Here is a 54,551-nt window from a genome sequence, read left to right on the forward strand (position 1 = left end):
CTGATCGGTCGGCTCCTGCACGACCTCAGCACCGGTGGCCGCGGCGAGCCGGTCGAAGAGTTCGGCCAGGTCGTCGGTGCGGAACTGCACCGGGCTCAACTCACCCTTGGCCAGCAACGTCGCCAGGGCCTCGCCATCCTCCTTCGACCGCCCGGCCTGCGGTTCGGACAGCACGATCTGCAACGTGGGGTCCGCCGGTGAAGCCAGGGTGATCCAGTGGAAGCCGTCGTTCTCCACCTCGTTCTGCACGACGAGGCCGAGTGCGTCGCGATAGAACCCGGTCGCGGCGGCGGTGTCGTCGACGTAGATATGGACGAGGGCGAGGGTGGTTGCCATGACTACGAAACTAGAGGGTCAGCGGGCGGAGCGCTTCTCCGAAACTGCTCGGTTGGGCGGGCGTTTGCGCGGCCGGGTCAGGATGCGCGCCTCGCACGGTGGGACAGTGCGCAGCGCCTCATGATTCGCAGCGCGGTACGCCGACGGGGTCATCCCGACGATCTGGGTGAACTTCGCCGAGAACGAGCCGAGACTCGTGCACCCGACCAGGAAACAGACGTCCGTGACGCTCAACTCACCCTGTCGCAGCAGGGCCTTGGCCCGCTCGATGCGGCGGGTCATCAGATACGAGTAGGGGGTCTCGGCGTACGTCTGGCTAAATCGTCGGCTGAAGTGGGCGGGCGACATCAGGGCCGTGCGCGCCAACGCAGGTACGTCGAGTGGCTGGCTGTACTCGCGATCCATCCGGTCCCGGGCACGCCGGAGCCGTTTCAGTTCGTCGAGATCCACACCCACCCGGCCATTCTGGCCGATCTGATCACGGCGATGGCGACGCGCGGAATGTCGCCCTTTGATTGCGAGTGCGCTGTGCTGTCGGCAGAATCTCGGAAATGACGACTGCGACGCCGGCTGGCGCGAGCGCTCCCAAGAAGGGCGCGATCACGGTTGCGTCGGCAACGGCCATCGGCGTCGGCGGAATGATGGGCGCCGGGCTCTACACCTTGGTGGGCCTGGCGGCGACGACCGCCGGCGTGTGGATCCCGGTGGCTTTCCTGGTCGGTGGTCTGGTGTCGCTGTTCAGCGTGTACTCCTACGCCAAACTCGGCGCCAAGTTCCCCAGTCGCGGTGGCGCTGCTGCATTCCTCATCCGGTGCTTCGGCGACGGTCTGATCGCCGGCGGCTTGAACATCTTCCAGTTCCTCGGCTGGATCATCGCGATGGCCCTCTACGCCGCCGGTTTCGCGGGCTACGCCCGGGACCTGCTGCCGTTCGACACTCCGGACTGGTCGGGCAAGGTGATCGGCGTCGCGCTGGTCGTCGTGTTGGTCGGCGTCAACATGATCGGTTCCAAGCTCGTCGGCCGCTCAGAACTTTTCGTGATCGGCATCGAGTTGGCCATCATCGCCATCTTTGTCGTTGCGTCCTTCTTCAAGGCTGATCCCGACCGCTTCCACCAGGTCGGGGGCGAGGGCGCGCTCGGGATCCTGTTCGCGGCCGGTCTGCTCTACGTCACGTACGAAGGCTTCGGGGTGGTGACCAACTCCGCCGGTGACATGAAGAACCCGGCCAAGGAGTTGCCGCGGGCGATGTACCAGGCGTTGGCCATCGTGATCGTCGTCTACGTCGTGGTGAGTGCACTCATCGTGATGCTGCTGCCGTTGTCCGGGATCGTCGAGAACCAGGGCCACGTCTTCGCCGAAGCCGGTCGGGCGGCCTTGGGCCACGTCGGGTTCGTCGTGATCGGGGCGGCCGCACTGTTGGCCACCGCGTCCGGCGTCAACGCCACCCTCTTCGGCGACGCGAACCTGGCGTACACCGTTGCCAAAGAGGGTGAGATGCCCGAGGACTTCGCCCGTGGGGTCTGGCACAGCGGCACGTGGGGACTGCTGATAGCCGGCGGCCTGACCTGCGCGTTCGTGGTCTTCTTCCCACTGTCCGCAGTGGGGCAGATGGCCAGCCTGGCGTTCCTGATCGTCTACGGCACCGTCAGCCTCGGCCATCTGCGCCTGGCGGACCAGACCGGCGCCAAGCGGCCGCTGCTGTGGCTCGCGGTGCTGTTGAACCTGGCGCTGTTCTGCTTGTTGCTGGGTTACGCCATTCACACCGGACCCGCCAGCACGTGGATCACGTTGCTGGTCGTCCTGGTGTTCAGCTTCGTGGCCGAGTACGTCTACCGTCGCGTCACTGGTCGCCACCTGACGCTGCACCCGCCGCGCTTCTAGCCGGGTTCGCACATGTTGTGGATAGTGCGTGCGGCGCAGGAGTCGATCGTGACGGACCTGGAGCAGGCACGTGTCGCGGCGGACGTCGGCCCGACTAGTGCGACGGGCTGGTCAGCGGTTTGGGCCGATGAGTCAGTCGCGGGCCTACTGCCGATGCCCTGGGTGTCGGTGGCGCACGATTCGTCCCGGCCGGAGGGCCGCCCCGAGGTCATCGTCCGCGATGCCGATGGGATGCGGCACGGGCCGGAGGCTCCGCCAGAAGACGTTGCTGACCAGTTGCTAACCCTCTTCGAGGCACGTGAGGAAGACCGGGCGGGGATCGTCGAGGCGCTCGCGGACAGCGAGGATGCGGATGAACTACTGGACGGACTGTCCGCTCTGGGTCTGCCGTCGATGACCCCTGCCGACCCCGAGACCATGGTCATGGTGATCGCCGGCGCTCCGGTGGAGGCCCGCTTCGGTGCACACAAGGCGGGGCCTGCGTGGCTGGCGTCGCTCGATCCGCAGACGACGCTGGTTCTGCCCGTTGATGATTCGGACGAGGTTGGGGCGGGCGCCCGGCTCCCCCACAGCCAAGAGGTGTTCGTCACGGTGTCCACGGTGGTCGGTGGCCGTCGGCGCCAACTGGTGTTGTGGCGTTCAGCAGATGCAACCGGATTCGAGATCTGGCATAAGGGCGAGCAACTCGGCCGGTGGATCTGGAATCGCGCATGGCGTACGACGATGATGCAGACCTTGGACATCGAACCCCACGTCGTCGAAGCCTTGGCAGCGATCGCTGCAGGACCGGTCGAAGCGGTCGATCTGCGAGTTCTCTTGCGACGCAAGGCTGGAACCGGCACCGAGCTCACCGAGTTGGTTGGTCTACTGGGGTTGCCGCCCGGTGTCGCGGACCTGGCCAATGGCCGGGTGGAGCCGCAGCAGGTGCCCGGCGCGGAGCGCCTCGAGCGGCAGGGCATGGCCCGTTCCATGCGTACGGCGTTGCGCGAGGAGCCGCCGCTCTCGCCGCGCCCCGCTGTGCAGGGGCTGTACCTGCTCTACACCATCGGCACCGTCCTGGCCTGTCTGATCATGGCGTTGGTGTCGCTCACGGGTGTCGTGCGCCTGACCACCGGTGAGAGTGAGGAGTGGTTGTTCCTCGTGTTCTCAATGGGGATGACGCTGCTGCTCGGCTGGACCGCCCGCTATCGGGTACGCCGAGTGCTCGCCGCTCGCCGTACCTCACCTTCCTGACCGGGCCGAGAGGCGTTCTCAGAGAGTGCGGATCCGGACGTCGTGACCGGTGGAACGCGCGAGTCTGCCGTCCCGGGTGACCAGGTGGCAGTCAAGGGCCTCGGCCAGGACGACGTACGCCGCGTCGTACGCGCTGAGGTTCTGGCGTAACTGGAAACTGCGCAGTCTCAATGCCCCGTCACTCGGCCACCGCTGGATCGGTAACTCGGCGTAGTCGGTGAGCGCATCCTCGGCCCGGGCGGGGCTGAGGTGTCCGCCGAGAGTCAGTCCGCGAATCGCGGACACGACCTCAAAGTCGATGAGTTGGGGAGCGTGCAGGTCCTCTGCACTCAGCGTGTGGCGCAGTTCTTCGGTCGCCGGTGCGAGCGTGAGCGCGTCGACCACTGCAGAAGCATCGACGACGATCATCCGGCCGCGCGCTCGGCACGGGCGTTCGAGATGACCTCCGCTGAGGAGACAGCCGACCGCTCACTGCGCGCCGCTGCCCTAGCGAACACCTCGTCGGCAGTAGGGCGTTCGACCTCGCGCTGGATCACTTCGAGTAAGTAGCTGTTGAGCGATTGCCCGCGCGTCGCGGCGCGCGCCTTGAGTTGCTGGCGCGCTTCGTCGGGAACGTTTCGGATCTGCAGCAAAGACGCCATGCATACATTATGCATTGAAGTAAATGCAGGAGCGGCTGCGCCGTGCCTTCAATGACTTGTCAGCGCACTGCGTGGACGGCGATCGGCCACCAGTGGCGCTCATTCAGGTTGGCGTGGACCCCGATCCACTCGCCGGGGACGACCGGTTTCACTGCGTCATCGACTGCGAAGACCGGCACGTAAGCATCGGGTGTGGGATGTGGGTAGTCGGCATCGGGCTCAGGTGCGACGTTGCGCACGTAACCGACGCATCGCACCGCAACGTCTGGTTGGCTGAGCGTCCGTTGCAGCAGTTGACGCAATCCCTCTGTCGCGGTGAGCCGTTCGGCGCCGCTGCCCAGGAAGAGCGTGGGCAGATCGAGCCCTTTTGGCGATGAGACACAGAAGAACGTCTCGCCGCGCAGCAGCAGTAACCGCACGATGATCGCCGGCGACGGAGTCGGGCAGTCCTGGCCAACCCACACCTCCGCGGTGCTTCCACTCGGCAGCCACGATGCCTCAGGGGTCGAAGCCACCAGCACACATGCCACGACGTGAGTGTGTCAGCCCGATGATTCTGAGGACTTCCAGGGTTTTGAGGATGTGAGCGCGCGCGGAGTCCTCAGAAACGTCGTGATCCTCAAAATCGGTGCGGTTGCCGGGGAACAAAGTCACCCTAACCAAAGTTGAGTCTAGTGAACGCAACTTTGCGGAGCAGGGGTTTGACAACTCCGACGAAGCGGGGTTGAGTCGGAAGCAGTCAATCCCGCAAGGTGAGGGGCACGAAAACCGGCTCCTCGGCGTACTGGATATCAACAAACAAAAGGAGCACCACTCATGGCTCGTGCGGTAGGCATCGACCTCGGCACCACCAACTCAGCTGTCGCTGTCCTCGAGGGCAACGACCCCGAAATCATCGCCAACGCCGAGGGCGGCCGCACCACGCCGTCCGTTGTCGCGTTCGCGAAGAACGGCGACGTTCTGGTCGGCGAGATCGCCAAGCGCCAGGCCGTCACCAACGTCGACCGGACCATCCGCTCCGTCAAGCGCCACATGGGCACCGACTGGACCACCGAGATCGACGGCAAGAAGTACACGCCGCAGGAGATCTCGGCCCGCATCCTGATGAAGCTCAAGCGCGACGCGGAGTCCTACCTGGGCGAAGACGTGACGGACGCGGTCATCACCGTGCCGGCGTACTTCGATGACGCCGAGCGTCAGGCCACCAAGGAGGCCGGTGAGATCGCGGGTCTGAACGTCCTGCGCATCATCAACGAGCCGACCGCTGCGGCCCTGGCCTACGGCCTCGACAAGGGCAAGGAAGACGAGCTCATCCTGGTCTTCGACCTCGGTGGTGGCACGTTCGATGTGTCCCTGCTGGAAGTCGGCAAGGACCCCGAGGACGGCTTCGCGACCATCCAGGTGCGGGCGACCAGCGGTGACAACAAGCTGGGTGGTGACGACTGGGACGACCGGATCGTGCAGCACCTCCTGACCACCGTGAAGAACACGACCGGTGTCGACCTGTCCAAGGACAAGATCGCGATGCAGCGTCTGCGCGACGCGGCGGAGCAGGCCAAGAAGGAGCTCTCGTCGAGCACCAGCACCAACATCTCCCTGCAGTACCTCAGCATGGGTGAGAACGGCCCGATCCACCTGGACGAGACGATCACCCGCGCTCAGTTCGAGCAGATGACCAAGGACCTGCTGGACCGCACCAAGGCGCCCTTCAAGCAGGTCATCAAGGACGCCGGCATCAAGGTTGAGGACATCGATCACATTGTGCTCGTGGGTGGTTCGACCCGCATGCCCGCCGTGGCCGAGGTCGTCAAGGAGCTCACCGGTGGCAAGGAAGCCAATAAGGGTGTCAACCCCGACGAGGTCGTCGCGGTCGGCGCGAGCCTGCAGGCCGGTGTGCTGAAGGGTGAGCGCAAGGACGTCCTGCTGATCGACGTGACCCCGCTGAGCCTGGGCATCGAGACCAAGGGTGGCCTGTTCACCAAGCTGATCGAGCGCAACACCGCTATCCCGACGAAGCGTTCGGAGGTCTTCAGCACGGCTGAGGACAACCAGCCGTCGGTGGAGATCCAGGTCTTCCAGGGTGAGCGCGAGATCGCCAAGCTGAACAAGCCGCTGGGCAACTTCGAGCTGACCGGCATCGCTCCGGCTCCTCGTGGCATCCCGCAGATCGAGGTCACCTTCGACATCGACGCCAACGGCATCGTGCACGTGTCCGCCAAGGACCGCGGCACCGGCAAGGAGCAGTCGATGACGATCTCCGGTGGGTCCGCCCTGCCGAAGGAAGACATCGACCGCATGGTCCGCGAGGCCGAGGAGCACGCCGCTGAGGACAAGAAGCGTCGTGAGGAGACCGAGGCCCGCAACACCGCGGAGAACCTGGTCTACTCGACCGAGAAGTTCCTCGCCGACAACGGCGAGAAGGTTCCGGCCGAGACCAAGGACGAGGTCACCAAGGCTGTCGAGGACCTCAAGGCCGCGCTGAAGGACGAGAACACCTCTGCGGAGGACATCTCGGCCAAGACGACTGCCGTCAACGACGCCTCCCAGAAGATGGGTGCCGCGATGTACGCCGCGTCCCAGGCCGAGGCCGAAAGCGCCTCTGCTGGTGGCGAGTCCACCGGTTCGGCGGAAGGTACGCCGAGTGGTGACGACGACGTGGTTGACGCCGAAGTGGTCGAGGACGACGAGGACACCAAGTGACGGACTCCGTCAACAACCCCGAGGCCTCGGACCCTCGCGAGAGCGAGGAGTCCGAGGCCACCGGGCCGGTGGTCCGCGACAAGCGGCGCCTCGACCCGGAGACTGGTGAGGTCCGGCAGCCCGAGCAATCGGCTGCCGACCTGAAAGCGGCCGAAGCTGCCGCATCGACTGACGGACTGCACCCCGACACGCTTCTCGCGCAGGAGCGGCTCGAGGATCTGCAGCGTCTGCAGGCGGAATACGTCAACTACAAGAAGCGCGTGGACCGGGACCGCGACACGCACCGTGAAGCCGGTGCGATCGGGGTGCTGGACTCGATCCTGCCTGTGCTGGACGAGATCCACCTGGCCCGGCAGCACGGTGACCTGGAGGGTTCGCCCTTCGAGAAGATCGCCGACAAGCTCGACGCGGTGCTGACCAAGCACGGACTGGTGCAGTACGGCGCCGTGGGCGACGCGTTCGATCCCACCGTGCACGAGGCCCTGATGCACATCCAGGCCGAGGTGCCGGAGGGGTCCGAGGGCACCACCGTCGTGCAGGTGATCCAACCGGGCTACAAACTCGGAGACCGCGTGCTGCGACCTGCGCGGGTCGCCGTCGCAGATCCGGCGTGATTCTTTGACACACAACAACATTCACACGAAGGGAGGCGTCGGACATGGCTAGTCAGGACTGGTTCGAGAAGGACTTCTACGCCACGCTCGGCGTCCCCAGCGACGCCAGCGAAGCCGACATCAAGAAGGCCTACCGCAAGCTCGCCCGCAAGTACCACCCCGATCAGAATGCGGGGGACGAAGCGGCCGAGCGCAAGTTCAAGGAGATCGGCGAGGCCAACCAGGTCCTGTCCGACCCTGAGCAGCGTCAGCAGTACGACGCGGTGCGGCAGATGGCCCGTGGCGGCCCCCGCTTCACGGCGGGTGGTCCAGGCGGTGGTGCGGGCGCTGGCGGCGCCGGGTTCGAGGACGTCTTCTCCTCGATGTTCGGCGGTGGCGCTGGTGGCGGGCAGAACGTCCGCTTCTCCACCGGCGGTGGCGGCGCCCAGGGCATCAACCTGGAGGACCTGTTCGGCGCCTTCAGCGGCGGACAGCCAGGCGCTGGACAATACGGTGGCGCAGGCGGATTCGGCGGTTATCAGCAACGGCCGCAGCGTGGGGCGGACCTCGAGGCCCGCACCACGATCACCTTCCGGCAGGCCGCTGAAGGCGAGACGCTTTCGCTGCAGACCGGTGATGGCGAGACCATCAAGACCCGGATCCCCGCTGGGGTGAAGGACGGTCAGACCATCCGGTTGCGCGGCAAGGGTCAGCCAGGCCCGGCCGGTGCCGGTGATCTGCTGCTGCAGGTCAGCGTGACACCGCACCCGGTCTTCAGCCGGGACGGCAACAACCTGACCCTGGACCTGCCGGTGACCTTCGCCGAAGCCGCTTTGGGTGCAACGGTTTCCGTGCCCACCCTGGACGGCAAGCACGTCAAGGTCAAGGTTGCTGCGGGAACCCCGTCCGGTCGGGTACTGCGGGTCAAGGGCCGCGGTATCAAGGCCAAGTCCGGCACCGGCGACCTGCTCGCCAAGGTGCAGGTCGTCGTACCGCAACGTCTGACTGACGAAGCCAAGGCCGCCGTCGAGGCACTGGCCAAGCAGGAAGAGGGGGTCAACCCCCGGGCGGAGCTGGAAGCGCAGGCTGCGCGATGAGCTTCACCCCGACGCACGACACCCCGGTCTACGTGATCTCGGTGGCCGCTGAGCTGGCCGGGATGCACGCACAGACGCTGCGGCAGTACGACCGGCTCGGTCTGGTCACCCCTTCCCGCACGCAGGGCGGTGGTCGGCGCTATTCCGCGCGCGACATCGCCCTGCTGCGGGAGATCCAACGGTTGTCCCAGGAGGAAGGCATCAGCCTGGCCGGCATCCAGCGGATCATGGAGCTGGAGCACCAGGTGGAAGCCCTGCAGGACAAGGTCGTTGAACTGGGTGACCGGCTGACGGCGCTGCAGGCCGGCACGCGGATCTTCGCGGCCGGCGCGGACGGCCAGATCGTCGAGCTGCGCCCGGGGGAGCGCCCGTTGCGCCCGTCCCGGAGTACCGCGCTGGTCAGCTGGCAGCCAGGTAACTAGCTGGAGACGGTCTCCGCCAGTTTGGCCAGGGAATCGTCCAACTCATCCTGCGAGATCAGCGGGAAGAGATTCTTGGCCAGCAACTCCTTATCGGTGACCTTGCTCCAGTCGTAGGTCAACGTGACCTCGGTCTGGTCGGGTCCCTGCGCGTCCAGCTCGTAGACCCACTCCCAGCCGGGCGGCTCGTTGCCCGCGGGAGCGGTCTGCCAGGCGATCAACTTGTCCTTGGCGAAACCGTTGATGTGGTTATCGGTCTGGTACTCCCCGCCCATGTGGTCGCCCTCCATGTTCATCGTGAACACGTCGCCGACCTCCTTGACGCGGTCACCGTGCGCGAGGCTGCGTACGAAGCCGGAGGTGTCCAGGTCGACGTGCCGGTGCGGGTTGCTCAGCACGTCGAAGATCTCGGCGGCCGACGCATCGATGGAGCGGCTGGCGCTCAACTTCTTCTCATCACTCATGGCTCCAACCTCGCGTGCTGCCGCCGTCGGAACAACCTCTGATCGGAGGCGACCGGCGGGGTGGCACAATCACATCTCATGACCATTGAGCTGACCCGCCGTGCAACCCTGGCCGGCGGGTTTGCGCTGCTTGGCTGGGCGGCCACTGGATCCGCGCAAGCGGTAGCCGCGCCGAAGGTGACGTGCTACCCGGTCACCTCCTCGCGGGTCGCCGTACTCGTCTCAGGGGTTTCCGGTGCCGTCCGCCTGCAGAACCAGGCAGGGAAGGTGCTCGGCCAGGGCAGCGCCCTTTCCGGCACGGCGATCGTGTCGGCGACCGTGCCCGCCAACGCCATCACTCGGCTGGCTTTGGTGACTTCGACTGGGACAGTGCAGCTTTCGGTGTCAACCACGACTGCGGCGCTGAATGCCTCGCTGTGGCGAGTCGCCAACAAACGCATCGCACTGCCGGCCGGTTTTGCGCCTGCCCTGGTGACCGCGAGCGGCACTTTCCGGTTGCGCCGGGACTGTGCAGCGGCGTACGGCACCCTCCGTCAGGCGGCAGCCCGGGCGGGGCATCCCACCGGTTTCACTAGCGCCTACCGGTCCTACGCGGGCCAGTTGTCGCTCTACAACTCCTACGTACGAACGCTCGGCCGGGCCGGTGCCGATCGGCAGTGCGCCCGTGCCGGTCACTCCGAGCACCAACTAGGACTATCCATCGACCTCAAGGGGTCCGTGGGGACTTCTGCTCTGGCGCAATGGATTTCGGCCAACGCGTGGCGGTACGGCTTCATCGTGCGCTACCCCAGGACGGCGACCGCGGTGACCGGTTTCGAGTGGGAGCCCTGGCACGTGCGGTATGTCGGGGTGCCCCTGGCGACCGATTTCACCCACCGCAGGGCAACCGCGCTCGAGAGCTACGTCGGGCTGCCGGCCGCGCCTACCTACTGACCGGCTGCCCGGCGGATCTCGACAGCGTCGCCGCCGTAACGGCGAGCAAGCCGCTTCATCCCATCGGCCGGGCGGATCAGCTCCGGCCACTTGGGGGTGAGGGTGTCCCCTTCCCGTACGCCGCTGACTCGCCTGCGCAACAACGGCACCACCTCGCTGCGCACCCAGCGCGATTCTTCGCGCAGGGTTTGCCCGATCGGCCGGGATTCGAAGGGTGGGAACTCGGGCAGTTTCAGCGTGTGCGGGATGCCGAGTTCAGCGAGGATCGCAGCCGCCATGTGTTTGTGGCCGGGTCGGGACATGTGGATGCGGTCGAAGCTCCACAGTCGACGATCGGCGAACGTCGACATCCGGTCGTGGTCGATCAGGATCGCGTTCTTGTCGCGGGCGATGTCGCGAACCGTATTGTTATAGAACGCGATTCGTCGTCGCACCGGTTCTAGGATCGGGCCACGGGTGGCGTCGTAGGCGGTGAAGAGGACGAGCTGGGCGTCCGACGCGTGAAGCCGGTCCACAGTCTGTTCGTACAGGTCCATGACCTCGGCCATATTGACCCGCGCGGTCAGGATGTCGTTGCCGCCGGCGTAGAAGCTCAGCACCGTCGGCCGTAGGGCTAGGCCATCCTCGACCTGTTCGTCGACAACTTCGCGCAGGTATTTACTGCGGATGGCGAGGTTCGCGTAACGCCAGCGATCGTCGTACCGGCCCAGTTGTCGTGCCATCCGGTCGGCCCAGCCCCGGACCCCGTTGGGATAGAGCGGGTTCGGGTCACCCACGCCCTCGGTGAAGGAGTCACCGATCGCTACGAACCTCCTGCGCATCGATGGCAGGGTAGGCGCGGTGGGCGAGCACAAGGTGTCTTAGAGGTGGCCGGCGCGCGGCCGGTCGCCGACGTTTGGTGACGCGTGTGAGCAGACCTGCGTCCAGACCCGGAACGGCCCTATCGCCGTTGCTTCACTGAGGCCGTTCCTGTCGGCGTTTCTTGCGTCTATTCGAGGTCAACGATGAGGTCGGTGATGGTGGTGGTGTGGGCGTAACCTCGGACCGGGAAGCTTCGTCCTCACCAAGTAGAGATAAAAATGATCCAGGCACTACGACAGCGCTGGCAAACGCAAGAGGGTATCACGCTCAAGCGACAGGTACGCCGATGGCTGGCCGGGCAATCTTCTCGGCCGCAGGTTCCATTGATTGATGGCAAACTCGACCTGCGCGGAATGCGAATCACTTATAATGAAGTCGCGAGTTCTGCTGGCGAAGTCGGTGTCGTGGACACCGAATGGCAGGGTCTTGATCTTCGGTACTCTGAATTGTCTCACCTCCGATTTTCTCGGGCGAGAATAGTGGATTGTGATCTGAGTGCTGCCCGTTGTGACGATCTAAGGTTCTGGGGTAGCGCCATTCAAGATAGCGACCTCAGGTCCGCGTATATTCGCGATTCTAACCTTGGAGCAATCGAAGTGGTCGGCAATGAAGCCACCACCTGGGAAAAGGTTGATCTCCGACGTTCGAAGATCAAGTCGGCGCACTTCACTCGATCGAATTTGTCTGCTGTTCAATTAAGCGGCGCACATTTAACGGATGTTAGCTTCGTGGCCTGCGACTTCTCCTCCGTAAATTTCGACTGTACTCTTCGCCGAACCCGGTTCGAAATGCTTGATGTTCGCTCACGGGCTATGACGAAGAGCTATCCCTCATTCCACGGGGCTACCTTTGAAGACGTGTTCCTTTCCCTGGGGAGGTATTCAAAAGAAGATTTCGATCCTGGCACGGCTGTCATTATTTCCGAATTTAGTTCGAATTCGGCTGAATTCCTAAATCGGTTAGAGGACGATCAGAGACTTAGTGCTGAGATTTTGCGGGCGATAATACACCAATACGCTGGCAGGTCTTTTCCGCAAGGGGAGGACAAAGTATTTCTGCTCAATGATTCGAAATTCGACGATCAAATAGGCGAGACTCTACCTGAACTGTTGTAACGAGCAGGGGGTTGGCGTGGTTTCATGTAACGGGCACGGTCAGATATCGCTCGCGGAGGTGATCGCGACCGATACCCATGGCGTGATGAGTAGGCGAGGCAACGCAATTTGATGGATGAACTTGATTTCACGCCGACTTTGGGGGATCTAGGATATCGCAAGGTTGGCCGACAGGGTTGGGTCCGGTCATATTCGGAGGTCGAGCATGTCGTCTCTCCGTCCCGCCGAGCGTCCAGGGTCAGATTCCAATGGGGATTGGTTGTCCCTGGGGCAGTGGATCCGGTGTGGGACATTACTTATACACCTGGTGCCGTTGAGGGAAGCGTTATGACGGGGACGGCTGCAGGACTTCGCCACTCAGATGGCGCTCGGTGTACGCCGGAAAGTCTGGTTGCCAATCCTTCTGCCGTCATCAGTCGAGATATTGACAATATGGACAAGTTTATGTCGCAGTTCACTACGCGACGCAGCATCGCTGACTTCCTCATACACGACTTCGATAATTGCGATAGGCGGTATGTCTTTCCGGGGAATGAGACAGCTTGCCTATTAGTGATCGCCGTTCTTCTTCAAATTGATGGAGATGAGCGCGTGCGGCAATTCACGGAAGAGGCATGTTTGAATCTGGCAAAAGTTTCAGGTCCGCTCTCTCGCCATCGTATTGCAGCACTCCGCGGGTAGCGCCGGAGAGCGAAGAGTCGCTTGTGGCGCTAGCTTCTGCGGAGCAACGTGATGCCGAAATGGCGGCGCTTGGCCAGCAGTATGTGCGGCTACAGGCTCGGGGCACCGTTGGAATAATCTGCGAGTTCAGCCGTCGGCGTCGTTGAAGTTTTTCCTTATCTAACGTGGACAGCGCTGAGCCGCCGAAACGGATCAGGTTCTCCCTTTGGGCGCACGAGCCATCCTGGCGGCGTTACTGGTAGGCGCGAGCGGCTATGTGATCTACGGCGTCGTGGGGCTCGCATTCGACGACCATGGAAGCCTGATCCACGCTGTGGTGTTCCTGGCCTTCATCGTCCTCTTCGGACTAACGCTGAAGCTGATCTTCTGGGCCGTGCTCAGCGTGCTGCCGCGGCTATTCCCCGGGCGGTATCAGAAAGGTGAACGAGGGATTGTCTGATGGGCCTGAAGGCAGCCTTGCGCCGGAGCGCCAGTGCAGTAGCCGGCCCTGGAGCCTGGCAGGCTGGGCACATGGCCGAATACCTCCTGGTTTTCCCCGAGCGCGACGACGCGGACGCCGTCGCTGAGGAACTGCGCGATGACGACTTCGCGGAGGTACGAGTCATCCGGGAGGCCCTCGCGGGGGAGGACGACAGCGAGGACCACGACTGGGCGGTGTACGTGCGGGTCGACACCATCGATGACCCGACCAGCGCCGTGGCGAAGGCACTCGTCGAGCGCTTCCAGGCAACCGCTGCGGAGAAGGGTGGCTGGCTGGACCAGCATCTGCGGTGAGTCTGCCGGAGGGTCTACTGCTCCTGACCGCGGGCTTCTTCGCCGGATTGGTCGGCTTCGTTACGGGTTTGGCGTCGCTGGTCTCCTACCCGGCACTGCTCGCGGTGGGTCTGCCGCCGGTCGCGGCCAACGTCACCAACACCGTCGCCCTCGTCGGAGTGGGTGCGGGCGCGCTGGCCAATTCCGGACGCGACGTTTTCAGCTACCACCGGCGCCGCCTGGTCGTATGGGCCATCTGCTCGATCGTCGGCGGCCTGATCGGCGCCGTCATTCTGCTGGTGGCACCGGCCGACTCGTTTGCGGCGATCGTGCCCTTCCTGGTCGCGTTGGCCGCACTGGCGCTGTTGCTCCAACCGCGCATCCGGGCCCTGTCGCGCGGCGGTGATGCGCCGCGCGCTTTCGCCGTCACGCTGCTCGCAGTGTCGGTCTACGGCGGCTACTTCGGTGCGGGTGCCGGGGTGATGTTCCTCGCCGCCATGCTGCTGTTCACCTCCGAATCCATCGTGCTGGCCAGCATCATGAAGAGCTTCCTGCTCGGCCTGTCCAACCTGGTCGCCGCCATCTACTTCGCGATCAGCGGACCCGTGCACTGGCTGCCCGCCCTGGTGATGGGCGCGGGCGCCCTGGTCGGCGGCTACGCCGGGCCACCCGTCGTACGCCGAGTCCCGGCTGATCTGTTGCGCTGGACGATCGCGGCGGCCGGGTTCGGGCTGGCGATCTGGCTGTGGATCTCCCGCTGACCCGCGCTAGGCGGCGGTGATCCGGATGGCGACGCGGGGCGCTTTCGGCTTGCGCCGGACGAACGACGCTACCGACTCGACGGCCATGAACAGGCGGAACTCCAAGCCGTACTTCGCCTTCAGCAACGCCGCGACGTTCTCGACGCTGCCCTGGTCCGTCTCGATCGAGGCGGTGGCTTGAACGGGGACGGCGCCGTCGGCCACCTTGCCCCGCCGCCCGCATTCGACGACCTCGACGCGCGAGGTGTGCCGCAAGCGCTTGAGCTTGGCGGTGCCGCTCGGAGTGAAGACGACCAGCGAGTCGCCGTCGCGAGCCACCCAGACCGGCGTCCCGACGCCCTCACCGTTCTTGCGGTAGGTGGTCAGGAGGATGAAGTGCACGTCGCCGAGGGCCAGCAGGTCGCTCATGGGCCTAGTCAACCAACGCTCGACCACCCGCAGGAACGTGCGCGAGACTGGAGAGGCGATGGCCATAGAAATCCAGAGTTGAGCGGAATAGGCTCAACTTTGAGCAGGTTGAACTTCATAGGACGTACGTCGGCCGGCCTGTCCCTTGGGTAGGCGCGGGCCGCCGTACCAGCACTTAACAGACGCACTTGAAGGAGAACCATCACCGTGGATCTGCAACTGACCACCAAGGCCCAGGAGGCCCTCAGCGGTGCGGTCCAGCACGCGACCGCCGCCGGGAACCCCCAGGTCGAGCCCGTCCACCTGCTGCTCGCACTGGCCGAGCAGACTGACACCACCACCGGTCCGCTGCTTGAAGCGACCGGTACGTCCGCCTCAGCGGTCATCTCCGAAGCCCAGCGGCTGATCGGCCAATTGCCCCGCAGCACAGGCGCTTCCGTTGCCCAGCCGTCGATGACCCGCGAACTGCTCAACGTGCTCGAGCGCGCCCGTCAGGAGATGACGGCGATGGGTGACACGTTCACCTCGACCGATCACCTGCTGCTCGCGCTGGCTCGCACCGGTGGTTACGGCCTGAACGCCGATGCGCTCGCGGCTGCGATCCCGCAGACCCGCGGCGGCGCCAAGGTCACCACGCAGGACCCCGAAGCGGCCTTCGACGCCCTGGAGAAGTACGGCACCGACCTGACGGCTGTCGCCCGCGACGGCAAACTGGACCCGGTCATCGGCCGCGACCAGGAGATCCGTCGTGTCGTGCAGGTGCTGTCCCGCCGCACCAAGAACAACCCGGTCCTGATCGGTGAGCCCGGTGTCGGCAAGACCGCCGTCGTCGAGGGCCTCGCCCAGCGAATCGTGGCCGGCGATGTCCCAGAGTCGTTGCGCGGCAAGCGGTTGATCAGTCTCGACCTCGGTGCGATGGTCGCCGGAGCGAAGTACCGCGGTGAGTTCGAGGAGCGGCTCAAGGCCGTCCTGGAGGAGATCAAGAACTCCGGCGGACAGGTCATCACCTTCATCGACGAGTTGCACACGGTCGTGGGTGCCGGCGCGACCGGTGACAGCGCGATGGACGCGGGCAACATGCTCAAGCCGATGCTGGCCCGCGGCGAGTTGCGCCTCGTCGGTGCGACCACGCTGGACGAGTACCGCGAGCACATCGAGAAGGACCCTGCTCTGGAGCGGCGTTTCCAGCAGATCTACGTCGGCGAACCATCCGTCGAGGACACCATCGCCATCCTGCGTGGTTTGAAGGAGCGCTACGAGGCGCACCACAAGGTCGCCATCGCGGACTCGGCGCTCGTTGCTGCCGCATCCCTGTCGGACCGCTACATCACTGCCCGGCAGTTGCCGGACAAGGCAATCGACCTGATCGACGAAGCCGCCTCGCGGCTGCGGATGGAGATCGACTCCTCCCCGGTCGAGATCGACGAACTGCGTCGTGCGGTCGACCGGTTGATGATGGAGCAGCTGCACCTGGAGAACGAGACCGATGACGCCTCGAAGGCCCGGCTGGCCAAACTGCAGGCCGACCTGGCCGACAAGGAGGAGCAGCTGGCTGCCCTCAACGCGCGGTGGGAGGCCGAGAAGGCCGGTCTGAACAAGGTCGGTGAGCTCAAGGCCCAGATCGACGAATTGCGCACGCAGATGGACAAACTCGAGCGCGACGGTGACTTGGGCGGTGCCTCGAAGATCCGCTTCGGTGACCTCCCGGCGCTGGAGAAGCAACTCGAGGAGGCGCAGGCTGCCGAGGCCAGCGCATCAACTGCGGGTGCTTCCGGCGAAGGCCCGATGGTCAAGGACGAGGTGGGTGCCGACGACATCGCCGACGTCATCTCCTCCTGGACCGGGATCCCCGCCGGGCGTCTGCTCGAGGGTGAGACCGAGAAACTGCTCAAGATGGAAGAGGTCCTGGGTGAGCGACTGATCGGCCAGAAGGCGGCTGTCCAAGCCGTCTCGGACGCCGTACGTCGTTCGCGCGCAGGGGTTTCCGACCCCGACCGGCCGACGGGTAGCTTCCTGTTCCTCGGCCCCACGGGTGTCGGTAAGACCGAGTTGGCGAAGTCGCTTGCGGACTTCCTCTTCGACGACGAGCGGGCCATGGTCCGCATCGATATGTCGGAGTACTCCGAGCGGCACGCGGTCGCGCGGCTCATCGGCTCCCCGCCCGGTTACGTCGGCTACGAAGAGGGCGGTCAGTTGACCGAGGCGGTCCGTCGCCGGCCCTACTCGGTGGTCCTGCTCGACGAGGTCGAGAAGGCGCACCCGGAGACCTTCGACATCCTGCTGCAGGTCCTCGACGACGGTCGCCTGACCGACGGCCAGGGCCGCACGGTCGACTTCCGCAACGTCATCCTGGTGATGACCTCCAACCTGGGCTCGCAGTTCCTGATCGACCCGACGGTGACCCGTGAGGCCCAGCACGAGGGCGTGATGGCTACTGTCCGTGGGACGTTCAAGCCGGAGTTCCTCAACCGGCTCGATGAGATCGTCATCTTCGACCCGCTCAGCAAGGAGGAGCTGGCCTCGATCGTGGATCTGCAGGTCGCTTCCTTCAGCAAGCGGCTCGCCGATCGCCGGATCACGTTGTCGGTCACCGACTCCGCGCGGCAGTGGCTGGCCGACGAGGGCTACGACCCGGCGTACGGTGCCCGGCCCCTGAAGCGGTTGGTGCAGAAGGAGGTTGGCGACCAGCTGGCCAAGGAGCTGCTGGCCGGTGAGGTCCTCGACGGCCAGACCGTCGTGGTCGATCATCCCGAAGGCAGCGACGGCCTGGTGCTGACCCCGGAGCCCGCCCTGGTCTAACCGCCGGATCTGCCCCAACTTTTGGAACGGGATCCACCTGATTGATGCTGGACGCGGTGAATCCCGTTCCAAAAGTGGGTAGTCAGAGGGCCGTGGACGCCGTGACTACGAAGTGAGCGCGGCGACGACCTCGTCGGGTGCTTCGTAGGTCAACATGTGGCCCTTGCCGTCCAACTCCACGAGCGATGCCGAGGGCAGTTTGTCCACGATCCGCTTCGCCAGGACCGGTGGGGTCAACTTGTCCTTGCTGCCCACCAGCACGGTCGTGGGGATGTCCGCGAAGTCCGGCAGCACGGCGTACTCGTCATGCTCGGTGATCGCCTTGATGAACCCGGCCATCACCCCGGTCCGGGTCCGGCGGATGTCGGCCAGCGTGGCGTCGATCGCCGACTGCGGAGCCCCGGGCGCGAACAGCATCGGCACCATCCGGTCGGCGCGCGCCGCCGGTCCCATCCGGAACGGCACGTGCGCCAGCGCCGTCCACACCTGTTTCTCCGCCGGCAACCCCAGCCCGCGCAGACCGCCCGCAGCAGTCGCCACCAGCGCAACGCGACGAACCCGGCCCAGGGAACCACCACCCCCGGCGTACGCCAGGAGCGTCATCCCACCCATCGAGTGGCCACCCAGGATCAGGTCACCGCTCGGCACCGCCTCGGAGATCACGAACTCCAGGTCGGAGCCCAACTGGCGCAACGTCTCGTGGCCGGTGCCGCGCAGGAAGCCGTGGCCGAGTTCGGAGTCGCCGTGCCCGCGTTGGTCATAGGCGACGATCCCGTATGCCGCGGGCAGCCTCTCGATCACGGGGAGCCACGCGCGGTGGCTGAGGCACCAGCCATGGGCGAGCACCACCGTTGGCGCATCACCGGTCGCGGCGCGGGTGAACGCGGCGAGTGTGGCGCCGTCGGCGGCGGTGATCGACATCGGCTGCAAGTCGGTGGGCAACGGTGCTCCAATCCCAGTGGCGTGATCCAGCTCACCCTACCCGCCGGTAAGATCCCGGCCATGCGCCGCCGGACCGTCCTGCTCGGCGCGGTGACGTTGCTGGCCGGATGCAGCTCAGCGAACCCGGCTCCGCGCAGCACCGCCAACCCGACGACGCTGCTCGCGGCGGCCCGCGCCAACCTCAACGCCACCCCCGGCGCGCACATCGACATGATCGGTGCCGACATTCCCAAAGACATCTCGACGGTACTCACGGCGCGTGGTAACGGTGCGCCGACGCCGGCGTGGCAGGGCCGGATCAAACTGCAGACCAAGGGCGTCGAGGTCTTCATCCCGATCGTCGCGATCAAGGACGACGTCTGGGCGACGCTGCCGTGGAACGACCACATGACCAAGATCGACCCGGCGCACTACAAGTCACCCAATCCGGCGATGTACTTCGACAAGGACAAGGGGCTCAGTTCGCTGCTGGCGGTGGTGCGGGAGCCCGCGATCGGTGACAGCCAGCGCAGCGGCGACGCCATCCTGCAGACCGTCACCGGCACGGTCCCGGCCGGCGAGATCCGCCGGGTCCTCGGCGTGGGCGCGAGCAGCGGCAGTTATGACCTAACCTTCGGCATCGACGACGCGAGCCGGTTGATCACCCTGCGCATCCAGGGGCCGCTGTTCAAGGACACGACCTGCCGGTACGACGTGACGTTCAGCAAGTACGGCCAGCAGGTGGATATCCAGCCGCCACAGATCGGGTGAGCAGCATCACAGCTACTCGCGGGTATGGTTGCGGGACCATGCGTCGTAGATCACTGCTCACCAGCGTTGCCCTCCTTGCCACTGTCGGGATCACCGGCTGCACGTCCAGCAGCGGACCCAAGCCCACCGATGCCGCGCAGACGCCCACCCAACTCCTGGCCAAGGCGCGGGACACGATGAACGCCACGAGCGGCGTACACGTCAATATGGTCGGAAAGGACATCCCCAAGAACTCCAACGCGGTCCTGTCCGCCAAGGGCGACGCCACCCCCGCCACCCCGGCCTGGAAGGGCAACGTCAACCTGCAGTTCAACGGCACGGCACTGCAGGTGCCCGTCGTCGCGATCAAGGACGACATGTGGGCCCAGATCTTCGGCAGCGAGCAGAAGATCGACCCGGCCAAGTACAAAGTGCCCAACCCGGCCAGCTTCTTCGACAAGGAGCACGGACTCGGCTCGTTGCTGGGCAAGGTCACGGACGCGAAGTTCGGCGACGAGAAGCGCGTCGGCAAGGTCATCGTCCAGACCGTCAGTGGCAGCATCGCGGCCGCCGAGGTGCACTCGGTCTTCTCGATCGGCCCACAGACCGGCAAGTACGACTTCACCTTCGGTATCGACGAGGGCACCAATCAGCTACTCACGATGATTATCGACGGCCCGTTCTACTTCAACGCGAATGCGAGCTATGACGTCAGTTTCGATTCCTACGGCCAGACCGTCGACATCCAAGCGCCCTAAGGGACTGCTGACGGCGGCGTCGTTCGCCGTCGCGTTGGCCGCGGCCGACACCTACGTCGTCGTCCTCGCGATCACGGACATGATGTCCGGGGTCGGTCTGTCGATCGATGAGTTGCAGAAGGCCACGCCGATCATCTCCGGCTTCCTGCTGGGTTACGTGGCCGTCCTGCCATTGATCGGCCGCCTGTCCGACCTGGTCTCCCGGCAACGAATCCTGTTGTTGTGTTTGGCAATCTTCGTGGTCGGCTCCTGCATCACCGCGCTCGCGACCGACCTGCCGACGCTGATCGGCGGTCGCGTCGTGCAGGGCATCGGCGGTGGCGGGTTGGTGCCAGGCACCCTGGCGCTGGTCGCTGACCTGTGGCCGCGGGGCAAGCGGGGTACGCCGCTGGGCATCGTCGGTGCCGTCCAGGAGTTGGGCTCGGTGCTGGGTCCGCTGCTCGGTGCGCTGATCCTGGTGATCGCTGACTGGCGAATGATCTTCTGGGTCAACGCTGTTCTCGGGGTGGCGCTGGCCATCTCTATCCGCGCGATCGGCGGGCCACAACCGCTCGCGGACAGCACCCGCAAGGTGCCGTTGTGGTGGGGCTGGCTGACGGGCCTGGTGGCGCTGGTTGCCGGCGTGCTGTTCTGGCTGGCGTTGGCCGCGCCCGATGTGCTGGCCCAATCCGTGCAGTGGTGGGGCGCTGCCTTCGTCCCGTACGGCGATCACACGGCTCGGTTGTTCACCCCCATCGGCGTGTGGGCCACGATCGCGATCGTGCTCGCGGTGCTGCTCTCGGCCCGGTACTGGTGGCCGATCCTGCGGCAGGTCGACCTGATCGGCGCGCTGCTGATGGCGGTCTTCCTGGGCTGCATCGTGCTGACCTTCTCCACCACCAATCCGGAGAAGCAGGTCGTCGGCCCGATGGGTCTGTGGCTGCTTCCGGTGGCAGTGATCGCGGCGGTCCTCTTCGTGGTCCGACAGCGGACGGCTGCCGTCCCGTTGATCACCAAGGGGACTGTGGTGGGCCGGGTCATCCCGGCGCTGATTGCGTCCCTGCTCGTGGGCGCCTCGTTGGTCGCGGTCATCGTCGACGTGCCGCTGCTGGCCCGTCTGACCAGTGATGGCGGGGAGACCGAGGCCGCGTTCGTGCTGGTCCGCTTCCTATTCGCAGTCCCGGTCGGCGCGTTGATCGGTGGCTACCTGCTGCGCCGGTTCGGGCCAGCTTTCATCGCCTCGGCTGGACTGGTGCTGGCCGGTCTGGGTCTGATCGTCATGTCCACGTGGGGGTTCGGCTCCTTGGAGTCCTGGGTGTCGTGGCCGGTGCTGATCCTGGTCGGCCTGGGTTTCGGTGCCGCGATCGCCCCGGTGAACGACGCCGCGCTCGCGGACGCCACCGAGGAGGCGCACGGCGTCGTGTCCTCCCTGGTGGTTGTGTGCCGGATGATCGGCATGGTCCTGGGGTTGGCGCTGCTGACCGCGATCGGGCTGCACCGCTTCTACGCGCAGATCGAGTCGATGACCAAGCCGACGGTGCAGCAACTGGCCGAGGCCGGTGTCACGCAGTGTCAGACGGTGTTCTTCGGCGCGGGCGTGCTGGCGTTGATCGCGGCGGGCGTCTGCTGGTTCCTCGGCCGGGAGCGGATCGCGGTGCCGGAGGACGCGACCCCGTTCCTCTGATCCGGGCCCACCGATTCTGAGGACATCGACGTTCCTGAGGATGTGCGCTGCAGGGAGCGTCCTCAGGAACGTCGCGATCCTCAAAAACGTGAACGCATCGTTCGAGTCAGGCGAACTGGAAGTCGACCAGATTGGCCTTGCGGACGCGCCGCTCGTATTCGGCAACCGACGACGGCCAGACCCGGTTGACTGCGTCCGGGCCGAAGGCGCTGCGCTCCATTCGGCGGTCGAGTTCCGTCCGCAGCGCGGGCACGACCTGCGGGCGGACCTGGACGGTGTCGACGTGCCGCCGGTCGGTCTCGTTCAACACCCTCATGATGAGGTCGGTCTGGGCCTCGAACATCGGGATCACGGAGGTCCAGGGCACCTGCGTGTTAGGACCGCCGAGCAGGAACAGGTTGGGTAGGTCGGGCAGAGCGACCCCGAAGTAGGAGGAGACCGGGCCCGCGAACCGCTCGGCCAACCCCGCGCCGTCGGCGGCACGTACGTCGATCAGCCGCAGGGCGCCGTACGTCTCGAATCCGGTCGCCAGGATGATCGCATCGCACGGACACTCCTGACCACCGGCGGTGAGAACCGCTGTCGCAGTGACGGATTCGATGGGAGAGGTCACGAGGGTGACGGTGTCGCGGGCCAACGCCGGCAGGTAGTCGTTGCTGTGGATGACCGTACTCTGCCCGAGGTGATCGGTCGGGCTGAGTGCCGCGCGCAGAGTGGGATCAGGCACGCTGCGCGCCAGGTAGGCGCTGGCCAACTTTTCCTGGGCGCGCAGCAACGAGGGTCGGGTGGTGTAGCCGACCCCGGAGGCTTCGGCGGTGGCGCGCAACTTCAACCGGTGCGCCTTCATCAACCATGGCCGGTGCTCGTAGGCGTTCGCCAACCCGTCGGCGTACCCGGGATCCAGGTGGGGCAGCACCCACGGCGCTTGTTGCTGGAAGACCGTGACAGCCGCAGCGTCGGATACTAACTCGGGGATGAGTTGGCCTGCGGCACAACCGGTTCCGATGACTGCGACGCGCTCACCAACGATGGGCACGGACGGGTCCCAGGAGCTGGTGTGCATCACTGCACCCTCGAAGGACTCCAGGCCGGGTAGGTGCGGCAGGTGCGGATCGCCGTACTGGCCGACGGCAAGGATCAGATGGCGAGCGGTCAGCTGCTCGAACTCACCCTCACTGGTGACGATCGCGCATTCCCACGCCGACCCGGTGAACCGCGCCGCCTGCACCGTGGTGTTGAACCGGATATGCGGCAGGACGCCGTAGTGCTCGGCGCAGAAGGCCAGGTAGTCGTGGATCTCGTCGCCGGGGGCGTGCGCGCGTGACCAGAGCGGATTGGGCTCGAAGGAGTAGGAATACAGGTGAGCGGGGGAATCGGCCGTGACCCCCGGGTAGCGGTTGTCGCGCCAGACGCCGCCGAGGTCGCCCGCCCGCTCCAGCACGGCGTACGAGCGACCCGCCTGCTGCAGGGCGATGGCCATCCCGAGCCCGGCGAACCCGGCTCCGATGACGACAACGTCTACTTCGGCCATAACCCAACGTTAGTTGGCGACCCGCGTGCCGCCGCGACAGTGGCCGGGGCAGAATGATGGTGACCCAACTCACAGGGAGACGATGATGGAGTTTCCGCTCACTGTCCGTGATTTCCTCGACCGCGCCGTGACGGTCTACCCCGACCGTGTCGCGGTCGTTGACGAGCCCGATCAACCGGCGCCCCCGTTCGGCGGCGGGACGCTCACCTACGCCCAGATGGACCAGCTCGCCCGCAACCAGGCGGCCAACCTCGATCGTCTCGGGGTGCCCGTCGGGGGTCGCGTCGCCATCGTGTCGCAGAACAGCGCCCGCATGCTCACCTCGTTCTTCGGCGTCTCCGGGTGGGGTCGTGTGCTGGTCCCGGTGAACTTCCGGTTGTCCGTGGCCGAGGTCGAGTACATCGTCGAGCACAGTGGTGCAGAGGTCGTCATGATTGACCCCGAGCTGGAGCCGATCATCGAAAACATCACGGCCAAGCACGTTTTCGTGCTCGGGCGCGACGACGAGCAGATCTGGGGATCGACTGGTGCCGAGCCCGAGCCGTGGGAGGGCGACGAGCGCGCGACCGCGACCATCAACTACACCTCGGGTACGACGGCCCGCCCCAAGGGCGTGCAACTCACCCACCGCAACAACTGGCTGAACGCCACCGTCTTCGCGCTGCACACCGGAGTCACCGACCGCGACGTCTACCTGCACACGCTGCCGATGTTCCACGCCAACGGCTGGGGGATGCCGTACGCCATCACCGGACTGGGTGGCAAGCACATCGTGCTGCGCAAGGTCGACGGAGCCGAGATCCTGCGCCGCGTCGAGAAGTTCGGCGTGACGCTGATGTGTGCGGCGCCGGCGGTAGTGACCGCTGCGCTGGATGCAGCAAAGGACTGGGACGGTCCGATCCCCGGCCGCGACAAGACCCGCATCGTGGTGGCGGGAGCGCCGCCACCGACCCGGGTCATCGAGCGCGTGCGTGAGGAACTGGGCTGGGAGTTCATCCAGATCTACGGCCTGACCGAGACCGCTCCGCTGCTGACGATGTCCCGGATGCGCGAGGAGTGGGACGACCTGGACGCCAGCGAGCAGGCCCGGAAGTTGGGTCGCGCTGGGGCTCCTGTACTCGGCGTACGGGTCAAGATCGACGCGACCGGCGAGGTGCTCGCGCAGAGCAACCACAACCTCGACGCCTACTGGGATAACCCTGGCGCGACGGGGGAGGCGCAGGCGCAGAACTGGTTCCACACCGGCGACGGCGGCACCTTCGACGACGGCTACCTGACGATCGCGGACCGCAAGAAGGACGTGATCATCTCTGGCGGTGAGAACGTGTCCTCGATCGAGGTGGAGGACGCGATCATCTCCCACCCCGCGGTCCGGGAGGCGGCGGTCATCGGCATTCCGGACGAAAAGTGGGGTGAGTTGGTCACGGCTCTGGTCGTGGTCGAATCCGACATCACCGCAGAGGAACTCATCGCCCACTGCCGGACGCGGCTGGCCGGGTACAAGCTGCCCAAGAAGGTGGAGTTCCGCGACGAGTTGGCGCGTACGGCCACCGGCAAGTTGCAGAAGTTCAAGCTGCGGCAGCCGTACTGGGAGGGTAAGGCGCGTCAGGTGAACTGAGGCTACCTGAGTGCTACTGGGGTAGCATTCAGGTATGAAGATCAGCGTAAGCCTCTCCGAGGAGGACCTTGCTGCGCTTGACTCGTATGCCGAGGCAGCGGGGTTGGCGTCTCGTTCGGCTGCCATTCAGGACGCCATCCGGCGGCTCGGGGACGCGGACCTCGAGGGTGCGTACGCCGATGCGTGGGATGAGTGGGAGGCGTCCGGGCAGGCCGCGGATTGGGAAAGCACCGCGTCCGACGGGCTGGTCGATGTTCCGCGGTGAGATACGTCTGGTGGATCTGGATCCGGCGCGTCCCGGAGAGGCGAACAAACGCCGTCCGGCTGTGCTGGTCAGTAATGACCGGGCGAACGCCACGGCCGCGCGGCTTGGCCGGGGTGTCGTCACCGTCGTGCCCGTGACCAGCGCGGTCACGCGCGTGTACCCCTTTCAGGTTCTGCTGAGTCCTGACGAAACCGGGCTGCGCGTGGCGTCCAAGGCGCAGGCGGAGCAGGTCCGTTCCGTCTCGGTTTCACGCGTGGGCAGCGTGGTGGGCCGGGTGCCGGTAGGTCTGATGGCGCGGCTGGATGATGCGCTGCGGCTGCATCTCCAGCTCTAGCTGCCAACCCTTTTGACGTCGTGGTGACCCGGATTCTGCGATTCGAGGGCGCTACGGCGCCAAAAAGGTCGGGGGGGGGGTCGAGGCTCACGGGGCGAAGACGATCCGTTCATCGGGCGCGATCGACTCCGACCAGGCGGTCTCCACCTCCCGCAGGGGTGTCACCCGGGGGCGGATGTCGAATTCTGCTGCTGCGCTGGCAATTCCGGGCAGTTCCGCGAGGTAGTCGGCGCCGGGAACGGAGCCGATCCCGCTGCCCACAATGCTCAGACGCGCCGCGCGCAACGCAGCAGACGGAATATCGGCTGACCGCCCGACCATGGACCCGATCTGGATCCAGGTCAGCGGTGCGCTGCGGTCGCGGCGGTGCGAGACGAGGTCCACCATCCCCTTGGCGGCAACCTCGCCCCAGAGGTAATCGATCACCACGTCGACGTCGGCGGCCGGGCTGAGGTCCTCGAGCAGGCAGATCTCGTCGGCGCCGAGCGCTCGCAGGGCCTCGAGGGCGGCCGGGTTGCGTCCGGCGGCGATGACCTGCCCTGCCCCGAACCGCTTGGCTACCTGGATCGCCGCACGTCCGGAGTTGCCGGTCGCCCCCGTGACCAACACCGACATCCCGGGCTGGAAGTCGATCCGTCGGCGCAGCGCCACCCAGGACGACATCGCGGGGTTCATCACCGCTGCGACCTGGGCGGGGTCGATGCCATCAGGTAGGACGACGCTGCGACGTTCCTCGATCACCGTTCGCTGCGCCATCGTGCCCGGTGCGCCATCGCCCTGCAGCACGAAGCGCAACCGGCCATCGGCATCGCGGATGACTGCATCGATGCCGGGGACCAGGGGTAGCGTCCCGTCGCTGCTGTAGTGCGACCCGTCGGCCTGCGAGCGGACCCGATGGTGCAGCGCGGCTGCGACCACGTCAACGACGAGTTCCCCTGGGCCAGCGACGGGTTCGGGTATCTCCTGGTAGTGCGGTGGTTGGTCGAACGAGGTGACGACGGCGGCGTACATGGCGGCTCCTTTGGTTGGTAACACAAACCAATATAATTAGTAATACAAACCATGTCCAGTATGATGAGCGCTATGCAGGCCGATCCCGCTGATGCCCTGGTGGAGACGTCGTTCCTCGTGATGGGGATCCTGACGGAGGTGGCCGGGCGGCACGGGCTGTCCCTGACCCAGCTGCGCGTCTTCGGGATCACGCAGGACCGCGAGCCGCGCCTGTCGGATCTCGCCGCATTCCTCGGGTTGGACAAGTCCACGGTGACGGGTCTGGTGGATCGAGCGGCGGCGCGGGGCCTGGTCGAACGAGTTCGTCACGAGAGCGACGCCCGGTCGGTGCGGATCCGGCTGACCGACGCCGGACGGGAACTGGCCACCCTGGTCCACGGCGAGGTGCATCAGGAGCTGGCCGGGCATCTGGGCGCCTTGTCGCCCGCCGCGCGCAAGGACCTCACGCGGTACCTGCGGGCGGTAGTGGGCCCGCCGAGCCTCTGATCGGCGTACGTCGATTGCCAGGGAACTCCCAGCCTCGCACCTGACCGTCGGGTCGGCCCGCGTGTCGACACTGGAAGGATGAGCACCACCGAGCAGACGCGTTCGCGCGGGCTGGAAACCCGATCCATCGACTATGTGCCACTGTCCGAAAGGCACGGTCGCGCCTCGCAGCTGGGTCCGCTGTGGTTCATGTGCAATGCCCAATTGGCCACACTGGCAACGGGTTTGATCAGTATCACCGGTGGCGGCAACTTGATCTGGTCGTTCATCGCGATTGCCATCGGCATTCTGATCGGCACGATCTTCATGGCCGCGCACTCCTCCCAGGGTCCTCAACTCGGCCTGCCGCAGATGATCCAGTCCCGGCCGCAGTTCGGCTATCGCGGTGCGTTACTGGTCTGGCTGTTCGCCTACATCCAGTACGCGGGGTTCAACATCTTCAACACGGTGCTGGCCGGGGAGTCGATCGGTGGCGCGATCAGCGAGAGCCAGTCCGACAACCACCTGTGGCTGTGGATCGTCACGATCGTGGCCGTCGGCATCGCCCTGGTCGGCTACGACCTGATCCACACCGTGGAGAAATACCTGATGGTGCTGACGATGATCGTCCTGGCCCTGATCACGATCTCGGCCCTGGTGCACCTGCGCGTTCCGGCCGGCCAGTTCGACCTCGGCGCGTTCCACGCCGCGCCGTTCTTCGGCCAGGTCGGGGTGGCCGCCGGATACCAGATCTCGTGGGCGATCTACGTCTCGGACTACTCGCGCTACCTGCCCAAGGACACCCCGACCCGCAGCACGTTCAACTGGACCTTCTGGGGCAGCGCCCTGGGCGGTCTGTGGGTGATGTTCCTCGGCTCCTACATCGCGACCTCCGCCAAGGACATCGGCGCGAACACCGTCGTCGACCTGAAGAACGTTGCCCAGCAACTGTTCTCAGGCTTCGGTCCGATCGCGTTGGTCGTCTTCGGCCTCGGGTTGATCTCGGTGACCGCGCTGAACCTCTACGGTGGGTCGCTCACGTTGATCTCGTCCATCGACAGCTTCGTCACCATCCGGCCGACCCTGCGCATCCGAGTCGTGACCATCGTCATCACCGCCGCGCTCTCCCTGGTGTTCGCCCTGGCGGCCACCGCCAACTTCCTGAGTGACTTCGAGGACTTCCTGCTGTTGATCCTCTACCTGTTCATCCCCTGGACCGCGGTCAACCTGACCGACTACTTCATCGTCCGGCGCGGCCACTACGCGATCGCGGAGATCTTCAAACCCGACGGCATCTACCGGATGTGGGCCTGGCCGGGGATCGTGGCCTACCTGCTCGGTTTCGCCGCGATGGTCCCGTTCTTCTACATCGGCGATTTCTACGAGGGGGCGGCGGCGAAGGCCATGGGCGGAGTCGACATCTCGATGTTCATCGGGCTGCCGGTTGCGGCGGTGGCCTACTGGCTCTTCACCCGTCGCCTGGATCTGGATGGCGAGGAGGAGTTGGCACGCCGGCAGGCCGATGAGATCGAGCAGGCCGCGGCGGCGCACCAACTGCCCTGAAGGCTGTCGCAGGCCCGCCCTAGAGTGGCGGGGTGCGTATCGCCACCTGGAACGTCAACTCCATCCGCTCCCGCATTGACCGGGTCGTCGCGCTGCTGGAGCGCCACGACCTGGACGTCCTGATGCTGCAGGAGACCAAGTGCCGTGACGATCAGTTCCCGTCGATGCCGATCCACGCGTTGGGTTACGAGATCGCGCACCACGGGTTGAACCAATGGAACGGCGTCGCGATCATCTCTCGGGTGGGTCTGGCTGACGTGCAGGTCGGCTTCCCGCACATGCCGACGTACGGCGATCCGGCCGTCAGCGAGGCCCGCGCCATCGGTGCCACGTGCGGGGGCGTTCGGGTGTGGTCGCTGTACGTGCCCAACGGTCGTGAGGTCGGCCATGAGCACTACGGCTACAAACTGGACTGGCTGGCCAAGTTGCGGGATGCGGCGGCCGGTTGGCTGGCCGCGGACAGCGATGCCCAGGTGATCCTGGCCGGCGACTGGAACATTGCGCCCACCGACGAAGACGTCTGGGACCCGGCCTTTTTCGAGGGCAAGACGCACGTGACCCCGCCCGAGCGAGCCGCGTTCGACGCCGTCGTCGATGCCGGGTACGCCGACCTGGTCCGGCCGTACACCCCTGGTCCCGGCGTCTACACCTACTGGGACTACACCCAGCTGCGGTTCCCCAAGAAGCAGGGCATGCGCATCGACTTCGCCCTGGGCACCCCTGCCGTCCAGAAGCGGGTGACCGACGCCTTCATCGATCGCGAGGAGCGCAAGGGCAAGGGCGCCTCCGACCACGCGCCGGTCGTCGTCACCCTCGATTGATGGCGCCCTAGAATCGGCACTATGGCTACTGCCCTGATCACCGGCGCCAGTTCCGGCATCGGCCGCGAGTTCGCCGACCAACTCGCCGCCCAGGGCTACGACCTGGTGATCGTGGCCCGGCGCGAGCCGGAGTTGCTGCAGGTCAAGTCCGAGATCGAAGCGGCCGCCCAGGTCAGCGTCGAGATCCTGGTCGCCGACCTGGATGACAGGGCGCAACTCCAGACCGTCGCCGACCGGCTGTCCGATGAGAGCCGGCCGATCGACGTACTGGTCAACAACGCCGGTTTCGGCCTGGCCAAGCCCTTCCTGGACAACCCGGTCGAGGACGAGGAGCGCTTACTCAACGTTCTCGTGCACGCCACCCTCGTGCTCAGCCACGCGGCCGGCAACGCCATGCGCGCGCGGGGCAGCGGCCGGATCATCAACGTCTCCTCGGTCGCGGGCTGGATGGCATCCGGGACGTACGCCGCGGCGAAGTCCTGGGTGACCGTCTTCAGTGAGTCGCTGGCTGGCCAACTGGCCGGCACGGGAGTGAGCGTGACCGCGGTGTGCCCCGGTTTCGTGCACACGCACTTCCACGCCAGTGGCGACATCGATCGCAGCAGCACGCCCGACTTCATGTGGGTGCCGCTGAATGAGGTTGTGTCCGAAGGACTCGCGGCCGCTGAGAAGGGTAAGACGATCAGCGTGCCCGGCACCCAGTACAAGGTGTTGACGACACTGCTACGCGCTGCGCCCCGCCCGTTGATCCGCAGCCGCCGGATCGCTTCGACCCACCGCAACCAGGAGTAGGACCTCGTGACCGAGATCGCCACGGACATCGCCGCCGACCGTACCCAACTGCTCGACCACATCAAGAACGACGCGATCGTCTGGGGCAAGGTCACGCTCTCCAGCGGCAAAGAGGCCGACTACTACGTCGACCTGCGGCGAATCACGCTGTCCGGCAAGGCCGCTCCACTGGTCGGCCGGGTGATCCGGGAACTCACCAAGGATCTGGATTACGACGCCGTGGGTGGGTTGACCATGGGTGCGGATCCGGTCGCTACCGCGACCATGCACGCCGCCGCCGGTGCCATTGACGCGTTCGTGGTGCGCAAGTCGGGCAAGGCGCATGGTCTGCAGCAGCGGATCGAAGGACCCTCGATCACGGGCCGGCGGGTGCTGATCGTCGAAGACACCTCCACCACAGGCGCTTCCGCCCTCGAGGCCGTCGCGGCTGCGCGTGAGATCGGTGCTGAGGTCGTGGCGGTTGCCGTGATCGCCGATCGCTCGACCGGGGCCAAGGAACGGGTCGAGGCCGAGGGTGTCCCGTACCTGTTCGCCTACGGCCTGGGTGATCTCGGCCTGGCGTAGTCGCCGCGCGAGGCGCGTTGCTCGTTGTGGGCTACGGCAGCTCGGGGTGCGCGGTGAACAACCGTCGCAGACCGATGGCGACACCCACCGAGATCACCGCCGCCACAATCGTGTACCCGATGCGTTCGGCGCTGCCGGTCATCACCTGGGCGGCGGGGATGGTGAGTGCCACCAACGTGAAGGTCAAGGTTGTGGCGAACACCCAGTAGGGCGCCCGCAGGAAGGCGATGCAGGTCAGGACAGCCGCCAGCACCCCGAGGCCGAGCACTACACGCCGATCGCTCACCGCCATGACGAGAACACTGGCCGCGATAGCGCCCAGCACGGTGCCACCGGCTCGCTCGACGGCGCGTCGCACCGAATGTCGCAGGTCAGGGGTCAGGACGATGAGGGTCGTCAGCAACACCCACCACACGTGCGCGCCCGGTACCCATCGCATGGAGATGTAGGTCTCGACGGCGAGCAGGACGGCGAGCACGGCCGCGAACGTCACCAGGTGCTCGCGGTAGGGCTTTGTCGGCATCTCCATATCGCGCAGGAATATCGCTCCGACAATGGCTACCCACAGGCCCCCGGCAAGGACAAAACCAGCGGCCGCCGCGGCGGCCGGCAACGCGTGCGCAGGTTGGTCCGTCAGGCCGGACACATGAGGGGCGGCCACGGCGGCGAGGGCGGCCTGGGTCGCGACGTAGGTGGCGGGCACCTGCCAACCCCGCGAGTACGACCACGCGACGATGACCGCGAACATCGCCATGAACAGCGCGGCCAGGAGTGCGTTCGAACTGACTAACAGACCCACGAAAACCGCTGCGGCAGTGCCGAAAGCGACGGCGAACGCGACGCGTACACCCGCCGCCAGGGACACGAACGTCGGTAAGAACCCGACATAGAGGAAAGCGGTGTCGGCGCGGAACGAACTGAACAGGGTGAGGACCAGCGGGGCGAGGCAGAGGGCGATGCCCAGCAGGTACCGGCCGATCGAGGCCGAGTCAGTCTTGAGCGCCATCGGATCGGGTCATGTCGCGTTCTTGACGATCGTGCCGTTCTTGATGATGACCGGCATCTTCTCGGGAACGGTCAGGATGTCGATGTCCTGCAAGGGGTTTCCGTCGATCAGGAGTAGATCCGCCAAAGCGTCCTTGGCAACGACACCGAGCTTGCCCGGATACGGATTACGCGGGCCGGAGAGGGCGAGCAGTTCGGCATTGCGCGAGGTCGCCATCACCAGCGCCTCCCCGGCGGACATCCAGCGCACCATCTTGGTCAATCGGTGGGTCTGTCGGCGCCACAAGTCGGGTCCGAAGAGCACATCGGTGCCGAAGGCCACATTGGTCCCGTGTTTGCGGGCGAGTTTGAAAGCGGTGTCCGTGCCGGCGTACATCTGCAACTGCTTGACCCGGTTGGCTCCCTGGGCGTGCGAGGAGTCCTCATCGTCGATGAAGGCCTGCAGCGACCACCACACGCCCTGCTTGGTCATCTGGGCCACCGTCCGGTCGTCGACGAGGTGCCCGTGCTCGATACAGCGCACTCCCGCCCGCAACGCCTGTTGAACAGCGCGTGACGTGTAGGCGTGGACGGTGACGTAGGTGCCCCAGTTCTCCGCCGCATCGACCGCCGCACGGATCTCAGGCTCGGTGTACTGCGTGACATCCAGCGGGTCGTAATGGGACGCGATCCCGCCGCCGCTCATCACCTTGATCTGGCTGGCACCCAGCATCAGTTGCTCCCGGGTACCCCGCAACACCTCGGGGACCCCGTCCGCGATCACGGTTGCGCCCACCAACTCGGTGTGGGTCAGCTGTCCGTGGGAACCACGGGGCAGCTCATAGGGCAGCCGGAAGTCGCCGTGTCCACCCGTCTGCGAGATGAACGCCCCGGACGGGTAGATCCGCGGGCCGCGCGTCAGGCCGGCGTCGATGGCCTGTTTGAGACCGAAGACCGGGCCACCCATGTCACGCACGCTGGTGAACCCGCGCAGCAGAGCATCCTCGGCGCCACGGGCGGCCAGGATGGCCAGGAAATGCAGGTCGGCGGTCAACGCGACGATCTGGGTGACGTTGGCGAACGACAGATGTGTGTGCATGTCGATCAGACCCGGCATGAGGGTGCGTCCGGCGCCGTCGATCTCGACATCCGCTGCAGGAGAAGCGGGGTCGGTCGTCGGGGTCTTCTTGGCAGCGGCAATCCGGGTGATGACGCCGTCGTCGACCGTGACGTCTTTGGCAGGAGTGAGTCGCGGGCGGACGCCGTCGAAGACTCGGACGTTGCGCAGCAGGATGCTTGGCATGCGGACTCCATCGATTGCGGTACCTGGCTACTTGCCGCTCACCCTAGCGGGCAACATCACGTCGCGTGCCGGGTTACACGCAGCCCCGGGAACCCGTACGGTTCTGCCCATGACCGAGACCATCCACGCGGCCGGGGGCTGTCCGTGACGACGCAGCGTCGCCGGTTGAGTGAGCGGTTTGCCGGGCCGATGGACGCGCTGCACATCATCCGGGAAGGCGACTCCGACAAGGCTGATGCCGCGTTGGAGCAGCTGATCAAGAACGGTGACTCGGTCGAGCACGAGATTCTGGAGGAGCTGAAGGAAGCGCCCTCGTTGGAGCACGAGGAGGTCTTCCTGCACCGGCACCGGACCTTCGTGCGCGCGATGGAGGTCTACGACCGCAACGCACGGCGCGCACCGACCGCCCTTCCCGCCGGACCGCTTCGTCCTCTGGTGACGCCGCTGGTCACCTTCATGGTCAGCTCCATCGCGGTCACGTATCAACGTCGGGTGATCCGGGAAGTTCGCAAGCTGTACGTCTTGCGCGAGGCCAACAGCATCCTGCCCAGCCCACGATTCCGCGCCCTGACGATCGCGCGTCGGCAGATCGATCAGATCGTCCCCGACTTCTCCTCCCGGGGTCTGACCATCCCGGCCTTCCTGCTCGGTGGAGCAGCCATCTCTACGGTGGCTTCGTTGTTGCAGCGGTTGTTGCACGACGGGGTGGGCCGGCTGGTGCTGCTGCTGTTCGTGCTCCTGCTGACCGTCGGCGCGTTCTGGTGCATCCTGATGGCCGCCGCCGTGACCCGCCGCCGGACCCACCTGATCCTGGACCTGCCGTTGAAGGGTCTGTGGGCGTCGATCGGTTCGGCGGGACGACCGCCGCGAGAACCCAGCCGGATATTCGTGCTGGTCGCGACCGTGCTGTTGATCGTCGGCTGGATCGTCGCCCCGTTGATCATCACCCTCATCTACGAATTTGCCTGAGGCCGTCGCGAGATGACCTTCATATCCCTTGACCTGCGGGCCCGACGCGTCGTTCTGCTGACCGGCGGTCCGCGCTCTGGTGCGCGGGTGCGCGAATTGCTCGATGCCGGAGCGGTGGTCGAGGTCGTCGCTCCGGTCCTGGGCGCCGACCTGATCCAGGCCACCAATGACGGCCTGGTCACCTGGATCTCCCGCCCGGCCGAACCGGGCGACGTGGAGGGTGCGTGGCTGGTGAGCGCCCCCGACGCCGATGCCACCCGGCATGACGAGATCAAGACGTGGTGTGACGACCGCGGGGTCTGGTTGGAGATGAGCCAGACCCACACCCGGCCCCGGGAAGGTACGGCGATCGGTCCGGTTGACCCCCGCGACGCACCCGAGCTGCCCACGGGCAGCGTGACTCTTGTCGGCGGCGGTCCCGGCGACCCGGACCTCTTGACGCTCGCCGGGTGGAAGGCGCTCCAGCAAGCCGACGTGGTGGTGACGGACCGCCTCGCGCCCGTGAGCGTCGTACCGGCGGACACAGAGATCATCGACGTCGGCAAGACGCCCTACCACCACCCGGTCCCGCAGGCGGAGATCAACCGGATCCTCGTCGAGCGTGCCCGGCAGGGACAGCGGGTCGTCCGGCTCAAGGGCGGCGACCCCTACCTACTCGGACGCGGAGGTGAGGAAGTGCTCGCCTGCCGCGCGGGCGGCGTACCGGTGCAGGTGATTCCCGGGATCACCTCAGCGTTCGCCGGCCCGGCGGCCGCGGACATCCCGGTGACCCACCGCGCCATCTCGCACGGTGTCCTGGTGATCTCCGGGCACGACGAGATCGAGCCGGAGCTGCTGGCCCGCTGGCCGCACACGATCGTCGTCCTCATGGGCATGGGCCGGTTGCGGGAGCTGGCGGCGGGACTGGTCGGAGCCGGCCGGGCGGCCGACACGCCGGTCGCGGTGGTGCATCGGGCATCCACACCCCAGCAACGCGTGGCGAGCGGAACCCTGGCCACCATCGCCGACGTTGTTGCAGAAATGGGCGTCGGAAACCCCGCGGTGATTGTTGTGGGAGAAGTGACCCGGGTGCTTGGTGCCCACTAGAGTCGAGCTATCTACCCTGGAAGGGAACTGCTCATGATTTTCCTGCTGATCCTCCTCCTCCTGATCGTGGCTGGCGGGGCGTTCGTGCTCGGCCAGTACAACGGTCTGGTCAAACAGAAGAACCTGGTGCAGGAGTCGTGGCACCAAGTCGATGTCGAGTTGAAGCGCCGGCACGACCTGATCCCCAACCTGGTCAACACTGTCCAGGGCTACGCCCAGCACGAGAGCGGCACGCTGCAGGAGGTCATGCGCGCGCGCAGCGCCGCGATGAACGCCAGCAGCCCGCACGAGGCCGCTGCGGCTGAAGGTGAGTTGAGCCAGGCGCTGGGCCGGTTGATCGCCGTCTCCGAGGCCTACCCCGACCTGAAGGCGAACCAGAACTTCGTGGCGTTGCAGAACGAACTGACCGCCACCGAGGACCGCATTGCTTCGGCGCGGCGCTACTACAACGCCAACGTGCGTGAGTTGAACACCAAGATCGAGACGGTGCCGTCGAAGTTCTTCGTCGGGATGGCCGGCGTCAACCGGGCCGACTACTTCGAGGCCGAGGACGCTGCTCTCCAGACGCCGAACGTGCAGTTCGGTCCGAATGGTGCTTCTGCCGCCCCGAAGGTCGACTTCGACCCGAACGCCGGGCAGTTGCCGCCCTCGACCCAGCAGCCGGCGTCCACGCAGGCCGCGCCGCCCGCTGCCGCTCCGGAGCAGATCCCGACCCCGCAGCCGCAGCCGGTGCAGCAGCCCCAGCCGGTGCAGCAGCCGCAGCAACCGCCGCAGCAGCCGTACGGTCAGTAGGCACCTCACCAAGAACGGTCCCCGGGGTATCCCGGGGACCGTTTTTCATGAGGTGCCTAGACGTGCTTGCTCATCAGCACAGCGTTCTCCACGAAGCCCAGTGATCGGTAGAGCGCCCGAGCCGCGGTGTTGCCGCCGAAGACGTTGAGTTGCAGGGATGTCAGGCCCTTGCCGCGGCTCCATTCCTCGGCAGCGATCATCAGCGCGCGGCCGTATCCGCGGTTACGAAACTGCGGATCCACTTCGACGTCGTAGATCCAGGCGTAGTCCTCTCCACCTTGGGAGCGCACCGCCATCCACAACACACCGACGCGCTGGCCGTCGACGTCGCGGCCGATCATGATCTCGTTGCCGTCGGCCGGGTGGATCCCGTCGGGTACCAATCCACTCCAGGTTGCATCCGAGTTCGCCTGGGCGGCGGCCTGACTCAGCCCGCCCTCCTCGATGAGGTCGCGTAGGTATGACACCTTCTGAGCGGCGATGAACTCGACCAGTTCATCGTCGGTTGCCGGGGTGAGGGCGATGGCGGGCAGGTTGACCATGACACCGACTTTAGAGCCGGCGCAGCACCTGGTCAGCGATCTGCTCGAGGTGGTCCAGATCCTGCAGATCCAGCACCTGCAGGTAGACCCGGGAGATCCCGGCATCGGCGAACGCGGCCAGTTTGGACAGGATCTGCTCAGCCGTTCCGCCGAGACCGTCGGCGACGACGTCCTGGGCCGACCGGCCGATCGCCTCGGCCCGCTTGGCCAACTGGGCGTCGGTCCCGCCGAGGCAGACGACCTGTGCGACGGAGTAGGTCATCGACTCCGCCGGTCGCCCGGCGGCAGCGACCGCCGCGCGCACGCGGTCCAGGATCGGGACCACTTCGTCGAGGTTGTGGAACGGCACGTTGAACTCATCCGCGTACGCCGCGGCCAGAGCCGGGGTGCGCTTCTTTCCGGTGCCCCCGATGATGACCGGGATGGAGGTCTGGGCCGGCTTGGGGAGGGCAGGTGAGTCGGTGACCTGAAGGTGCGTGCCGGCGTACGTGAAGGTCTCGCCCACGGGGGTCGACCACAGACCGGTGATGACCGCCAGCGCCTCCTCGAGGCGGTCGAACCGCTCGCCCAGGGGCGGGAAGGGGATCCCGTACGCCGCGTGCTCGGCTTCGAACCAGCCCGCACCGTAGCCGAATTCGACCCGGCCGCCGCTCATCTGGTCGACCTGGGCCACGGACACGGCCAACGGCCCGGGGTGGCGGAAGGTCGCCGAGGTGACCAGGGTGCCGAGACGGATGCGATGGGTTTCACGGGCCAGCGCGGCGAGGGTGAGCCAGGCGTCGGTCGGCCCGGGCAGACCGTCGCCGCCCATGGTCAGGTAGTGGTCGGAGCGGAAGAAAGCGTCGAAGCCGAGCAGCTCGGTGGCTTGCGCGACCTTCAGCAGATCGTCGTACGTCGCGCCTTGTTGGGGTTCGGTGAAGATCCGCAGGTCCATACGGCCAGGTTAGGCCGCGGGGTCGGCCGCCTTCGCCCGGCGGTGCTTGACCCACTCGTAGAGCATCGGCAGCACGGACAGGAAGACGATGACCAGGATGGCCAGGTCGATGTTCTTGCCCAACCCGGGGAACGCCTTGCCCAGCAGCGCTCCGGCCAGCACGATGATGACGACCCAGAGCACGGCGCCGACTGCGGACCACGTGAAGAACCGGCGACGCTCCATCTGCCCCACGCCGGCGACCAGGGTGATGAAGGTGCGCACGATCGGCACGAACCGGCCGATCACCAGGGCCTTGTTGCCGTGCCGTTCGAAGAACGCGTGCGTCTGATCGATGTACTTACGTTTGATGATGCGACCATCGCGCTCATAGATCGCCGGTCCGACCGCCCGACCGATCTCGTAGCCCACGACGTTGCCGGCGAACGCGGCCACGATGAGCGCGGGTATCGCGAACCAGAACGACACGTCGATCTTGTCGGTGGCGATGAACAGGCCGATCGCAAACAGCAGGGAGTCCCCGGGCAGGATCGGGAAGAGCAGACCGCACTCGATGAAGACGATCAGCATCGAGATCCAGAAGAACGCACCGCCGAACTGATCCAGCAGATAGTTGGGGTCCATGAAATCCGGGCCGAGGCTGTGCATCACGGCGCCAGGATACGTGGCCCGGTTGGTATCTCCTGTCGTCTCGCTGTGCGGCGAGCCGGGTCAGTGCGCGATCGGCCGTCCGCCCGGGACGGGTTCATCCCCGGCTTCGAGGCGGATGATCACCTGTTTCGAGGTCGGGGTGTTGCACGCGGGATCGACCGCGGCGCGGGGCACGAGCACGTTGGCTTCGGGGAAGTACATCGCAGCGTGGCCGGGGACCGTGGGGTAGGCGACCGCCCGGTAGCCCCGCAGGACGCGGTCCGGTTCACCCGGCCATTCGCTGAAGACGTCGACGGTCTGACCGTCGGCGAGGCCCCGCGCGTCGAGGTCGTCCGGGTGCACGAAGACCACGAACCGGCCGTCCTTGATCCCCCGGTAGCGGTCGTTGAGGGAGTAGATCGTGGTGTTGTGCTGGTCGTGGGCGCGCATGGTCTGCAGCAGCAGCCGGCCCTGCGGCACCTGGACTGCTTCGGTGGTCTGCACCGTGAACTGGGCTTTGCCCGACTTCGTCGGGAACGTGCGGGAGTCGCGGGGCGGGTGCGGCAGGATGAACGACTTCTGCCTGCGCAGGCGCTCGTTGAAGTCCTCGAAGCCCGGGATGGTACGGCTGATCGCGTCACGGATCGTGTCGTAGTTGTCCTGGAAGGACTGCCAGTCGATGCGCGGACGGGAGCTGCCGAGGACACGTTTGCCCAGTTCGCAGAGCACCCACACGTCCGAGCGCAGGTCATCGGAGATCGGCCGGAGTTCGCCGTGGCTCATGTTGATCCGGCACACGGTGTCCTCGGCGGTGACGATCTGCGGGCCGTCGGCCTGGACGTCCCGCTCGGCACGCACCATGACCGGCAGCAGCAGCGAGGTCTTGCCGGTCACCACATGCGACCGGTTGAGCTTGGTCGCCACCTGCACCGTGAGGTCGGCCTGGCGGATGCCGTCCTCGGCACGTTGGGAGTCGCTCATCGCGGCGACCAGGTTGCCCGCGAAGCTGACGAAGACCTTGATCTTGCCGGCGTCGATGGCGTTCATCGCGGCCACGGAGTCCAGGCCGTTCTCGGCCGGTGGGGTGAAGCCGAACTCCTTCTCCAGTGCTGCGGCGAACGCTGCCGGCAGCTTGTCCCAGACGCCCATGGTCCGGTCGCCCTGCACGTTGCTGTGGCCGCGGACCGGTGAGGCTCCGGCGCCGGGTTTGCCGATGTTTCCTTTGAGCAGGAGCAGATTCATGATGTCGGCGATGGTCGCCGCACCCTGCTTCTGCTGGGTAATGCCCAGCGCCCAGGTGATGATCGTGGCGTTGCTGTCGATGTAGCGCTGCGCCAGTTCGTCGATCTCTGACTGCCGCAGGCCGGTGGCTTCGAGGATCTCCTGGTCGTCGATCGCCAGGATGTCGTCGCGGTAGGCCTCGAACCCGGTGCAGTACTGGTCAATGAAGTCATGGTCCAGCACCGTGCCGGGTGCGGCCGCTTCCGCCTGCAGAACCGCCTTGGCGACGGCCCGGATGAGGAACTGGTCACCGCCGGAACGGATCTGGACGAATTGGTCGGCCATCTTGGTCCCCTCGCCGATGAGACCGGAGACCTGTTGCGGGTTCTTGTAGCGCAGCAGTGACGCCTCGGGCAGCGCATTGACCGCCACCATCTGGGCGCCACCGTGTTTGGCATCCTCCAGGGCGTTCAGCATCCGGGGGTGGTTGGTCCCCGGGTTCTGGCCCATCACGATCACCAGGTCGGCCTTGCCGAAGTCGTCGTAGTGCACCGAGGACTTGCCGACACCGATCGCCGGTCCCATCCCCGCACCGGTCGCCTCGTGACACAGGTTGGAGCAGTCAGGCAGGTTGTTGGTGCCGAAGGCTCGCGCGAACAACTGCAGCAGATACGCCGGCTCGTTCATGATCCGGCCGCTGGTGTAGAAGACCGCCTCGTCGGGGTTGTCCAGGCCCGTCAACGCGTCGGAAAGGATGTTGAGCGCGTCGTCCCAGGAGATGGGCAGGTAGTGATCGGAATCCGCCGCCTTGTAAACAGGCGTCCGCAGGCGGCCCTGCTGACCCAACCAGTACTCGCTCTTGTCCGCCATGCTGCTCAGGCTGTGCTCTGCCCAGAAGCTGTCCTCGATCACGACCGGCGTGGCATCCCAGACGATGTTTTTGATGCCGTTCTCGCAGAACTCGAGAACCTTCGAGTGGTCCGGATTGGCCCAGGCGCAGGACGGGCAGTCGAAACCCTTTTTGTGGTTGATGGTCACCGACACCTCGGTGGTGCGCTCGACCCCGAGACCCTCCAGCGCCGCGAGAAGAGACTTCTCCGGTGCTTCGATGCCCACCGCGAACTTCTCCGGAGCAGACACCTCGATGTTCTTGTCCGAGAAGTCGTTGGTGAGAGGTTTCCGGTGCATCGGCGCACGCTCCTGATCGTCAGCTGGGAAGGCTATCCCCAGCTTCGCACGCAATGGCACAGAAGGGCCCGAGATTGGCCGGTCGTGAACGTTATGCCGCGCGTCCCCTGCGGGTTGACGACACCCGCCAGGCGATGAGGCCGACGGTGATGGCTAGTACGCCGATCACCAGCGCGATCATCCCCGTCGCCGAGCTGCTCTGTGCTGTGGGCGTTACCGGTGTTGAGGTCTCGCACCCCGTGGGCGCGTGGGCGGCGCCTGCCGCCTTCTGCGGACCGGTGTAGTGGAAGGAGATCGAGGTGGACACCGGGTGACCGTCGGCGGACACGATGCGCCAGGTCACGACGTACGTGCCGGTCGGTCCGAGAGCCACGGGCACGCTCACGTCGCGGTCGAGCGCTGTGGCGCAACCGGTTTCGTAGTGTTTCCCGTCCGGGCCGACCACCTCGAGCTGGGGCGCGGACGGTTTGCTGAGCACAATGTCGTTGAAGCTCAGCGTGACCTTGGCGGGCGGTGTGCTCACCGTGGATCCGTTGGCCGGGTTGCTGGAGACCAAAAAATCGTGGGCGCTGGCCGGGGCGACGACCCCGAACCCGAAGAACAGGGCCAGCAGAAGTACGCCGATCGGCCGGGTGATGCGCATCGGTTCAGGCGCGTGGGCGGCGGGTCAGCGCCCACACGGCCGCGACCAGTCCCACTGCACCCAGGACGATTCCGCCGATACCGAACCAGCGGGCGGTGTCGTCGGTGGTGGTCTGGGACGCGGCGCTGATCGTCGGTGCGGCGCTGACGCTCGGTGCACTGCTGGGTGCAGCGCTGGCAGACTCACCGGGCGGCGCGTCGTTGATGTACAGCACCGGCGCCGGGTGCTCCGGCTCCTGGCTGCCGGTCTGCGCCTGGTCCCAGTTCACCACCGAACCATCCGAATAGGTCTGGTGTGCAGCCATTTCCAGCTTTCCGGTGTCGGGTACGGGTCCGACCGAGATCGCGAACGTCTGGAACTGACCGGGTTTGATCGCGGCATCGGCGCTCGCGGTCCACACCAGCTTCGTGGGGGCCTGGGTGATCTCACCGTCGTCGGTCTTCACCGGAGTCGCGAGCTTGCTGGTCGTCACCACGGTCGTCCAGCCCGGCACCGGTTGGTAGGACACCGAGCCGAACGGATGGTCCGTGGGCAGGTCGACCTCGAGTTTCGTGGTCGAGGCGCTCGCGGACTCCGTCGGAACCTTGAACGTGAGAGTGGTGTAGGACCCAGGTGTCGCGGTGTCCGGAATGACCCGGACGTGTGCTTCGGCAACCGCGCACGACCCGGCCAGCAGCAAGGTGGCGGTGGCAGCGGTGGCCAGGGATCGACGTACGGCGATGGCGGACACGGTTGGTGACGTTACGCCTGCCAGCTGCAGACCAGAACGGTAATCTCGCGTTATGAAGATCCTGCGTGCCGGGCTGGCGCTGTCACTCCCTCTTGCTGTCTCTCTCGCCGCGTGCGGATCCCCCAAGGACGCGGCCACGTCCGCTCCCGCCGGTGGCGGGGCGAGCATGACCGACGGGGTCGCCACCCAGAACACCTCGGCGATGACCGCGTGCACGAAGGACTCGATGGACACCGTGACCAAGGGCCAGTTGACGATCGGGACGGACAACCCGGCGTACCCGCCGTGGTTCATCGATAACACCCCGAGCAACGGCAAGGGGTACGAGTCGGCGGTCGGCTTCGCGATCGCCAAACAGCTGGGCTACTCCGACAGCGACGTGAAGTGGGTAACGGTCGCGTTCAACAACGCGATCACCCCCGGCAAGAAGAACTTCGATTTCGACCTCAACCAGGTCTCGATCAGCGACGAGCGCAAGAAGGCGGTCGACTTCTCCAGCGGTTACTACGACGTGACCCAGACCGTGGTGACCTACAGGGGGTCGCCGATCGCGTCCGCGAAGACGGTCGCTGACCTCAAGGGCGCCAAGCTCGGCGCACAGGTCGGGACCACGTCGTACAACGCCATCGTCAACCAGATCAAGCCAACCCAGCAGCCGTCGGTCTTCGACACCAACGACCTGGCCGTCCAGGCACTGAAGAACAAGCAGATCGACGGCATCGTCGTGGACCTGCCCACTGCGTTCTACATGACCGGTGCTCAGCTGGACGACGGCGTGATCGTGGGGCAGTTGCCGGTGGTCGGTCAGCCGGAGCAGTTCGGAGCGGTCCTGACCAAGGGCTCGCCGCTGACCCAGTGCGTGTCGATGGCCGTCGACAATCTGCGTAAAGACGGCACCTTGGAGAAGCTGCAGACCACCTGGCTGGCGCAGCAAGGTGCTCCGAAGCTGACGGAGTGACCACTCCCGACACCTGGGTTCCCTCCCAGATCGAAGAGCAGCGGCGCGCGTATCGCGCGTCACGGCAACGGCGTTCGGGGCTGATCGCTGTCATCAGTACCGTCGTCGTGCTCGCAGTAGCGGCGTTGCTGGTGGTCAATTCGCCCGGCTGGGAGCGGACCCGCGAGACGTTCTTCTCCTGGGAGGACGCCAAGAAGTCCTTCCCCTCGGTGTTGTCCGGCCTCTGGTTGAACATCCGGGTGATGGTCATCTGCGGGATCTGTATCGCGATCTGGGCGACGCTGATCGCGGTGATGCGCACGCTGCGCGGACCGGTGTTCTTCCCGTTGCGCGCGTTCGCGGTGGGCTACACCGACGTGTTCCGCGGCTTGCCCATGTTGTTGGTGCTGTTGCTGCTTGGGTACGGCGTGCCCGCCCTCAATCTGTCCGGCGTCCCTGACTCGTTCCTCTTCTGGGGCTGCGTGGGGCTGGTGCTGTCCTACTCGGCGTACGTCGCGGAGGTCCTGCGCGCCGGCATCGAGTCGATCCACCCCTCGCAGCGGATGGCCGCCCGCTCGCTGGGCCTGTCCTATCCGCAGACGTTGCGGCATGTCGTTCTGCCGCAGGCGGTTCGGCGGGTGCTGCCAGCGTTGATGAACGACCTGGTGTCGCTGCAGAAGGACTCCTCGCTGCTGTCCGTGCTGGCCGTGGTGGACGCGCTGCGGGCCGCCCAGATCTACTCGGCGTTGACGTTCAACTACACGTCGTACGTCGTGGCGGGGCTGCTCTTCCTGTGCCTGACCATTCCGATGGCGCGGCTGACGGACTGGTACGCGAGGCGGCAGGGCTTCCAGTCGACTGGAGGACTGCTGTGAGTTTGTTGTCGGTTCGCCACGTGCGGAAGGCGTTTGGCGAGCACGTCGTGCTGCGGGACGTGTCGTTGGAGGTGCGGCCGGGGGAGTGCGTGGTGCTGATCGGCGCGTCCGGCTCGGGCAAGTCGACGCTGCTGCGCTGCATCAACCTGCTGGAGACCGTCGATGACGGCGTGATCGAGCTGGCGGGAGACGACATCACCGACCCGCGGGTCAATGCGGACTCCGTGCGGGCCCGGATGGGGATGGTCTTCCAGTCCTACAACCTCTTCCCGCACCTGTCGGTCATGGACAACATCACGCTGGCCCAGCGCAAGGTCCATCGCCGTCCGGCCGCCGAGGCGAAGGAGGCGGCGCACGCCATGCTCACGCGAGTCGGTCTGGCGGACAAGGCAAAAGCCCGACCCGACGACCTGTCCGGCGGTCAGCAGCAGCGGGTCGCCATCGCCCGGGCCATGGTCTCGTCCCCCTCGTTGCTGCTGCTGGACGAAGTCACGTCGGCCCTGGACCCGACCCTGGTCGGGGAGGTGCTGGACCTGCTGGTGCAGCTGCGTGAGGAGGGGATGACGATGATCCTCAACACCCACGAGATGGGCTTCGCGAAGGCGGTCGCCGACGAGGTGGACTTCCTGTGCGACGGCGTGATTGCCGAATCCGGCCCAGCTGCAGCCGTGTTGGGTGATCCTCAGGACGAGCGCACGCAGCGGTTCCTGTCCCGCATCCTGCACTAGCGGTGCGCGTAGAGATCCCGTAGCAGGCAGACCTCCGCGCCGTGGTGGATCACTTCACGGTGGATGTGCGTGACCAGATCCGCCATCGGATACTCGGCGTACGGCCCCTCAGTCGGCCCGCACGGCTCGGTCAGACCCTCCTCACCAAGCGCGCGTACGCCACTGACCCACCCGTCGTACGCCGCGTCCAGCTGGTCGAGCGCATCCTGGGCTGACCCGGCGTACGCCCAGGTCCGCGCATCACAGGAAGGACCGGCGAAGTGGTTCTGGGTGCGCTGCCCCAGCACGCCGGTGGTGATGTGGCCGAGGCGCCACGCGGCGGTAGCGACCGGGGCAGGGCCCTCGACGGCGTCGAAGTAGAGCTCGCCCGCCTCGTTCCGGCCACACTCCATCCGGAACGGACCGCTACCGATCTGCGGTCGCTGGTCGTCCGCCGGCCGGATAGACCAGCAGTCCGCGACCGGCTCCCAGAAGTACTCGTCGTCGGTCATGCCGTCCAACCGCGGTCGCAGCGCGTGCTCCCAGTGGAACGTCAGTTGCTCGGTGAGCACGTGGTTCCAGTCCATGGTCACACCGCCTCAGCGGGGCGCCAGTGCTTCATCCAATCGGACTCCGGCCAGTCCTGGTCGGCGGCCAGCAATTCGTACATTGTTGCCCCGTCGATGGATTCACGGATGATGTCCGCGTGCCCGGCATGGTGGGCGACCTCCTCGACGATGTGCAGGACTGCCCATCGCACGTTCCAGGCGTCGAGATCCGCGGGCCACCACGGAGCACCGGAGGGCACGGGAACGGGGGCGTCCAGATCCACCGTGGGCAGCAGGTCGTTGGCCCGGTCCAGTGCGGCGGTGAGTTCAGCGCGCAGGCTGTCACCGGTGTCACCGTCGGCGCGAAGGAAGTCGGCGCCGTACTCCTCCGCGGCCTCCTCATCCGATCCGCGGTGCGGCTCGTCCGGTGCGGCCTCGACCCGGTCCAGCCAACCCTGCGTGCAGCGAGCCACGTGCTTGACCAGTGCGCCGACCGACAAGCTCGACGCTGTCGGCGTGGCCCACAGCTCGTCGTCGGTCAGTCCGTAGGCAGCGCCCCGGACCGCCAGCAGTTGTTGTTCCACGTAGCCGGTCAGCATCTGGTTCTCGGTGGTGGTCATCGGTGCGTGCATCGCCATGACAATCTCCTTTGTTGGTGGTGTGACCACCGTGGCGCACCTAGCGGACACTTTCTGTCCTGAATGTCGCGCATGATGGATGCATGGCCGCCACCACCGCCCGCCTCCTGCGACTGCTCACGCTGCTGCAAGCGCGCAGCGTGTGGTCGAGTCAGGAACTCGCGGACGAGTTGGGCATCACGACCCGGTCGGTACGCCGCGACGTCGAGCGGTTGCGCGACCTCGGCTATCCGGTGCGGGCGAGCCGGGGTGTCGGCGGCGGATACCAGTTGGGCGCCGGGCGAGCGTTGCCGCCGTTGCTGCTGGATGAGCGCGAGGCGGTCGCTCTGCGGCTCGCCGCGGGAGGCGCGGTGGCCGGGATCGGGGAGGCCGCCGTACGCACCATGGTCAAACTCGATCAGGTGCTGCCGGCAGCGGCGCGCGCCCAGGTCGCGGCGGTCCATGAGGCGACCACGACCCTGGACACCTCGGTGCCGAGCGTCGATCCGGACGACCTGCTGACGGTGTCCCGGTCGGTCCGGGAGAGCACGCAGATCCGGTTCGACTACGCCACGGCGAGCGGTGTGGGCAGCCAGCGGCGGGCCGAGCCCTACCACCTGGTGGTCAGCGGATCACGTTGGTACCTGGTGGCTTTCGACCTGGACCGGGACGACTGGCGTTCCTTTCGGCTGGACCGGATGAGCGAGGTCCGGGCCAGCACGTTCACCTTCCGGCCGCGTGCGGCACCCGACCCCGCGACGTACATCCACGAAGCCACGACCCAGCGTTGGGCGGTGGCCGCACGCCTGCGGGTGGCCATTGCGGCGGACGACCTGCGACGGCGGGTGTCGCGCTGGGCGCAGGTGGTCGACCTGGGTGATGGAACGAGCGAATTACGTGTGTCCGCAGACAGTTTCGATGACATCGCGGCCTGGTTGATGCGGTTCGACGCACCGTTCGAGGTGATCGAACCGGACGAACTGAAGGCGGCGTTCGGTCGCCTGAGTCAGCGCGCCCGTGCCCTCGCGAACTGATGCACAACTACCCTGAGGTGTATGACGCGCACCAATATCGATATCGACGATGCGCTCGTTTCCGAGGCGATGCGCCGGTACGGGCTCACCACCAAGAAGGCGGCAGTCGACCTGGCATTGCGCCGACTGGTGGGGCCGATGACCCGCGAGGAGGCGCTGGCGCTTGAGGGGATCGGCTGGGAGGGCGACCTCGCTGAGATGCGCAACGACGCACCCCATCTCCTGTGACCTGCCTGGAAACGGTGCGGCTTTGAGCGCCGACCGAGTCGAGGAAACGAGCGCAGCGAGGCCCGGAGGCGAGGCTAGAGGCGCGCCAGAAGACATGACGGTTGTCGGCGTGGGGCCCTGGCAGGGTCCGCTGCCCTCCGATTCGAAGTACGACGCGGGGTTGCTCGCCGAGGGCGACGCGCGCAACGTGGTGGACAAGTACCGCTATTGGACCCAGGAAGCGATCATCGCGGACCTCGATCTGACGCGGCACGACTTCCACGTCGCGGTCGAGAACTGGGGTCACGACTTCAACATCGGCTCGGTGATCCGTACCGCGAATGCGTTCAACGCCAAGGCGTTTCACATCATCGGCAAGCGGCGCTGGAACCGTCGCGGTGCGATGGTGACCGATCGCTACCAGCACGAGTTCCACCATGCCACCGTTGCCGACCTCATCGAGTGGGCCGGGGACCTGCCGCTGATCGGGATCGACAACCTCCCCGGCAGTACGCCGATCGAGACCGCCGCGCTACCCCGCGCCTGCGTCCTCGTCTTCGGTCAGGAGGGTCCCGGCCTGTCCCCGGAGATGCAGGCGGCCTGCGAAAAGGTCCTGCACATCGAGCAATTCGGCTCCACCCGTTCGATCAACGCCGGCGCGGCCGCAGCGATCGCGATGCACACCTGGATCATGCAGCACGTCTACGGTCGATCGTGATCGACCCAGGACTGTGCCTTTCGTGTCAGCACGCGCTGATCCGGCCGACCAACAAGGGGACCACCTATCTGCGCTGCGGTCTGGCGGCGACCGACGACCGATTCCCGAAGTACCCACGGCTGCCGGTGACTTCCTGCCGCGGATTCGCTCCGCCGGCTTCATGACTTCAGGTCATGGAGCCGAAAAAGAATGGGTGCCTCCAGCGCCGAGCAGCTACGACGAAGCGGAGCCCGAGCCAGCGGACGGTCCCGCGCCCACGGCGGAGGGTGCGGTGGACGTGGAGCTCTCGGTCGGCGTACCGGCAACCAGGTCGGACAGATCCAATCCCCAGTTTCCCCAACGCTTTTCGAAGGCGGCGTCACGCGCGACGGCCCGCTTCAGCTTCTCCGGTGAGTACCGCTTGGCCCACTTCGACCGCGGCCGGGCCAGTCGCAGGGCGCCCCACCACGCGACGGGCGGGATGAACGCGCCGATCACTGCACTGGAGTATTTGCCCTTCGCAACGCACACGAGCAGACACGTCGCGTGCACCGTCAGTGCGGCCAGGACAGCGAGGTGCCCGGCGCCGGGTGTCGTGTCCCCGCGCAAGGGCTGGATGCCCACGAGGAGGAACCCGAGCACGGCGGCGGTCAGGGCCACCACCTGCACGGACAGCTGCCCTTGTTTGGACCAGTAGACGTCCTGCAGATGCAGGATCAACGCGAACTCGTCCAGGACAAGGGAGGCGCCAACCCCGATCAGGACCGCGCTGATCTCCGCCCCGGGCGGGCGACCGGACGACGCAACCGAAGTAATCCCACCGATCACCAACAAGAAGATCCCGGGCACCGCGTGATGGATGTGCACCCCGCCGGACACGTTGTTGCGGAAGGGGCCCTTGCCGGCGCGGATCATCCGGGTGATGCCGCGGGTGATGACGAACGTCGTAACGAACGAGGCGAACAGCAGCAGCAGCGACAGCCGTTGGTCCACGAAGAGGTGAACTTCATGGATCCGGCCCTCGGAGAGGGGGCGAGACCAACCGCTCCACTGATGCGACCCCGTCATGTGTGTGAGTGTACGAGCAGGGTTTTTACCGGGAGTGTCGATTTCTGCCGCGGCCGGTCGTCATGGAGGTGTCAGAAAACCCTGGATAAGGAGCACGCAGATGAAGTATCTAGTCCTGATCGCGTATGAGCCCAGCATGTGGGCCGACGTCGCACCCGAGGTGCAGGAGCGGTTCCACGAGCAGCACCTGGCCTTCCACGAGGCGGTCGGCGAGAAGCTGCTCGCGGGCGAAGCGCTGGCCGACACCGACAGTGCGACCACGCTGCGCGGCGGTGCCACCCTCACCGACGGCCCGTTCGCGGAGACTGCCGAGATGATCGGCGGCTTCTATCTGGTCGAGGCGGACGATCTGGACCAGGTCGTCGCGTGGTGCCGGCTGCTGCCGCCGGAGTACGCCCTGGAGATCCGGCCGTGCGTGCAGATCGAAGGGTTTGAGTGACGCCGGTCGAGCAACTGCTGCGTGACGAGTGGGGCCGGTTGCTGGCCCTGCTCGTCGCCAGCACGCGGCGTCTGTACCTGGCCGAGGATGCGCTGGCGTCCGCCTTCGAGGAGGCCACCCGGCGATGGCCGATCGACGGTACGCCGGGCAACCCGTCCGCGTGGCTGCTCACCACCGCGCGGCGCCGGATCGTTGACTCCATCCGCGCCGAGATCACCCATGCGAAGAAGCAACCACTGATGGTGATGGATGAGCGAAATCGATTGCACGACAACGAAGCAACGCAGCAAGACAGTCTGCTTCGACTCGTGCTTCTTGCGGCCCACCCCGCGCTGGCACCCGAGGCAGGAGCGGCCCTGACCCTTCGGTTGGTGATAGGTGTGTCAACCGCGGACATCGCCCGTCTCTTCCTGGTGCCCGAGCCGACGATGGCAGCCCGGTTGACGCGGGCGCGCAAGAAGGTGGTCACGGCCGGGATCCCGCTGGCCCTCCCGCCGCAGGAGGCGTTGCCGCAGCGGCTGGAGACGGTGGCGTCGGTCGCCTACCTTGCCTTCACGGCAGGCTATGCACCCAGTAGCGGTGACCAGGTGGTTCGGACTGAACTGGCCGGGGAGGCGATCCGGTTGGTGCAGCTGGTGCGCGCCCAAACTCCGGCGACGCGCAGTGATCCGACGCTGATCGCCCTGCACGCGCTGATGCTGCTGCAACATTCCCGGCGCGATGCGCGGGTCGACGCCGCCGGTGAGGCGGTGCTCCTGCCCGAACAGGACCGCAGCCAGTGGCATCACGATGAGATTGCCGAGGCGCTGGCGCTGCTGGAAAGCCCTGTCCCGCTGGGCAGCTCGGTCATTGCTCGCTCCTACCGGTTGCAGGCAGCCATTGCGGCATGTCATGCGACCGCTCCCAGCGCTGAGGCCACCGACTGGGGCCGGATCTGCACCTTCTACGAAATGCTGGAGCATCTGACCGGGTCGCCGATCGTCCGGTTGAACCGCGCCGTGGCGGTGGCCGAGTGCGACGGTCCGGCAGCGGGACTGGCCCTGCTGGCAGGCCTCGATGACCGCTTGCCGGGCAACTACCGACTGGCGGTCGCCCGAGCCGAGTTGCTCACCAGGGACGGTCGGACGGAAGCTGCGCGATCGGCGTACGCCGAGGCGCTGGGCCTATGCACGAACGAGACGGAACGGCGCGAACTGCTGCGGCGGGTCCAGCGTTTGGACGGCTGAGCGGCTCCGACGCGAGGGGATGCCCGGGGTGGTTGGATAGATGTACCAGAGCCGCACACCGCAGGAGTGAGCCATGCCGATCGCAACCCCCGACGTCTACGCCGAGATGCTCGACCGGGCCAAGAAGAACGCATTCGCCTACCCGGCGATCAACGTCAGCAGCAGCCAGACCCTGAACGCTGCCATCAAGGGCTTCGCCGACGCGGGCAGCGACGGCATCATCCAGGTCTCGACCGGTGGCGCCGAGTACTTCTCCGGGCAGGGCGTCAAGGAGATGGTGACCGGGTCGCTGGCCTTCTCCGCGTTCGCCCATGAGGTCGCCAAGAAGTACGACGTCAACATCGCCCTGCACACCGATCACTGCCCCAAGGACAAACTGGACGACTTCGTGCGCCCGTTGCTGGCGGCCTCGATCGAGCGGGTCAAGGGCGGCGGGCTGCCCTACTTCCAGTCGCACATGTGGGACGGCTCCGCGGTGCCGCTGGAGGAGAACCTGCAGATCGCCGAGGAACTGCTGGCCCAGTGCAAGGAAGCGCACGTCATCCTCGAGATCGAGGTCGGTGTTGTTGGCGGTGAGGAGGACGGCGTCGTCGGTGCGCAGGACGAGAAGATGTACTCCACGCCCGAGGACGCCCTGGCCACCGCCCGCGCCCTCGGCACCGGTGAGAACGGCTACTACATGACCGCGCTCACCTTCGGCAACGTGCACGGCGTCTACAAGCCGGGCAACGTCAAGCTGCGCCCGTCCGTGCTCAAAGCGGCCCAGGAGGCGGTGCACACCGAGTTCAACACCCCGGATGACAAGCCGTTCCACCTCGTCTTCCACGGCGGCTCCGGCTCGGACGAGGCCGACATCAAAGAGGCCGTGTCGTACGGCGTGGTGAAGATGAACGTCGACACCGACACCCAGTACGCCTTCACGCGTCCGATCGCCGGCTGGATGATCGGCAACTACGAGGGCGTCCTGAAGATCGACGGTGAGGTCGGCGACAAGAAGAAGTACGACCCGCGCGCCTGGGGTAAGGCCGGCGAGACCGGCATGTCCGCTCGCGTCGTCGAGGCGTGCGAGGCGCTCGGATCCGCGGGGACGCATGTCTAATCTGCTCGGCGTTCCCGAAACTCGGCTGCCCGAGGATCCGGCCGCGCTGGCGTTGGCCGAGGGTGAACTGCCCGAGCAGGTCGCCGAGAACTACCCGGCCTCCAGCCTGGTCTGGGCGGCCCTCTCCGAGCACGCGCTCTCCGAGCACCACGCCGTCGAGGCCTACGCCTACGCCCGCACCGGCTATCACCGTGGCCTGGACTCGCTGCGCAAAGCCGGCTGGCGCGGGCAGGGTCCCGTGCCCTGGGAGCACGAGCCCAACCGTGGGTTCCTGCGCTCCTTGGCGGCGCTGTCCCGTGCGGCCGGCGCGATCGGCGAGACCGACGAAGAACGTCGGTGTGCTGACTTCCTGCGGGACTCCTCGGCGTTGGGTGCGCGCGAGTTGGGTCTCTAAGCCTCCGGTACGTCGATGGCTCGCCTGACCGCGTTGGAGATCGGTCCCGACGGGGAGACTCTGTATCGCGCGGTGCTGCGGCAGCCGGGACACGCGCTGGACCGGCACCGGGACGAGCTGGGCTGGTCCCTGGTGCAGGTGACCGCAGCGCTGGACGAACTACGGGCGCACCGGTTGGTCCGGGTCAGCGCGGAGACCGGGCTGATCGCAGACCATCCCCGCGCCGCCCTGGAACGGGTCGTCTCGGCGCAGGAAGCGCAGTTGGCGACCCGGCGGCAGGAGCTGGCGCGGGTCCGTGACGCTATCGACGCGTTTGTCGCGGATTACGGTGTGGGACAGTCGCTTTCAACGACAACTCTGCCGGCGCGCGAGCAGGTCGAAGCGGCCGATGTGGTGGCTACCTACGAGCACCTGCTTGCTGCCACGTCCGGAGAGGTGCGTTGCTGCGGACTGTCCCCGGTCGGCCCCGGCGTGGCCGCGCAACTGGCCAGCGGCCGGGTCGTGCGATGGCTTCGAAGCGCGGCGGACGGCCCGGTCGATCCTGGTGATTTCGACTTGCGCCTCGCCGGCTCGCTGCCGACGAGGTTCGTCTGCTTCGGCGGCGATGTCGCGATGGGTGTCGCCGAATGGGGTTCTCCCGACGGCGATTTCGTGGTTCTGCGTGATCCGGTGGTCGTGGCTGCGTTCGTCGAGTTGTTCGACCGGTTGTGGGCGACCGCTGCGCCGATGGCCGCCACACCGGACTCGCTGACGACGGGCGTCCTGGAACTGATGCGCCAGGGCCTGAAGGACGAAGCGATCGCCCGGGCGCAAGGAGTGTCGCTGCGCACCGTCCGGCGGCGGATCGCGGACCTGATGACCGAGCACGGTGTGGACACCCGCTTCCAACTCGCGCTGAAGCTGATCGAACGCGACCAGGATGCTGTCGATGACGATTGAGGGTCTGCTACTGGCCGCGGGTGCGGGGCGCCGGATGGGTCAGCCGAAGGCGCTGGTTCGCGACGACGACGGGACGTCCTGGCTACTGCGGGCGGTGCAGGTGTTGCAGGACGGCGGCTGTTCCCACGTGACCGTCGTTCTCGGCGCGGCGGTCGATGAACCCACCGCCCTGCTCGAAGGCACCGGTGCTCGCATCGTCGTGGCGCCGGACTGGTCCGAGGGGATGTCGGCGTCGCTGCGTGCCGGGCTGCGGGAGATAGGTGGCACAGACGGGGACGCGGTGGTCATCACCCTGGTCGACCTGCCCGACGTGTCCGGCGACGTGGTTGAGCGAGTCACCCGATCACCGGTGGATACCCGCACACTGCGCCGAGCGGCGTACGCCAATAGACCCGGTCACCCGGTTGTCCTCGGGCGGGAGCACTGGCAACCGGTGATCGAGAGCGCGGTTGGTGATCGCGGCGCACGTGACTACCTGTCGCACCGCGACGTCGAGTTGATCGAGTGCGGCGACCTCGCCACCGGTCGTGACGTCGACTCCCGCTGAGGAGCTAGCGTGTACGCCGTCAGCGAAACCTCGAAATCGCTTGTAACACAGGTTGATTGGCCAGATTCACCGTTACCATTGTCATCGAACACGTGTATGATGTGTTCATGGGTGGGGGCACCGGATTTATCGCTGAATCGGTGATAGCCGCTGCGCCGGTCGCGGACCTGTTGGACGAGGCTCATCGGTTGCTGGTCGCGGTGTACGGCAAGGTCGCCGCGGGTGGCGGGGCGTTGTCGCAGGACGGCTTGGTCGGTGAAGCAGTCCTGGCCCAGCAGGTGCAGAACTCCGCGTGGGCGATCCAGTCGCGCCGGTTGGCGCAGGCCGCGGCGATCAGCGAGCGGCTCAACGGCGTCAGCGGGGCCGGCACCGCGGATCTAGCGCACGAGTGGTTTCCTTTGGAGGTCGCTACTCGGTTGGGGTGGACCGACCGCCAAGCCGGTGCCCGGCTGGGTCAGGCATGTGAGGCGACCGGTTATACCTCGGGCCTGCTGGATCTGGCCGGTGCCGGGGAGTTGGAATCACGCAAAGTGACCGCGGTCGCCTCCGTGACCGCCGGCTCTCCCGGGCACGTGGCCGCGGAGATTGAGGCACGGATCCTGGAAGGCGACCCGGTGGGGACCACCTCCAGCAAACTGGCCGCGAAAGCGCGGCGGTTGCTGACGAAACTGGACCCGGTCGCCGCCGATGAGGCCAGCCAGGATCGGCGCCGGGGATCCGTGGGTGTGTTCGTGCACCCCCATCACGAACCGGGACTATCGGAAGTGACCGCGGTGATGCCCACGTTGGACGCGGCGAAACTGATAGCCGTGATCGACGAGCACGCCAGGGAACTGCAGGTAGCCAGCACGACGGACAAGACGCTGGCTGAGTCGCGGGTGGACGCGTTGACGGATCTGGTGATGAACGGGGCCATCGTCGACACCCAGTTGACGTTGCTGATCCCGTTGGCCGAACCCGCGGCGCTGATCGCTGAGCCGGAGCCGACGCGGGAACTGGTTGGCGCCCGCGGTGGTGCACAACCCCCGCCGGTGCCCGGTGTGCCGGCGGTGCACCGGTCGGTGCCGCCGCCGGGGATGACGGTTGAGGACTGGTGGGACTACCAAGGCGGTCAACTCAACGATCTGGACACCCAGGTCGAGGAACTCATCGCTTATGAACGCGGCCAGTGGCCCGACGGGTGGCCCCCACCACAGCTGGCCAACGCCACCCGCCAGCGCCGAAGCGACGGGCATGGGCATGGGCGTGCCGCGAGCGCGCCTGGGCGTGGGTTGTTCGAAGATGTGCTGCTGCCGCGGGTGGGGGTGATTCCTGGTGCCGCGATCGAGGAACTCGTCCAGGTGTTGGGAATTCAACTGTCGCGGGCGTTAGCTAACCCGTTGACCGGAACCATCGCCGAGACCGGCGACAAAACCTACCGCCCCGGGGCGGGATTGGCCCGGTTCGTGCGGGCCAGGGATCA

General features: G+C 66.3%; 61 protein-coding genes (2 of these 61 running past the window's edge). 39 read left to right on the forward strand and 22 right to left on the reverse strand.

The annotated features are described in order from the left end of the window. Window positions 1-336 carry the 5' portion of a VOC family protein gene (locus tag AZH51_RS15445; RefSeq protein WP_291525741.1) on the reverse strand. Its footprint begins 69 nt before the window's first position, so only the first 336 of its 405 coding nucleotides appear in the window; it begins with the start codon at window positions 334-336; its stop codon lies off the left edge, out of view. 18 nt (window positions 337-354) lie between these two features. Continuing rightward, window positions 355-741, reverse strand: a complete 387-nt coding sequence (locus AZH51_RS15450; RefSeq protein ID WP_291525855.1) for a helix-turn-helix transcriptional regulator — start codon at window positions 739-741, stop codon at window positions 355-357. Between the two features lie 146 nt (window positions 742-887). Here AZH51_RS15450 and AZH51_RS15455 point away from each other — a divergent pair, with 146 nt between their 5' ends. Together AZH51_RS15455 and AZH51_RS15460 are read left to right on the forward strand one after the other, a co-directional pair. After that, window positions 888-2,219, forward strand: a complete 1,332-nt coding sequence (locus AZH51_RS15455; RefSeq protein ID WP_291525742.1) for an APC family permease — start codon at window positions 888-890, stop codon at window positions 2,217-2,219. Window positions 2,220-2,231: 12 nt separating this feature from the next. After that, on the forward strand, window positions 2,232-3,452 hold the full coding sequence (locus AZH51_RS15460; protein ID WP_291525743.1) for a hypothetical protein: 1,221 nt from the start codon (window positions 2,232-2,234) through the stop codon (window positions 3,450-3,452). Between the two features lie 18 nt (window positions 3,453-3,470). Here AZH51_RS15460 and AZH51_RS15465 read toward each other — a convergent pair whose 3' ends face one another. The 3 genes from AZH51_RS15465 to AZH51_RS15475 are packed head-to-tail and all read right to left on the reverse strand — an operon-like array spanning window position 3,471 to window position 4,623. Next, window positions 3,471-3,860, reverse strand: a complete 390-nt coding sequence (locus AZH51_RS15465) for a type II toxin-antitoxin system VapC family toxin (protein ID WP_291525744.1) — start codon at window positions 3,858-3,860, stop codon at window positions 3,471-3,473. Then, complete coding sequence (locus AZH51_RS15470; protein WP_291525745.1) at window positions 3,857-4,093, reverse strand: hypothetical protein; 237 nt, start codon at window positions 4,091-4,093, stop codon at window positions 3,857-3,859. The genes AZH51_RS15465 and AZH51_RS15470 overlap by 4 nt, the downstream gene beginning before the upstream one ends. 59 nt (window positions 4,094-4,152) lie before the next feature. Continuing rightward, a complete protein-coding gene (locus AZH51_RS15475; protein ID WP_291525746.1) occupies window positions 4,153-4,623 on the reverse strand; it encodes an NUDIX hydrolase in 471 nt (156 codons plus the stop codon). A gap of 286 nt (window positions 4,624-4,909) precedes the next feature. Between AZH51_RS15475 and dnaK the strand changes: the two genes are divergently transcribed. From dnaK to AZH51_RS15495, 4 genes are read left to right on the forward strand one after another with little or no spacing between them, the layout of a single operon-like run. Next, a complete protein-coding gene (gene dnaK, locus AZH51_RS15480) occupies window positions 4,910-6,793 on the forward strand; it encodes a molecular chaperone DnaK (protein ID WP_291525747.1) in 1,884 nt (627 codons plus the stop codon). After that, the gene (locus tag AZH51_RS15485) at window positions 6,790-7,407 is read left to right on the forward strand and encodes a nucleotide exchange factor GrpE (protein WP_291525748.1); all 618 of its coding nucleotides are present in this window, start codon (window positions 6,790-6,792) and stop codon (window positions 7,405-7,407) included. Before dnaK ends, AZH51_RS15485 begins: the two co-directional genes overlap by 4 nt. Before the next feature lie 44 nt (window positions 7,408-7,451). Then, window positions 7,452-8,483 carry a DnaJ C-terminal domain-containing protein gene (locus AZH51_RS15490; RefSeq protein ID WP_291525749.1) on the forward strand — a complete coding sequence of 344 codons (1,032 nt, stop codon included), beginning with the start codon at window positions 7,452-7,454 and terminating at the stop codon, window positions 8,481-8,483. Next, window positions 8,480-8,905 carry a helix-turn-helix transcriptional regulator gene (locus AZH51_RS15495; protein ID WP_291525750.1) on the forward strand — a complete coding sequence of 142 codons (426 nt, stop codon included), beginning with the start codon at window positions 8,480-8,482 and terminating at the stop codon, window positions 8,903-8,905. Before AZH51_RS15490 ends, AZH51_RS15495 begins: the two co-directional genes overlap by 4 nt. On the opposite strand, the gene AZH51_RS15500 is transcribed toward AZH51_RS15495, so the two are convergent. Next, window positions 8,902-9,366 (reverse strand): SRPBCC family protein, encoded by a 465-nt coding sequence (locus AZH51_RS15500; protein WP_291525751.1) that lies wholly within the window; start codon window positions 9,364-9,366, stop codon window positions 8,902-8,904. The genes AZH51_RS15495 and AZH51_RS15500 overlap by 4 nt on opposite strands. 78 nt (window positions 9,367-9,444) lie before the next feature. Here AZH51_RS15500 and AZH51_RS15505 point away from each other — a divergent pair, with 78 nt between their 5' ends. Continuing rightward, entirely contained in the window at window positions 9,445-10,299 is an 855-nt protein-coding gene (locus AZH51_RS15505) for a M15 family metallopeptidase (RefSeq protein ID WP_291525752.1), read from the forward strand. On the opposite strand, the gene AZH51_RS15510 is transcribed toward AZH51_RS15505, so the two are convergent. Continuing rightward, window positions 10,293-11,120 (reverse strand): SGNH/GDSL hydrolase family protein, encoded by an 828-nt coding sequence (locus tag AZH51_RS15510; protein ID WP_291525753.1) that lies wholly within the window; start codon window positions 11,118-11,120, stop codon window positions 10,293-10,295. The two genes, AZH51_RS15505 and AZH51_RS15510, sit on opposite strands and share 7 nt — an antisense overlap. A 258-nt stretch (window positions 11,121-11,378) precedes the next feature. On the opposite strand from AZH51_RS15510, the gene AZH51_RS15515 reads away from it, so the two are divergent. From AZH51_RS15515 to AZH51_RS15530, 4 genes are all read left to right on the forward strand, one after another. Next, window positions 11,379-12,275 carry a pentapeptide repeat-containing protein gene (locus tag AZH51_RS15515; protein ID WP_291525754.1) on the forward strand — a complete coding sequence of 299 codons (897 nt, stop codon included), beginning with the start codon at window positions 11,379-11,381 and terminating at the stop codon, window positions 12,273-12,275. Window positions 12,276-13,161: 886 nt separating this feature from the next. Beyond that, the gene (locus tag AZH51_RS15520; RefSeq protein ID WP_291525755.1) at window positions 13,162-13,395 is read left to right on the forward strand and encodes a hypothetical protein; all 234 of its coding nucleotides are present in this window, start codon (window positions 13,162-13,164) and stop codon (window positions 13,393-13,395) included. 71 nt (window positions 13,396-13,466) lie between these two features. Further along, window positions 13,467-13,730, forward strand: a complete 264-nt coding sequence (locus AZH51_RS15525; protein WP_291525756.1) for a hypothetical protein — start codon at window positions 13,467-13,469, stop codon at window positions 13,728-13,730. Then, window positions 13,727-14,470, forward strand: a complete 744-nt coding sequence (locus tag AZH51_RS15530; RefSeq protein WP_291525757.1) for a sulfite exporter TauE/SafE family protein — start codon at window positions 13,727-13,729, stop codon at window positions 14,468-14,470. Before AZH51_RS15525 ends, AZH51_RS15530 begins: the two co-directional genes overlap by 4 nt. A 6-nt stretch (window positions 14,471-14,476) precedes the next feature. On the opposite strand, the gene AZH51_RS15535 is transcribed toward AZH51_RS15530, so the two are convergent. Continuing rightward, window positions 14,477-14,878, reverse strand: coding sequence for a PPOX class F420-dependent oxidoreductase (locus tag AZH51_RS15535; RefSeq protein WP_291525758.1), 402 nt, complete (start codon window positions 14,876-14,878; stop codon window positions 14,477-14,479). A gap of 207 nt (window positions 14,879-15,085) precedes the next feature. Here AZH51_RS15535 and clpB point away from each other — a divergent pair, with 207 nt between their 5' ends. Then, a complete protein-coding gene (gene clpB, locus AZH51_RS15540; protein ID WP_291525759.1) occupies window positions 15,086-17,677 on the forward strand; it encodes an ATP-dependent chaperone ClpB in 2,592 nt (863 codons plus the stop codon). A gap of 105 nt (window positions 17,678-17,782) precedes the next feature. On the opposite strand, the gene AZH51_RS15545 is transcribed toward clpB, so the two are convergent. Then, a complete protein-coding gene (locus AZH51_RS15545) occupies window positions 17,783-18,619 on the reverse strand; it encodes an alpha/beta hydrolase (protein WP_291525760.1) in 837 nt (278 codons plus the stop codon). Window positions 18,620-18,679: 60 nt separating this feature from the next. Between AZH51_RS15545 and AZH51_RS15550 the strand changes: the two genes are divergently transcribed. Genes AZH51_RS15550 through AZH51_RS15560 form a run of 3 tightly spaced genes read left to right on the forward strand, consistent with a single transcriptional unit; the run spans window position 18,680 to window position 21,769 of the window. Beyond that, a complete protein-coding gene (locus AZH51_RS15550) occupies window positions 18,680-19,369 on the forward strand; it encodes an LppX_LprAFG lipoprotein (RefSeq protein WP_291525761.1) in 690 nt (229 codons plus the stop codon). Between the two features lie 38 nt (window positions 19,370-19,407). Then, entirely contained in the window at window positions 19,408-20,106 is a 699-nt protein-coding gene (locus AZH51_RS15555; RefSeq protein ID WP_291525762.1) for an LppX_LprAFG lipoprotein, read from the forward strand. Beyond that, window positions 20,054-21,769 (forward strand): MFS transporter, encoded by a 1,716-nt coding sequence (locus AZH51_RS15560; RefSeq protein ID WP_291525763.1) that lies wholly within the window; start codon window positions 20,054-20,056, stop codon window positions 21,767-21,769. Before AZH51_RS15555 ends, AZH51_RS15560 begins: the two co-directional genes overlap by 53 nt. Before the next feature lie 106 nt (window positions 21,770-21,875). Here AZH51_RS15560 and AZH51_RS15565 read toward each other — a convergent pair whose 3' ends face one another. After that, window positions 21,876-23,300, reverse strand: a complete 1,425-nt coding sequence (locus tag AZH51_RS15565; RefSeq protein ID WP_291525764.1) for an NAD(P)/FAD-dependent oxidoreductase — start codon at window positions 23,298-23,300, stop codon at window positions 21,876-21,878. An 85-nt stretch (window positions 23,301-23,385) separates the two neighbouring features. On the opposite strand from AZH51_RS15565, the gene AZH51_RS15570 reads away from it, so the two are divergent. From AZH51_RS15570 to AZH51_RS15580, 3 genes are read left to right on the forward strand one after another with little or no spacing between them, the layout of a single operon-like run. Beyond that, a complete protein-coding gene (locus AZH51_RS15570; RefSeq protein WP_291525765.1) occupies window positions 23,386-24,918 on the forward strand; it encodes an AMP-binding protein in 1,533 nt (510 codons plus the stop codon). A gap of 34 nt (window positions 24,919-24,952) precedes the next feature. After that, window positions 24,953-25,183, forward strand: coding sequence for a ribbon-helix-helix domain-containing protein (locus AZH51_RS15575; RefSeq protein ID WP_291525766.1), 231 nt, complete (start codon window positions 24,953-24,955; stop codon window positions 25,181-25,183). Beyond that, entirely contained in the window at window positions 25,170-25,517 is a 348-nt protein-coding gene (locus AZH51_RS15580) for a type II toxin-antitoxin system PemK/MazF family toxin (protein ID WP_367188062.1), read from the forward strand. Before AZH51_RS15575 ends, AZH51_RS15580 begins: the two co-directional genes overlap by 14 nt. An 87-nt stretch (window positions 25,518-25,604) precedes the next feature. Here AZH51_RS15580 and AZH51_RS15585 read toward each other — a convergent pair whose 3' ends face one another. Then, entirely contained in the window at window positions 25,605-26,528 is a 924-nt protein-coding gene (locus AZH51_RS15585; RefSeq protein WP_291525768.1) for a zinc-binding alcohol dehydrogenase family protein, read from the reverse strand. Between the two features lie 72 nt (window positions 26,529-26,600). On the opposite strand from AZH51_RS15585, the gene AZH51_RS15590 reads away from it, so the two are divergent. From AZH51_RS15590 to pyrE, 5 genes are all read left to right on the forward strand, one after another. Beyond that, window positions 26,601-27,014: a MarR family transcriptional regulator gene (locus tag AZH51_RS15590; RefSeq protein ID WP_291525769.1), complete on the forward strand. Its 414-nt coding sequence runs from the start codon at window positions 26,601-26,603 to the stop codon at window positions 27,012-27,014. Between the two features lie 78 nt (window positions 27,015-27,092). Continuing rightward, complete coding sequence (locus AZH51_RS15595) at window positions 27,093-28,556, forward strand: cytosine permease (protein WP_291525770.1); 1,464 nt, start codon at window positions 27,093-27,095, stop codon at window positions 28,554-28,556. A 32-nt stretch (window positions 28,557-28,588) separates the two neighbouring features. After that, window positions 28,589-29,377 (forward strand): exodeoxyribonuclease III, encoded by a 789-nt coding sequence (locus tag AZH51_RS15600; RefSeq protein WP_291525771.1) that lies wholly within the window; start codon window positions 28,589-28,591, stop codon window positions 29,375-29,377. A 21-nt stretch (window positions 29,378-29,398) separates the two neighbouring features. Further along, window positions 29,399-30,169 carry an SDR family oxidoreductase gene (locus tag AZH51_RS15605; RefSeq protein WP_291525772.1) on the forward strand — a complete coding sequence of 257 codons (771 nt, stop codon included), beginning with the start codon at window positions 29,399-29,401 and terminating at the stop codon, window positions 30,167-30,169. A 6-nt stretch (window positions 30,170-30,175) separates the two neighbouring features. Further along, the gene (gene pyrE / locus AZH51_RS15610; RefSeq protein ID WP_291525773.1) at window positions 30,176-30,733 is read left to right on the forward strand and encodes an orotate phosphoribosyltransferase; all 558 of its coding nucleotides are present in this window, start codon (window positions 30,176-30,178) and stop codon (window positions 30,731-30,733) included. 31 nt (window positions 30,734-30,764) lie between these two features. On the opposite strand, the gene AZH51_RS15615 is transcribed toward pyrE, so the two are convergent. Continuing rightward, on the reverse strand, window positions 30,765-31,739 hold the full coding sequence (locus tag AZH51_RS15615) for an FUSC family protein (RefSeq protein ID WP_291525774.1): 975 nt from the start codon (window positions 31,737-31,739) through the stop codon (window positions 30,765-30,767). Between the two features lie 9 nt (window positions 31,740-31,748). Continuing rightward, window positions 31,749-33,020 (reverse strand): amidohydrolase family protein, encoded by a 1,272-nt coding sequence (locus AZH51_RS15620; RefSeq protein WP_291525775.1) that lies wholly within the window; start codon window positions 33,018-33,020, stop codon window positions 31,749-31,751. Between the two features lie 165 nt (window positions 33,021-33,185). On the opposite strand from AZH51_RS15620, the gene AZH51_RS15625 reads away from it, so the two are divergent. From AZH51_RS15625 to AZH51_RS15635, 3 genes are read left to right on the forward strand one after another with little or no spacing between them, the layout of a single operon-like run. Continuing rightward, a complete protein-coding gene (locus AZH51_RS15625; RefSeq protein ID WP_291525776.1) occupies window positions 33,186-33,989 on the forward strand; it encodes a hypothetical protein in 804 nt (267 codons plus the stop codon). Window positions 33,990-34,001: 12 nt separating this feature from the next. Then, entirely contained in the window at window positions 34,002-35,075 is a 1,074-nt protein-coding gene (cobA, locus tag AZH51_RS15630) for a uroporphyrinogen-III C-methyltransferase (RefSeq protein WP_291525777.1), read from the forward strand. A 33-nt stretch (window positions 35,076-35,108) separates the two neighbouring features. Continuing rightward, window positions 35,109-35,867 carry a LemA family protein gene (locus tag AZH51_RS15635; protein ID WP_291525778.1) on the forward strand — a complete coding sequence of 253 codons (759 nt, stop codon included), beginning with the start codon at window positions 35,109-35,111 and terminating at the stop codon, window positions 35,865-35,867. Window positions 35,868-35,923: 56 nt separating this feature from the next. On the opposite strand, the gene AZH51_RS15640 is transcribed toward AZH51_RS15635, so the two are convergent. The 6 genes from AZH51_RS15640 to AZH51_RS15665 form a co-directional block, all read right to left on the reverse strand. Next, a complete protein-coding gene (locus AZH51_RS15640) occupies window positions 35,924-36,409 on the reverse strand; it encodes a GNAT family N-acetyltransferase (protein ID WP_291525779.1) in 486 nt (161 codons plus the stop codon). Window positions 36,410-36,419: 10 nt separating this feature from the next. Next, a complete protein-coding gene (locus AZH51_RS15645) occupies window positions 36,420-37,343 on the reverse strand; it encodes an LLM class F420-dependent oxidoreductase (protein ID WP_291525780.1) in 924 nt (307 codons plus the stop codon). Between the two features lie 9 nt (window positions 37,344-37,352). Beyond that, a complete protein-coding gene (locus AZH51_RS15650) occupies window positions 37,353-37,991 on the reverse strand; it encodes a VTT domain-containing protein (RefSeq protein WP_291525856.1) in 639 nt (212 codons plus the stop codon). Window positions 37,992-38,054: 63 nt separating this feature from the next. After that, window positions 38,055-40,382 (reverse strand): FdhF/YdeP family oxidoreductase, encoded by a 2,328-nt coding sequence (locus tag AZH51_RS15655; protein WP_291525781.1) that lies wholly within the window; start codon window positions 40,380-40,382, stop codon window positions 38,055-38,057. A 91-nt stretch (window positions 40,383-40,473) separates the two neighbouring features. Continuing rightward, a complete protein-coding gene (locus AZH51_RS15660; RefSeq protein ID WP_291525782.1) occupies window positions 40,474-41,025 on the reverse strand; it encodes a copper resistance CopC family protein in 552 nt (183 codons plus the stop codon). A 4-nt stretch (window positions 41,026-41,029) separates the two neighbouring features. Next, window positions 41,030-41,755: a YcnI family protein gene (locus AZH51_RS15665; RefSeq protein WP_291525783.1), complete on the reverse strand. Its 726-nt coding sequence runs from the start codon at window positions 41,753-41,755 to the stop codon at window positions 41,030-41,032. 52 nt (window positions 41,756-41,807) lie between these two features. On the opposite strand from AZH51_RS15665, the gene AZH51_RS15670 reads away from it, so the two are divergent. The 3 genes from AZH51_RS15670 to AZH51_RS15680 are packed head-to-tail and all read left to right on the forward strand — an operon-like array spanning window position 41,808 to window position 44,295. Then, window positions 41,808-42,713, forward strand: a complete 906-nt coding sequence (locus tag AZH51_RS15670) for an ABC transporter substrate-binding protein (RefSeq protein WP_291525784.1) — start codon at window positions 41,808-41,810, stop codon at window positions 42,711-42,713. Beyond that, window positions 42,710-43,567 (forward strand): amino acid ABC transporter permease, encoded by an 858-nt coding sequence (locus AZH51_RS15675; protein ID WP_291525785.1) that lies wholly within the window; start codon window positions 42,710-42,712, stop codon window positions 43,565-43,567. Before AZH51_RS15670 ends, AZH51_RS15675 begins: the two co-directional genes overlap by 4 nt. Next, window positions 43,564-44,295 (forward strand): amino acid ABC transporter ATP-binding protein, encoded by a 732-nt coding sequence (locus tag AZH51_RS15680; protein WP_291525786.1) that lies wholly within the window; start codon window positions 43,564-43,566, stop codon window positions 44,293-44,295. Before AZH51_RS15675 ends, AZH51_RS15680 begins: the two co-directional genes overlap by 4 nt. Here AZH51_RS15680 and AZH51_RS15685 read toward each other — a convergent pair. Both AZH51_RS15685 and AZH51_RS15690 read right to left on the reverse strand, forming a co-directional pair. Beyond that, entirely contained in the window at window positions 44,292-44,861 is a 570-nt protein-coding gene (locus AZH51_RS15685; RefSeq protein WP_291525787.1) for a DinB family protein, read from the reverse strand. The genes AZH51_RS15680 and AZH51_RS15685 overlap by 4 nt on opposite strands. Before the next feature lie 2 nt (window positions 44,862-44,863). Further along, window positions 44,864-45,460: a DinB family protein gene (locus tag AZH51_RS15690; protein ID WP_291525788.1), complete on the reverse strand. Its 597-nt coding sequence runs from the start codon at window positions 45,458-45,460 to the stop codon at window positions 44,864-44,866. Between the two features lie 83 nt (window positions 45,461-45,543). Between AZH51_RS15690 and AZH51_RS15695 the strand changes: the two genes are divergently transcribed. From AZH51_RS15695 to AZH51_RS15705, 3 genes are all read left to right on the forward strand, one after another. Continuing rightward, complete coding sequence (locus AZH51_RS15695) at window positions 45,544-46,473, forward strand: YafY family protein (protein WP_291525789.1); 930 nt, start codon at window positions 45,544-45,546, stop codon at window positions 46,471-46,473. Between the two features lie 21 nt (window positions 46,474-46,494). Beyond that, window positions 46,495-46,701, forward strand: a complete 207-nt coding sequence (locus tag AZH51_RS15700; protein WP_291525790.1) for a type II toxin-antitoxin system VapB family antitoxin — start codon at window positions 46,495-46,497, stop codon at window positions 46,699-46,701. Between the two features lie 94 nt (window positions 46,702-46,795). Then, entirely contained in the window at window positions 46,796-47,398 is a 603-nt protein-coding gene (locus AZH51_RS15705; RefSeq protein WP_291525791.1) for a TrmH family RNA methyltransferase, read from the forward strand. 213 nt (window positions 47,399-47,611) lie between these two features. Here the strand turns inward: AZH51_RS15705 and AZH51_RS15710 are convergent, their stop codons facing one another. Further along, the gene (locus AZH51_RS15710) at window positions 47,612-48,445 is read right to left on the reverse strand and encodes a hypothetical protein (protein ID WP_291525792.1); all 834 of its coding nucleotides are present in this window, start codon (window positions 48,443-48,445) and stop codon (window positions 47,612-47,614) included. A gap of 100 nt (window positions 48,446-48,545) precedes the next feature. Here AZH51_RS15710 and AZH51_RS15715 point away from each other — a divergent pair, with 100 nt between their 5' ends. The 7 genes from AZH51_RS15715 to AZH51_RS15745 all read left to right on the forward strand — a co-directional run. Then, the gene (locus AZH51_RS15715; protein ID WP_291525793.1) at window positions 48,546-48,884 is read left to right on the forward strand and encodes a YciI family protein; all 339 of its coding nucleotides are present in this window, start codon (window positions 48,546-48,548) and stop codon (window positions 48,882-48,884) included. Beyond that, on the forward strand, window positions 48,881-50,110 hold the full coding sequence (locus AZH51_RS15720) for a DUF6596 domain-containing protein (protein ID WP_291525794.1): 1,230 nt from the start codon (window positions 48,881-48,883) through the stop codon (window positions 50,108-50,110). The genes AZH51_RS15715 and AZH51_RS15720 overlap by 4 nt, the downstream gene beginning before the upstream one ends. Window positions 50,111-50,183: 73 nt before the next feature. Then, the gene (gene fbaA / locus AZH51_RS15725) at window positions 50,184-51,209 is read left to right on the forward strand and encodes a class II fructose-bisphosphate aldolase (protein WP_291525795.1); all 1,026 of its coding nucleotides are present in this window, start codon (window positions 50,184-50,186) and stop codon (window positions 51,207-51,209) included. Further along, entirely contained in the window at window positions 51,202-51,603 is a 402-nt protein-coding gene (locus AZH51_RS15730) for a DUF3151 domain-containing protein (RefSeq protein ID WP_291525796.1), read from the forward strand. Before fbaA ends, AZH51_RS15730 begins: the two co-directional genes overlap by 8 nt. A gap of 15 nt (window positions 51,604-51,618) precedes the next feature. After that, window positions 51,619-52,542, forward strand: coding sequence for a hypothetical protein (locus AZH51_RS15735; RefSeq protein ID WP_291525797.1), 924 nt, complete (start codon window positions 51,619-51,621; stop codon window positions 52,540-52,542). Next, window positions 52,532-53,089: a nucleotidyltransferase family protein gene (locus AZH51_RS15740; protein ID WP_291525798.1), complete on the forward strand. Its 558-nt coding sequence runs from the start codon at window positions 52,532-52,534 to the stop codon at window positions 53,087-53,089. Before AZH51_RS15735 ends, AZH51_RS15740 begins: the two co-directional genes overlap by 11 nt. A gap of 107 nt (window positions 53,090-53,196) precedes the next feature. Continuing rightward, window positions 53,197-54,551, forward strand: the 5' portion of a protein-coding gene (locus AZH51_RS15745; RefSeq protein WP_291525799.1) for an HNH endonuclease signature motif containing protein. The gene runs 226 nt beyond the window's last position; the window shows 1,355 of its 1,581 coding nt (coding positions 1-1,355); it begins with the start codon at window positions 53,197-53,199; its stop codon lies beyond the right edge, outside the window.

This window comes from Branchiibius sp. NY16-3462-2, assembly GCF_001594145.1.
Classification (GTDB): domain Bacteria; phylum Actinomycetota; class Actinomycetes; order Actinomycetales; family Dermatophilaceae; genus Branchiibius.

Coding starts and splice junctions, on each gene's coding strand:
- AZH51_RS15605 (WP_291525772.1), top strand. CDS start 29,399: ATGGCTACTGCCCTGATCACCGGCGCCAGTTCCGGCATCGGCCGCGAG.
- AZH51_RS15570 (WP_291525765.1), top strand. CDS start 23,386: ATGGAGTTTCCGCTCACTGTCCGTGATTTCCTCGACCGCGCCGTGACG.
- AZH51_RS15590 (WP_291525769.1), top strand. CDS start 26,601: ATGCAGGCCGATCCCGCTGATGCCCTGGTGGAGACGTCGTTCCTCGTG.
- AZH51_RS15635 (WP_291525778.1), top strand. CDS start 35,109: ATGATTTTCCTGCTGATCCTCCTCCTCCTGATCGTGGCTGGCGGGGCG.
- AZH51_RS15470 (WP_291525745.1), bottom strand. CDS start 4,093: ATGGCGTCTTTGCTGCAGATCCGAAACGTTCCCGACGAAGCGCGCCAG.
- AZH51_RS15705 (WP_291525791.1), top strand. CDS start 46,796: ATGACGGTTGTCGGCGTGGGGCCCTGGCAGGGTCCGCTGCCCTCCGAT.
- AZH51_RS15710 (WP_291525792.1), bottom strand. CDS start 48,445: ATGACGGGGTCGCATCAGTGGAGCGGTTGGTCTCGCCCCCTCTCCGAG.
- AZH51_RS15660 (WP_291525782.1), bottom strand. CDS start 41,025: ATGCGCATCACCCGGCCGATCGGCGTACTTCTGCTGGCCCTGTTCTTC.
- AZH51_RS15515 (WP_291525754.1), top strand. CDS start 11,379: ATGATCCAGGCACTACGACAGCGCTGGCAAACGCAAGAGGGTATCACG.
- AZH51_RS15620 (WP_291525775.1), bottom strand. CDS start 33,020: ATGCCAAGCATCCTGCTGCGCAACGTCCGAGTCTTCGACGGCGTCCGC.
- AZH51_RS15495 (WP_291525750.1), top strand. CDS start 8,480: ATGAGCTTCACCCCGACGCACGACACCCCGGTCTACGTGATCTCGGTG.
- AZH51_RS15700 (WP_291525790.1), top strand. CDS start 46,495: ATGACGCGCACCAATATCGATATCGACGATGCGCTCGTTTCCGAGGCG.
- AZH51_RS15550 (WP_291525761.1), top strand. CDS start 18,680: ATGCGCCGCCGGACCGTCCTGCTCGGCGCGGTGACGTTGCTGGCCGGA.
- fbaA (WP_291525795.1), top strand. CDS start 50,184: ATGCCGATCGCAACCCCCGACGTCTACGCCGAGATGCTCGACCGGGCC.
- AZH51_RS15685 (WP_291525787.1), bottom strand. CDS start 44,861: ATGGACTGGAACCACGTGCTCACCGAGCAACTGACGTTCCACTGGGAG.
- AZH51_RS15490 (WP_291525749.1), top strand. CDS start 7,452: ATGGCTAGTCAGGACTGGTTCGAGAAGGACTTCTACGCCACGCTCGGC.
- AZH51_RS15565 (WP_291525764.1), bottom strand. CDS start 23,300: ATGGCCGAAGTAGACGTTGTCGTCATCGGAGCCGGGTTCGCCGGGCTC.
- dnaK (WP_291525747.1), top strand. CDS start 4,910: ATGGCTCGTGCGGTAGGCATCGACCTCGGCACCACCAACTCAGCTGTC.
- AZH51_RS15575 (WP_291525766.1), top strand. CDS start 24,953: ATGAAGATCAGCGTAAGCCTCTCCGAGGAGGACCTTGCTGCGCTTGAC.
- AZH51_RS15690 (WP_291525788.1), bottom strand. CDS start 45,460: ATGGCGATGCACGCACCGATGACCACCACCGAGAACCAGATGCTGACC.
- AZH51_RS15465 (WP_291525744.1), bottom strand. CDS start 3,860: ATGATCGTCGTCGATGCTTCTGCAGTGGTCGACGCGCTCACGCTCGCA.
- AZH51_RS15740 (WP_291525798.1), top strand. CDS start 52,532: ATGACGATTGAGGGTCTGCTACTGGCCGCGGGTGCGGGGCGCCGGATG.
- AZH51_RS15455 (WP_291525742.1), top strand. CDS start 888: ATGACGACTGCGACGCCGGCTGGCGCGAGCGCTCCCAAGAAGGGCGCG.
- AZH51_RS15655 (WP_291525781.1), bottom strand. CDS start 40,382: ATGCACCGGAAACCTCTCACCAACGACTTCTCGGACAAGAACATCGAG.
- AZH51_RS15585 (WP_291525768.1), bottom strand. CDS start 26,528: ATGTACGCCGCCGTCGTCACCTCGTTCGACCAACCACCGCACTACCAG.
- AZH51_RS15510 (WP_291525753.1), bottom strand. CDS start 11,120: ATGCGCAGGAGGTTCGTAGCGATCGGTGACTCCTTCACCGAGGGCGTG.
- AZH51_RS15670 (WP_291525784.1), top strand. CDS start 41,808: ATGAAGATCCTGCGTGCCGGGCTGGCGCTGTCACTCCCTCTTGCTGTC.
- AZH51_RS15595 (WP_291525770.1), top strand. CDS start 27,093: ATGAGCACCACCGAGCAGACGCGTTCGCGCGGGCTGGAAACCCGATCC.
- AZH51_RS15580 (WP_367188062.1), top strand. CDS start 25,170: ATGTTCCGCGGTGAGATACGTCTGGTGGATCTGGATCCGGCGCGTCCC.
- cobA (WP_291525777.1), top strand. CDS start 34,002: ATGACCTTCATATCCCTTGACCTGCGGGCCCGACGCGTCGTTCTGCTG.
- AZH51_RS15500 (WP_291525751.1), bottom strand. CDS start 9,366: ATGAGTGATGAGAAGAAGTTGAGCGCCAGCCGCTCCATCGATGCGTCG.
- AZH51_RS15735 (WP_291525797.1), top strand. CDS start 51,619: ATGGCTCGCCTGACCGCGTTGGAGATCGGTCCCGACGGGGAGACTCTG.
- AZH51_RS15460 (WP_291525743.1), top strand. CDS start 2,232: ATGTTGTGGATAGTGCGTGCGGCGCAGGAGTCGATCGTGACGGACCTG.
- AZH51_RS15650 (WP_291525856.1), bottom strand. CDS start 37,991: ATGCACAGCCTCGGCCCGGATTTCATGGACCCCAACTATCTGCTGGAT.
- AZH51_RS15715 (WP_291525793.1), top strand. CDS start 48,546: ATGAAGTATCTAGTCCTGATCGCGTATGAGCCCAGCATGTGGGCCGAC.
- AZH51_RS15525 (WP_291525756.1), top strand. CDS start 13,467: ATGGCCGAATACCTCCTGGTTTTCCCCGAGCGCGACGACGCGGACGCC.
- AZH51_RS15560 (WP_291525763.1), top strand. CDS start 20,054: ATGACGTCAGTTTCGATTCCTACGGCCAGACCGTCGACATCCAAGCGC.
- AZH51_RS15645 (WP_291525780.1), bottom strand. CDS start 37,343: ATGGACCTGCGGATCTTCACCGAACCCCAACAAGGCGCGACGTACGAC.
- AZH51_RS15615 (WP_291525774.1), bottom strand. CDS start 31,739: ATGGCGCTCAAGACTGACTCGGCCTCGATCGGCCGGTACCTGCTGGGC.
- AZH51_RS15450 (WP_291525855.1), bottom strand. CDS start 741: ATGGATCGCGAGTACAGCCAGCCACTCGACGTACCTGCGTTGGCGCGC.
- AZH51_RS15730 (WP_291525796.1), top strand. CDS start 51,202: ATGTCTAATCTGCTCGGCGTTCCCGAAACTCGGCTGCCCGAGGATCCG.
- AZH51_RS15555 (WP_291525762.1), top strand. CDS start 19,408: ATGCGTCGTAGATCACTGCTCACCAGCGTTGCCCTCCTTGCCACTGTC.
- AZH51_RS15535 (WP_291525758.1), bottom strand. CDS start 14,878: ATGAGCGACCTGCTGGCCCTCGGCGACGTGCACTTCATCCTCCTGACC.
- AZH51_RS15505 (WP_291525752.1), top strand. CDS start 9,445: ATGACCATTGAGCTGACCCGCCGTGCAACCCTGGCCGGCGGGTTTGCG.
- AZH51_RS15640 (WP_291525779.1), bottom strand. CDS start 36,409: ATGGTCAACCTGCCCGCCATCGCCCTCACCCCGGCAACCGACGATGAA.
- AZH51_RS15695 (WP_291525789.1), top strand. CDS start 45,544: ATGGCCGCCACCACCGCCCGCCTCCTGCGACTGCTCACGCTGCTGCAA.